At 62.4% G+C, this 54,979-nt stretch carries 58 protein-coding genes (1 of these 58 cut by a window edge); 29 read left to right on the top strand and 29 right to left on the bottom strand.

The genetic code is table 11. The annotated features are described in order from the left end of the window. The 5 genes from EN853_RS19705 to EN853_RS19685 form a co-directional block, all read left to right on the top strand. Positions 1–387 carry the end of a homoserine kinase gene (locus EN853_RS19705; RefSeq protein WP_127861146.1) on the top strand. 576 nt of this gene lie to the left of the window's left edge, so only the last 387 of its 963 coding nucleotides appear in the window; the start codon falls outside the window, past its left edge; its stop codon occupies positions 385–387. Then, positions 384–917: a ribonuclease HI gene (gene rnhA, locus EN853_RS19700; RefSeq protein WP_127861147.1), complete on the top strand. Its 534-nt coding sequence runs from the start codon at positions 384–386 to the stop codon at positions 915–917. The genes EN853_RS19705 and rnhA overlap by 4 nt, the downstream gene beginning before the upstream one ends. Before the next feature lie 31 nt (positions 918–948). After that, positions 949–1,548 carry a histidine phosphatase family protein gene (locus EN853_RS19695; protein ID WP_189343900.1) on the top strand — a complete coding sequence of 200 codons (600 nt, stop codon included), beginning with the start codon at positions 949–951 and terminating at the stop codon, positions 1,546–1,548. 73 nt (positions 1,549–1,621) lie between these two features. Next, positions 1,622–1,903, top strand: a complete 282-nt coding sequence (locus EN853_RS19690) for a type II toxin-antitoxin system ParD family antitoxin (protein ID WP_127861149.1) — start codon at positions 1,622–1,624, stop codon at positions 1,901–1,903. Beyond that, the gene (locus EN853_RS19685) at positions 1,893–2,204 is read left to right on the top strand and encodes a type II toxin-antitoxin system RelE/ParE family toxin (protein ID WP_127861150.1); all 312 of its coding nucleotides are present in this window, start codon (positions 1,893–1,895) and stop codon (positions 2,202–2,204) included. Before EN853_RS19690 ends, EN853_RS19685 begins: the two co-directional genes overlap by 11 nt. 4 nt (positions 2,205–2,208) lie before the next feature. On the opposite strand, the gene EN853_RS19680 is transcribed toward EN853_RS19685, so the two are convergent. From EN853_RS19680 to EN853_RS19670, 3 genes are all read right to left on the bottom strand, one after another. Beyond that, positions 2,209–2,685 carry a DUF2938 domain-containing protein gene (locus tag EN853_RS19680; protein WP_127861151.1) on the bottom strand — a complete coding sequence of 159 codons (477 nt, stop codon included), beginning with the start codon at positions 2,683–2,685 and terminating at the stop codon, positions 2,209–2,211. Continuing rightward, a complete protein-coding gene (locus EN853_RS19675) occupies positions 2,685–3,167 on the bottom strand; it encodes a peroxiredoxin (RefSeq protein WP_127861152.1) in 483 nt (160 codons plus the stop codon). Before EN853_RS19675 ends, EN853_RS19680 begins: the two co-directional genes overlap by 1 nt. Positions 3,168–3,305: 138 nt before the next feature. Further along, positions 3,306–4,112 (bottom strand): protein-disulfide reductase DsbD domain-containing protein, encoded by an 807-nt coding sequence (locus tag EN853_RS19670; RefSeq protein WP_127861209.1) that lies wholly within the window; start codon positions 4,110–4,112, stop codon positions 3,306–3,308. A 127-nt stretch (positions 4,113–4,239) separates the two neighbouring features. Between EN853_RS19670 and EN853_RS19665 the strand changes: the two genes are divergently transcribed. Next, entirely contained in the window at positions 4,240–4,848 is a 609-nt protein-coding gene (locus EN853_RS19665; RefSeq protein ID WP_127861153.1) for a YqgE/AlgH family protein, read from the top strand. A gap of 183 nt (positions 4,849–5,031) precedes the next feature. Here EN853_RS19665 and EN853_RS19660 read toward each other — a convergent pair whose 3' ends face one another. Genes EN853_RS19660 through thrC form a run of 4 tightly spaced genes read right to left on the bottom strand, consistent with a single transcriptional unit; the run spans position 5,032 to position 11,239 of the window. Then, entirely contained in the window at positions 5,032–7,920 is a 2,889-nt protein-coding gene (locus tag EN853_RS19660; protein WP_127861154.1) for an EAL domain-containing protein, read from the bottom strand. A 3-nt stretch (positions 7,921–7,923) separates the two neighbouring features. Then, positions 7,924–8,520, bottom strand: coding sequence for a GNAT family protein (locus tag EN853_RS19655; protein WP_127861155.1), 597 nt, complete (start codon positions 8,518–8,520; stop codon positions 7,924–7,926). 14 nt (positions 8,521–8,534) lie between these two features. Then, positions 8,535–9,827 (bottom strand): pitrilysin family protein, encoded by a 1,293-nt coding sequence (locus tag EN853_RS19650; protein WP_127861156.1) that lies wholly within the window; start codon positions 9,825–9,827, stop codon positions 8,535–8,537. Between the two features lie 14 nt (positions 9,828–9,841). Next, positions 9,842–11,239, bottom strand: coding sequence for a threonine synthase (gene thrC / locus EN853_RS19645; protein WP_127861157.1), 1,398 nt, complete (start codon positions 11,237–11,239; stop codon positions 9,842–9,844). Positions 11,240–11,368: 129 nt separating this feature from the next. On the opposite strand from thrC, the gene EN853_RS19640 reads away from it, so the two are divergent. Continuing rightward, the gene (locus EN853_RS19640) at positions 11,369–12,106 is read left to right on the top strand and encodes a hypothetical protein (RefSeq protein WP_127861158.1); all 738 of its coding nucleotides are present in this window, start codon (positions 11,369–11,371) and stop codon (positions 12,104–12,106) included. Positions 12,107–12,138: 32 nt separating this feature from the next. On the opposite strand, the gene EN853_RS19635 is transcribed toward EN853_RS19640, so the two are convergent. After that, entirely contained in the window at positions 12,139–12,828 is a 690-nt protein-coding gene (locus EN853_RS19635; protein ID WP_127861159.1) for an HAD family phosphatase, read from the bottom strand. Positions 12,829–13,000: 172 nt separating this feature from the next. Between EN853_RS19635 and EN853_RS19630 the strand changes: the two genes are divergently transcribed. Next, positions 13,001–14,134 (top strand): site-specific DNA-methyltransferase, encoded by a 1,134-nt coding sequence (locus EN853_RS19630; protein WP_127861160.1) that lies wholly within the window; start codon positions 13,001–13,003, stop codon positions 14,132–14,134. A gap of 145 nt (positions 14,135–14,279) precedes the next feature. Here the strand turns inward: EN853_RS19630 and EN853_RS19625 are convergent, their stop codons facing one another. Together EN853_RS19625 and mutY are read right to left on the bottom strand one after the other, a co-directional pair. Continuing rightward, positions 14,280–14,891: an HAD family phosphatase gene (locus EN853_RS19625; protein WP_127861161.1), complete on the bottom strand. Its 612-nt coding sequence runs from the start codon at positions 14,889–14,891 to the stop codon at positions 14,280–14,282. A 10-nt stretch (positions 14,892–14,901) separates the two neighbouring features. Further along, complete coding sequence (gene mutY / locus EN853_RS19620) at positions 14,902–16,029, bottom strand: A/G-specific adenine glycosylase (protein ID WP_127861162.1); 1,128 nt, start codon at positions 16,027–16,029, stop codon at positions 14,902–14,904. 32 nt (positions 16,030–16,061) lie between these two features. Here mutY and EN853_RS19615 point away from each other — a divergent pair, with 32 nt between their 5' ends. From EN853_RS19615 to smc, 3 genes are all read left to right on the top strand, one after another. After that, positions 16,062–16,562 carry a DUF721 domain-containing protein gene (locus tag EN853_RS19615; protein ID WP_127861163.1) on the top strand — a complete coding sequence of 167 codons (501 nt, stop codon included), beginning with the start codon at positions 16,062–16,064 and terminating at the stop codon, positions 16,560–16,562. 198 nt (positions 16,563–16,760) lie between these two features. Continuing rightward, on the top strand, positions 16,761–17,489 hold the full coding sequence (locus tag EN853_RS19610; protein WP_127861164.1) for a DsbA family protein: 729 nt from the start codon (positions 16,761–16,763) through the stop codon (positions 17,487–17,489). A 60-nt stretch (positions 17,490–17,549) separates the two neighbouring features. Continuing rightward, a complete protein-coding gene (smc, locus tag EN853_RS19605; protein ID WP_127861165.1) occupies positions 17,550–21,008 on the top strand; it encodes a chromosome segregation protein SMC in 3,459 nt (1,152 codons plus the stop codon). Between the two features lie 35 nt (positions 21,009–21,043). On the opposite strand, the gene EN853_RS19600 is transcribed toward smc, so the two are convergent. Beyond that, positions 21,044–22,756, bottom strand: coding sequence for an HAD family hydrolase (locus EN853_RS19600; RefSeq protein WP_127861166.1), 1,713 nt, complete (start codon positions 22,754–22,756; stop codon positions 21,044–21,046). Between the two features lie 313 nt (positions 22,757–23,069). On the opposite strand from EN853_RS19600, the gene EN853_RS19590 reads away from it, so the two are divergent. Further along, the gene (locus tag EN853_RS19590; RefSeq protein ID WP_245517123.1) at positions 23,070–23,531 is read left to right on the top strand and encodes an anthrone oxygenase family protein; all 462 of its coding nucleotides are present in this window, start codon (positions 23,070–23,072) and stop codon (positions 23,529–23,531) included. Positions 23,532–23,822: 291 nt separating this feature from the next. Here EN853_RS19590 and EN853_RS19585 read toward each other — a convergent pair whose 3' ends face one another. Continuing rightward, on the bottom strand, positions 23,823–24,656 hold the full coding sequence (locus EN853_RS19585; RefSeq protein ID WP_127861167.1) for an AraC family transcriptional regulator: 834 nt from the start codon (positions 24,654–24,656) through the stop codon (positions 23,823–23,825). A gap of 113 nt (positions 24,657–24,769) precedes the next feature. On the opposite strand from EN853_RS19585, the gene EN853_RS19580 reads away from it, so the two are divergent. Beyond that, positions 24,770–25,669 carry an NAD-dependent epimerase/dehydratase family protein gene (locus EN853_RS19580; protein ID WP_127861168.1) on the top strand — a complete coding sequence of 300 codons (900 nt, stop codon included), beginning with the start codon at positions 24,770–24,772 and terminating at the stop codon, positions 25,667–25,669. Positions 25,670–25,676: 7 nt separating this feature from the next. Continuing rightward, the gene (locus tag EN853_RS19575; RefSeq protein WP_348631590.1) at positions 25,677–26,228 is read left to right on the top strand and encodes a VOC family protein; all 552 of its coding nucleotides are present in this window, start codon (positions 25,677–25,679) and stop codon (positions 26,226–26,228) included. A gap of 81 nt (positions 26,229–26,309) precedes the next feature. On the opposite strand, the gene EN853_RS19570 is transcribed toward EN853_RS19575, so the two are convergent. Continuing rightward, entirely contained in the window at positions 26,310–26,984 is a 675-nt protein-coding gene (locus EN853_RS19570) for a protein-L-isoaspartate(D-aspartate) O-methyltransferase (RefSeq protein WP_127861170.1), read from the bottom strand. Positions 26,985–27,174: 190 nt separating this feature from the next. On the opposite strand from EN853_RS19570, the gene EN853_RS19565 reads away from it, so the two are divergent. Further along, the gene (locus tag EN853_RS19565; protein ID WP_127861171.1) at positions 27,175–27,507 is read left to right on the top strand and encodes a DUF4286 family protein; all 333 of its coding nucleotides are present in this window, start codon (positions 27,175–27,177) and stop codon (positions 27,505–27,507) included. A 388-nt stretch (positions 27,508–27,895) separates the two neighbouring features. Here EN853_RS19565 and EN853_RS19560 read toward each other — a convergent pair whose 3' ends face one another. From EN853_RS19560 to EN853_RS19550, 3 genes are all read right to left on the bottom strand, one after another. After that, a complete protein-coding gene (locus EN853_RS19560; RefSeq protein ID WP_127861172.1) occupies positions 27,896–28,507 on the bottom strand; it encodes a methyltransferase domain-containing protein in 612 nt (203 codons plus the stop codon). Between the two features lie 131 nt (positions 28,508–28,638). Then, positions 28,639–28,956 (bottom strand): YMGG-like glycine zipper-containing protein, encoded by a 318-nt coding sequence (locus EN853_RS19555; protein ID WP_127861173.1) that lies wholly within the window; start codon positions 28,954–28,956, stop codon positions 28,639–28,641. Between the two features lie 165 nt (positions 28,957–29,121). After that, complete coding sequence (locus tag EN853_RS19550) at positions 29,122–29,382, bottom strand: type II toxin-antitoxin system HicB family antitoxin (protein WP_127861174.1); 261 nt, start codon at positions 29,380–29,382, stop codon at positions 29,122–29,124. Positions 29,383–29,510: 128 nt separating this feature from the next. On the opposite strand from EN853_RS19550, the gene EN853_RS19545 reads away from it, so the two are divergent. The 8 genes from EN853_RS19545 to EN853_RS34030 all read left to right on the top strand — a co-directional run bounded on the left by EN853_RS19545 (position 29,511) and on the right by EN853_RS34030 (position 39,689). After that, positions 29,511–31,085: a recombinase family protein gene (locus tag EN853_RS19545; RefSeq protein WP_127861175.1), complete on the top strand. Its 1,575-nt coding sequence runs from the start codon at positions 29,511–29,513 to the stop codon at positions 31,083–31,085. A gap of 190 nt (positions 31,086–31,275) precedes the next feature. After that, positions 31,276–31,911 carry a plasmid partitioning protein RepB C-terminal domain-containing protein gene (locus EN853_RS19540; RefSeq protein WP_245517122.1) on the top strand — a complete coding sequence of 212 codons (636 nt, stop codon included), beginning with the start codon at positions 31,276–31,278 and terminating at the stop codon, positions 31,909–31,911. 864 nt (positions 31,912–32,775) lie between these two features. Beyond that, entirely contained in the window at positions 32,776–33,483 is a 708-nt protein-coding gene (gene queC / locus EN853_RS19535) for a 7-cyano-7-deazaguanine synthase QueC (RefSeq protein WP_127861176.1), read from the top strand. 14 nt (positions 33,484–33,497) lie between these two features. After that, positions 33,498–33,854: a 6-carboxytetrahydropterin synthase QueD gene (queD, locus tag EN853_RS19530; protein ID WP_127861177.1), complete on the top strand. Its 357-nt coding sequence runs from the start codon at positions 33,498–33,500 to the stop codon at positions 33,852–33,854. Beyond that, complete coding sequence (gene queE, locus EN853_RS19525; RefSeq protein WP_127861178.1) at positions 33,851–34,582, top strand: 7-carboxy-7-deazaguanine synthase QueE; 732 nt, start codon at positions 33,851–33,853, stop codon at positions 34,580–34,582. The genes queD and queE overlap by 4 nt, the downstream gene beginning before the upstream one ends. A 295-nt stretch (positions 34,583–34,877) precedes the next feature. Next, positions 34,878–35,315: a CBS domain-containing protein gene (locus EN853_RS19520; RefSeq protein WP_127861179.1), complete on the top strand. Its 438-nt coding sequence runs from the start codon at positions 34,878–34,880 to the stop codon at positions 35,313–35,315. Between the two features lie 281 nt (positions 35,316–35,596). Beyond that, entirely contained in the window at positions 35,597–39,394 is a 3,798-nt protein-coding gene (gene metH / locus EN853_RS19515) for a methionine synthase (protein WP_127861180.1), read from the top strand. A 148-nt stretch (positions 39,395–39,542) separates the two neighbouring features. Continuing rightward, positions 39,543–39,689, top strand: a complete 147-nt coding sequence (locus tag EN853_RS34030) for a hypothetical protein (protein WP_167524528.1) — start codon at positions 39,543–39,545, stop codon at positions 39,687–39,689. A gap of 567 nt (positions 39,690–40,256) precedes the next feature. On the opposite strand, the gene EN853_RS19510 is transcribed toward EN853_RS34030, so the two are convergent. Then, on the bottom strand, positions 40,257–40,511 hold the full coding sequence (locus EN853_RS19510) for a hypothetical protein (RefSeq protein WP_127861181.1): 255 nt from the start codon (positions 40,509–40,511) through the stop codon (positions 40,257–40,259). Positions 40,512–41,343: 832 nt separating this feature from the next. Between EN853_RS19510 and EN853_RS19505 the strand changes: the two genes are divergently transcribed. The 3 genes from EN853_RS19505 to EN853_RS34025 all read left to right on the top strand — a co-directional run bounded on the left by EN853_RS19505 (position 41,344) and on the right by EN853_RS34025 (position 42,885). Further along, positions 41,344–41,796: a DUF4440 domain-containing protein gene (locus EN853_RS19505; protein WP_127861182.1), complete on the top strand. Its 453-nt coding sequence runs from the start codon at positions 41,344–41,346 to the stop codon at positions 41,794–41,796. A 111-nt stretch (positions 41,797–41,907) separates the two neighbouring features. Further along, entirely contained in the window at positions 41,908–42,267 is a 360-nt protein-coding gene (locus EN853_RS19500) for a hypothetical protein (RefSeq protein WP_127861183.1), read from the top strand. A gap of 78 nt (positions 42,268–42,345) precedes the next feature. After that, positions 42,346–42,885, top strand: coding sequence for a hypothetical protein (locus EN853_RS34025; protein WP_348631589.1), 540 nt, complete (start codon positions 42,346–42,348; stop codon positions 42,883–42,885). Between the two features lie 278 nt (positions 42,886–43,163). On the opposite strand, the gene EN853_RS19490 is transcribed toward EN853_RS34025, so the two are convergent. Further along, on the bottom strand, positions 43,164–43,538 hold the full coding sequence (locus EN853_RS19490; RefSeq protein WP_128357049.1) for a hypothetical protein: 375 nt from the start codon (positions 43,536–43,538) through the stop codon (positions 43,164–43,166). A 501-nt stretch (positions 43,539–44,039) separates the two neighbouring features. Between EN853_RS19490 and EN853_RS19485 the strand changes: the two genes are divergently transcribed. From EN853_RS19485 to EN853_RS19475, 3 genes are read left to right on the top strand one after another with little or no spacing between them, the layout of a single operon-like run. Beyond that, complete coding sequence (locus EN853_RS19485) at positions 44,040–45,635, top strand: peptidase domain-containing ABC transporter (protein WP_127861186.1); 1,596 nt, start codon at positions 44,040–44,042, stop codon at positions 45,633–45,635. After that, positions 45,632–46,954 (top strand): HlyD family type I secretion periplasmic adaptor subunit, encoded by a 1,323-nt coding sequence (locus tag EN853_RS19480; RefSeq protein ID WP_127861187.1) that lies wholly within the window; start codon positions 45,632–45,634, stop codon positions 46,952–46,954. Before EN853_RS19485 ends, EN853_RS19480 begins: the two co-directional genes overlap by 4 nt. Positions 46,955–46,995: 41 nt before the next feature. Continuing rightward, a complete protein-coding gene (locus EN853_RS19475) occupies positions 46,996–47,394 on the top strand; it encodes a toxin-activating lysine-acyltransferase (RefSeq protein ID WP_245517121.1) in 399 nt (132 codons plus the stop codon). Between the two features lie 985 nt (positions 47,395–48,379). Here the strand turns inward: EN853_RS19475 and EN853_RS19470 are convergent. The 11 genes from EN853_RS19470 to EN853_RS19420 all read right to left on the bottom strand — a co-directional run bounded on the left by EN853_RS19470 (position 48,380) and on the right by EN853_RS19420 (position 54,431). Further along, entirely contained in the window at positions 48,380–49,030 is a 651-nt protein-coding gene (locus EN853_RS19470; RefSeq protein ID WP_127861189.1) for an FAD-binding oxidoreductase, read from the bottom strand. Then, complete coding sequence (locus EN853_RS19465) at positions 49,005–49,556, bottom strand: FAD-dependent oxidoreductase (protein ID WP_127861190.1); 552 nt, start codon at positions 49,554–49,556, stop codon at positions 49,005–49,007. Before EN853_RS19465 ends, EN853_RS19470 begins: the two co-directional genes overlap by 26 nt. Before the next feature lie 214 nt (positions 49,557–49,770). Beyond that, positions 49,771–49,998 (bottom strand): GDCCVxC domain-containing (seleno)protein, encoded by a 228-nt coding sequence (locus EN853_RS34645; protein ID WP_127861191.1) that lies wholly within the window; start codon positions 49,996–49,998, stop codon positions 49,771–49,773. Further along, on the bottom strand, positions 49,995–50,276 hold the full coding sequence (locus EN853_RS19455) for a heavy-metal-associated domain-containing protein (RefSeq protein WP_127861192.1): 282 nt from the start codon (positions 50,274–50,276) through the stop codon (positions 49,995–49,997). The genes EN853_RS34645 and EN853_RS19455 overlap by 4 nt, the downstream gene beginning before the upstream one ends. A gap of 9 nt (positions 50,277–50,285) precedes the next feature. Then, entirely contained in the window at positions 50,286–50,657 is a 372-nt protein-coding gene (locus EN853_RS19450) for a mercuric transporter MerT family protein (RefSeq protein WP_127861193.1), read from the bottom strand. Next, positions 50,654–51,310: an NrsF family protein gene (locus tag EN853_RS19445; RefSeq protein WP_127861194.1), complete on the bottom strand. Its 657-nt coding sequence runs from the start codon at positions 51,308–51,310 to the stop codon at positions 50,654–50,656. Before EN853_RS19445 ends, EN853_RS19450 begins: the two co-directional genes overlap by 4 nt. Further along, the gene (locus EN853_RS19440; protein ID WP_127861195.1) at positions 51,307–51,912 is read right to left on the bottom strand and encodes a sigma-70 family RNA polymerase sigma factor; all 606 of its coding nucleotides are present in this window, start codon (positions 51,910–51,912) and stop codon (positions 51,307–51,309) included. Before EN853_RS19440 ends, EN853_RS19445 begins: the two co-directional genes overlap by 4 nt. Then, positions 51,909–52,388, bottom strand: a complete 480-nt coding sequence (locus EN853_RS19435) for a DoxX family protein (protein ID WP_245517128.1) — start codon at positions 52,386–52,388, stop codon at positions 51,909–51,911. Before EN853_RS19435 ends, EN853_RS19440 begins: the two co-directional genes overlap by 4 nt. Next, positions 52,388–53,182, bottom strand: a complete 795-nt coding sequence (locus tag EN853_RS19430) for a DNA-binding domain-containing protein (RefSeq protein ID WP_127861197.1) — start codon at positions 53,180–53,182, stop codon at positions 52,388–52,390. The genes EN853_RS19435 and EN853_RS19430 overlap by 1 nt, the downstream gene beginning before the upstream one ends. After that, entirely contained in the window at positions 53,166–54,029 is an 864-nt protein-coding gene (locus tag EN853_RS19425; protein WP_127861198.1) for a DUF692 domain-containing protein, read from the bottom strand. The genes EN853_RS19430 and EN853_RS19425 overlap by 17 nt, the downstream gene beginning before the upstream one ends. Before the next feature lie 69 nt (positions 54,030–54,098). Continuing rightward, complete coding sequence (locus EN853_RS19420; protein ID WP_127861199.1) at positions 54,099–54,431, bottom strand: DUF2282 domain-containing protein; 333 nt, start codon at positions 54,429–54,431, stop codon at positions 54,099–54,101. Between the last annotated feature and the right edge of the window lie 548 nt (positions 54,432–54,979).

The raw sequence follows: 54,979 nt of genomic DNA, 5'->3' as shown, positions 1-54,979 counted from the left end.
GATCTCTTCCCGGACAACGTCTTCTTCCTCGGCGAGAAGCTGTCCGGGCTGATCGACTTCTATTTCGCCTGCGACGACCTCTACGCCTATGATGTCGCCACATGCCTCAACGCCTGGTGTTTCGAGAAGGATTTTTCCTTCAACCTCACCAAAGGCACGGCGCTGCTTGCCGGCTACCAGTCGGTGCGGCCGCTTGGAGGCGACGAGAAGGCGGCGCTGCCGATGCTGGCGCGTGGTTCGGCGCTGCGCTTCATGCTGACCAGGCTCTATGACTGGCTGACCATCCCCAATGGCGGCCTGGTGATGAAGCGCGATCCGACCGAATATATCCGCCGCATGCGCTTCCACCGGGCGATCAGATCGCCATCCGAATACGGGCTGATATGAACAAAGAGATCGAGATCTTCACCGATGGCGCCTGCTCGGGCAATCCTGGGCCAGGCGGCTGGGGCGCCGTGCTGCGCTACAACGGCGTCACCAAGGAGCTGTCGGGCGGCGAGGCCGAGACCACCAACAACCGCATGGAACTGCTTGCAGCCATCACCGCGCTCAACGCGCTGAAGGAGCCCTGCACGGTCGATCTTTATACCGACAGCAAATACGTCATGGATGGTATCTCCAAATGGATCCACGGCTGGAAGAAGAACGGCTGGAGGACCGGCGACAAGAAGCCGGTCAAGAACGGCGAACTGTGGCAGGCGCTCGACGAGGCCAACCGGCGCCACAAGGTCACCTGGCACTGGGTCAAAGGCCATGCCGGCCATCCGGAAAATGAGCGCGCCGACGAACTGGCAAGGCAAGGCATGGCGCCGTTCAAGAAGACATCGTCCAAGCCGATGGTGGCCGCGCCTAAGCCGGATGTTCAGCCAAAGCGGCCACTGGCCAAGGCTCCGCGCCGTTCGACCCAGAGCTATTGAGCTTCGGCTCCACTGGTGGGAAACCGCGGTCTTGTCGATTGCATACTATATCACTCATCCCCAGGTTCAGATCGACGCCGATATTCCCGTATCGGAGTGGGGTTTGTCCGAGCTCGGCCGCGCGAGAGCGAACGCGATGCTCGACCAGCCATGGGTCGGATCGATCCGGTGCATCGTCCCATCGGGCGAACGCAAGGCCATCGAAACTGCCGAGGTGCTCGCCGGGCGCCTTAACCTGACCGTAGAGGTGAGGGAGCGCATGCATGAGAATGACCGCTCGGCAACCGACTTCCTGCCGCCTCCGGAATTCGAGGCGGTCGCCGACCAGTTCTTCGCCAATCCGCATGTCAGCGTTCGCGGATGGGAGCGAGCCATCGATGCTCGACGTCGTATTGTGAGCGAAGTCGAGGCCGTGCTCGGATCCGGTGAAACCGGGGACATTGCGTTCGTAGGCCACGGCGGGGTGGGGACGCTTCTGTTGCTCCATCTCAGCGGCCAGGAAATCAGCCGCAAAGCGGATCAGCCGGCCGGTGGCGGCAACTATTTTGCCTACGATATCGGCGCGCGACACCTGATCCATGGATGGCTACCGATCGACAGTCCGGCGCCGCGTCTCGAGTTCGGCGAGTAGGACGCAGCGACCAGTTGATTGCAATCCAGCAAAGCGAGTAATATTTACTACCATAGAGCATGGATCGGACCCGATGGCGAACGTCGAAAAGTTAAGCGTGGCCGTTACGACGCAACAGGCAACAGTCATGCGCGAAGCTGTGGAAGCTGGCGAATACGCCACTACGAGCGAGATTGTGCGCGAAGCGATGCGGGACTGGTTGGCAAAGCGCGAATTGCGTCAGGAAGATGTGCGCCGGCTGCAGCGGCTCTGGGATGAAGGCAAGGCGAGCGGCAAGGCGGAACCTGTCGACTTCGATGCCTTGCGAAAAGAAGCTCGGCGCAAGCTTGCGGAAGCCGCGCCGAATGGCCGTTAAGGTCGTTTGGTCACCGGCGGCCAGAGCCGACCTCATCGATATTTACGTGACTATAGGCGGGGAGAACGCAACGGCCGCCGAACGCTATTATGCTTGGATAGAAGCGCGCGCGATGCAGTTGGCTGAACAGCCACGCATGGGGGTGAGACGGGCCGACATCAGGCCGTCCGCGCGAATGCTTGTGGCAGCACCGTTTATACTGCTTTACGAAACGATTCCGGACACGAACGATGGTCTTGTTGAACGGGTCGAGATCGTTCGTGTGGTGGACGGCCGCAGGGATTTGAAGCGTCTGTTCTGATCAACTAACGGATCAGCAGCGCCGTGGTGAACAGGCCGAGCGCGAACACGGTGTGCGAGACGAGGTTGAGCGCGCGCACCAACATCGGATTGGGCAGTTTGGACGCCGCCCAGCCGGCGCCCATGCCGGGCGCCAGCAGGAACCAGCCGGCGCCGACGGTGACGATGCCGAGGATGAAGGCCGGCAGGAGGGTCGGCGCGGCAAGCCAGCCCGCGCCCGCGAGCACGACCAGGATCACGCCATAGAGGATGCCGACGAGATAGTGGAATGCCCAGCCTAGCGCCTTTTCATGCGCATAGGGCGCGGCCTCGCCGATATCGTCGTGGAAGACCTTCTCGGGCAGGTGCCGGACCCAGCGGCCGACCAGTCCCCAATTCGGCCGCGGCAGGCCGAACGCCTTGTTGAGGACAATCGCCCAGACGTCCATGAAGACCGTGGCACCGATGCCGATCGCGATGGCGCGCCAGGCGATGTCGAGCATCAGAGCTGCTCGAGGATCTTGGCCGCGCCGCTCTCGTCGACACCCGGCTTGGTTTCGACATTGATCGCCACGACCTTGCCGTCGTTGACGATCATCGAAAAGCGCTTCGAGCGCAGCCCCATGCCGTTCGCGGAAAGGTCGTTGTCGAGCCCGACCGACTTGGCGAAGTCGCCGCTGCCGTCGGCCAGATAAAGGATCTTGCCTTCGCCACCGGTAAAGCGCGCCCAGGCGCCCATGACATGGACGTCGTTGACCGAGACGACAGCGATAGTGTCGACGCCGCGCGCTAGGATGGCGTCGTGGTTCTCGAGGTAGCCGGGCAGGTGGTTGTTGCTGCAGGTCGGCGTGAAGGCGCCGGGAACTCCGAACAGGACCACCTTCTTTCCAGCGAAGATTTCGGCGCCCGTGACCGGCTTCGCGCCGTCGTCGGTCATTACCTTGAAGGTCGCTTCGGGCAGTTTTTCGCCAACCGAAATGGTCATGGGTTCCTCGCTTGGGAGATGGGGAAGGATCTGTGCCTGCGTATCGGACTGAGCGGCTTCCCGCAACTGTTCACAGCAATTGCAGGAAAAGTGCGCAGGGGTTTCCCGTCCGGAATTGCGGCTCCATGAGGGCCTGGATCAAGGGAAAGGCAGCAACCCGTCCACCGCGCCCTCGGCACCGGTCAGCGTATAGTACAGCCCGCCGCCCGTGGGTGTCGCCGACGGTCGGTCGAGGATCGGCACGGTGAAGACGATCTTGCCGTCCTTCTCGCTGCGCACCGGCGCTCCGAACATGTAGTCGCGCTCGCCGGCGATGAAGAAGTCGACCGAATCCCGATCGCCCGGTGATTGGGCCTCGACGACAAGCGTCTCGTGGTCGCCGGGCAGCACGCTGATGCCGAAATCGGGCCGTGCCGGCGAGGGCAGCGTCGCGAGCGCCGTCTTCACCAGCGCCGCGTCGGTGGCGTTGTCCGGATCGGAAGCGGGGTCGACGCTGAGCCGCGTCTGCACCGGAATGCAGATCGTCTCGCAGATGCCGAGGAAGACGTTGGCGTCGATGGTCGCCGGCTGGTCGGGCGAAGACAGCGTGAAGGTCACCGGCAGCGACACCGGGCGGTCGTAGCCGGCCCATTTGCCGTAGCCGTCGTCGTGGCGCTGCGGCGGCGGAAACGAAAGCCTTGCATCGGCGACGTTGGTGCTGGCCGAGACGTCGATCTGCGGTGGCACGCCGGCGTCGCCGGGGTCGCGCCAATAGGTTTTCCAGCCGGGCTTCAGCGCAATGTCGAGCACGCCGTGGATCTGGCCCGCCTCATCCGGCTTGCCGCTGGTCACCAACCGCACCTTGCCGCCTTCGCTGTTGTACCAGGCGGAGGACGACGCCTCGGCCGGCAGAGCCGCTCCCAAGCCGACGACGGCGCCCAGCGCCACAATATTCAGGTATCGCATGGCGTTGATTTGATCGCCCATTCTTGGCCGCGCAATGGTCTCATGTTCCTGCCGGTATCATATTTGCGTGACATCCGGCAGCCTCAGCATCTTTTCGGCGCCGCGGAAACGGGTTACGCTCAACCTCATGGACTTGTTGCGCCACAAAAAGATGGCCGCCGGGCGCGGCTTTCTCGACGATCAGTTCCTCATTGCCATGCCCGGCATGAAGGACGGCCGTTTTACGCGCTCGGTCATCTATATCTGCGCCCACAGCGACGAGGGCGCGATGGGCCTGATCATCAACCAGACGCAGCAGATGCTGTTTCCCGACCTTTTGGTGCAGCTCGGCATCATGAACGAGCAGGAGGCGATCCGCCTGCCGGCCCATGCCCGCGACTTCGTCGTGCGCAACGGCGGCCCGGTCGACCGCAGCCGCGGCTTCGTGCTGCATTCCGGCGACTATCGGGTGGAATCCTCGCTCAACGTCTCGGACGACATCTGCCTGACCGCGACCGTGGACATCCTGCGCGCCATCTCGACCGGCCGCGGGCCGCGTCATGCGCTGATGGCGCTCGGCTATTCCGGCTGGGGCGCCGGCCAGCTCGAAAGCGAGATCGCCGAGAACGGCTGGCTGACCTGCCCGGCGACGACGGAACTTCTGTTCGATGCCGACATCGAGCGCAAATACGACCGCATCCTCGCCTCGATCGGCATCGATCTCGCCCATCTCAGCGCCGCCGCCGGCCACGCCTAGGCCTCGCCTTCGCCTGCGGGGACCTTGTTGCATCGGATCATCATAAACGTCGGAGATTGGCCGAGCCACCTCAGCTTCGTCATCCTAGGGCGAAGCAAGGAACGAACCGACGCGCGTAGACCCTAGGATGACGAGGTTGGAAGGCCTCCGCTCAGCCTGCGAGCACCGACGCGCTACGCCAAGCTAAGCCTGCGTCAGCGGATACTGCTCCCTCAAGGTCTTAAGCACTTGGTCGCCGGGCATCGGTGCGCCGAACATGAAGCTCTGGACGTATTCGCAGCCCATCTGGCGCAGCTCCAGCGCGTCGCTCTCGTCGGAGATACCTTCGGCGACGACCGACAGGCCGAGCTCATGCGCCATGTTGACCATGGACTTGAGCAGCACGGCCCGCTTCGGCGTCGCGTCGTCGACGAAGCTCTTGTCGATCTTGATCGTGTCGAAGGGGAAGCGCGTCAGGTAGGACAGCGAGGAATAGCCGGTGCCGAAATCGTCGAGCGACAGCCCGATGCCGAGCTGCTTCAGCTTGGTCAGCACATGCGCGGTCTGCTCGGGATTGTCCATCACCAGGGATTCGGTGAGCTCGAGCCGGAAGCAGCGCGGCTTCAGGTTGGCGCGCGCGATGACCGATCGGACGTCGCTGACGAGGTCGCGGCGGATGAGTTGCCGGCTGGACAAGTTGACCGAGACCGAGAGCGGCGCGTCGCCGATCTGCTTCTGCCAGGTCGCCAGGTCCTCGGCCGCCTGCTGCATGGCGAACAGCCCGAGCTGCACGATCAGACCACAATTCTCGGCCACCGGGATGAAGTCCCCCGGCGGGATCATGCCGCGCCTGGGATGATCCCAGCGCAGCAAGGCCTCGAAGCCGGCGACGCTGCCGTCCTCCAGCCGCACGATCGGCTGGTAGGCGAGCGTGAATTCGCGCCGCTCGATGGCGCGGCGAAGGTCGGATTCGAACTGCAGCCGGTCGGTGCCAACGGTGCGGAAGGCCGGCCGGAACGGCTCGATCCTGTCGCCGCCGAAGCGTTTGGCCTGGTGCATGGCAAGCTCGGCGTCCTTGACCATGTCCTCCGACGAGGTCTGCGCCGTCGTCCAGGTGATCAGGCCGATCGAGGCGGTGAGCACGATCTCGCGCTTGGCGAAGGTGATCGGGTTGTTGATCGCATGCTTGATGGCGTCGGCCATCGCCGCGATGCGGGCTGGGTCCTGGTCGGAAAGCAGCATCAGCGCGAACTGGTCGCCGGCAAAGCGCGACAGTGAATCCTTGGGTTTCAAGAGCCGGTGCAGCCGGCGCGCGATGGTGAGCAGGATGGTGTCGCCGGCCGAGATGCCGAGACCGTCATTGACCTGCTTGAAGCGGTCGATGTCAATGACGAACACGGTGGGGCGAACCTTGTCCTCGGTGCGGGCGATCGAGATGATCGCCTCCAGCCTATTCATGAACAATTCGCGGTTCGGCAGACCGGTGAGGTTATCGTGCACAGCGTCGTGCAGCAGCCTTTCCTCGGACTTCTTCTGCTCGGTGACGTCGACCATCGTGCCGACGCAGCGGATCACCTCGCCGTCCGACCCGATCACCGGCCGCGCCCTCAGCGAGAACCAGTGATAGTGGCCGTCGGCGCCGCGCAGGCGGAAATTCTGCGCCACGCGGCCGCGGCGGTGCTCAAGCACCACGTCGAGCGTGGTGCGGAAGGTGTCGCGGTCGTCGGCATGCAGCACCGGCAGCCAGTTGCGCGCCGCGCCCGACAGGCTGTTGGGGGCAAGGCCGAGCTGCATGCTGATGTCGGGCTTGGTCACCACGCGGTCGCGCAGCACGTCCCAGTCCCACACGATGTCGCCCGATCCGGCAACCGCGAGCGCCTGGCGCTCGAGGTCGGAGAACAGGCCCTGGTGCAGCGCGCCGCCGGCAAAGGCGTGCTGCATGACGGTGAAGCCGATCAGAAGGATGATGAGGATCAGGCCGCCGCCTAGCGCCGGCTGGGCAATATCGTTGTCCAGCATGCCGGTGATGGCCATCCACGAGCCGCATAGCCACAAGAGAACCATGACCCAGCTAGGCACCAGCATGATCGCGCGGTCATAACCGCGGATGCCGAGGAAGATGATGAGGCCGAGCCCGGTGAGCGCGGTTGCCGCGAAGGAGATGCGGGCGATGCCGGCGGCGACCGCCGGATCGACGATGGCCACGCCCGCGATGAGCAGCAGACCCAGAATCCACACCAGCGCGCCATAGCTGAAATGGCCGTGCCATCGGTTGAGATTGAGATAGGCGAACAGGAACACCACGAAGGTCGCGGCCAAGGCCACCTCGGTGCCCGCCCGCCACATCTGCTCGTTGCCGGGCGAGATCTCGATGACCTTGTTGAGGAAGCCGAAATCGACGCAGATATAGGCGAGCACCGCCCAGGCGAGCGCGGCGGTGGCCGGGAACATCGAGGTTCCCTTGACCACGAACAGGATCGTCAGGAACAGCGCCAGAAGCCCGGCTATGCCGATGACGATGCCGCGAAACAGCGTGTAGGAATTGACCGAGTCCTTGTAGGATTCAGGTTCCCAAAGATAGACCTGGGGCAGCTTCGGCGAGGCAAGCTCGGCCACGAATGTGACCACCGTGCCGGGGTTCAGCGTCACCCGGAAGACGTCGGCATCCGGGCTGGTCTGGCGGTCGAGCGCGAAGCCTTCGCTAGGCGTGATCGCCGCGATGCGAGTCGAGCCGAGGTCCGGCCAGAAGATGCCGGAATTCACCAGGCGGAAATGCGGCGCGACGATCAGTCGGTCGAGCTGCTGGTCGGTGGTATTGGCGAGCGCGAACACCGCCCAGTCGCCGGTCGAGCGCGCGTCCTTGGCCTCGACCTCGATGCGCCGCACGATGCCGTCAGGGCCGGGCGCGGTGGAAACCTGGAAATTCTCGCCCTGGTTCGGGTAGATCTCGAGGGCGCCCGAGAGGTCGAGCGCCTTGTCGTCGCGGGCGATCTTGATCGGCTCGACGGCAAGCGCCGGCGCGGCTGCCGAAAGCGTGACGACGACGGCCAGGATGAGGGCGAACAGCGACGCGATTCGCGAAAAATTCGTCACATATCAGCCCTTCGTTCCATCACCCGGCGGATCGTCCGCGATCCGGGCGTAGAGGTAGTGATCCTGCCAGATACCGTTGATCCTGAGGTAGGATCGCAGAAGTCCTTCGCGCCGGAATCCGGCTTTTTCAAGCACGCGGATCGATCGGGCGTTGTCGGGAATACAGGCAGCCTCGATCCGGTGCAACCTCAGCGTATCGAAGGCGAAGCGCGACACCAGCTTGACCGCCTCGGTCATCAGGCCGCGGCCGCCGAAGCGCTCGCCGATCCAGTAGCCGATATGGCCGCTTTGCGAGACGCCGTGGCGGATGTTGCCGAGCGTGATGCCGCCGGCGAGCTTGCCGCTCGACTTCTCGAAGATGAAGAAGGCGATGGCCGTGCCTTGCGCATAATCCTCGCGGTAGCGGCCGATGCGCAGCCGCCAAGCGGCGCGGTCGAGCTCGTCCGGCTGCCAGCGCGGCTCCCAGGGCTCGAGGAAGGCGCGGCTTTCGCCGCGCAGCGTCGACCATTCGCGGTAGTCGTTGGTCAGCGGCACGCGCAGCGTGACCTTGTCGCCCTTCAGTGCCGGCAGGTCGCGGCGAAAGAAAGGAAGCGCGAACACGGCTTTTGGTCGGGCTAGACGGCGAGCTTGCGGGCCGTTGTCTGCGGGCCCGCAAGCGATTCGAGGATCGTCTCGTAGGGCGCCAGCGTGCCCACGGGGCCAACCGCCGTCAATGTAGGCTTGGTCGAGAACAGCCGCGACGAGAGGTCGGTCAGCCGCTCGACGGTGAGTGCCGCCAGCCGCTCCATCAGCTCTTCCTTGGCGATCGGACGGCCGAACAGAAGCAGTTGCCTGGCGATCTGCGAGGCGCGGCTGGCCGGGCTTTCGGCCGACATGATGAGGCCGGCGCGATATTGCGCGCGCGCCCGATCGAGCTCTTCCTGGAGGATGCTTTCGCCGGCTTTCTGCAATTCGTCGATGATGACCGGCACCAGCTTGGCGATATCGCTCTGCCCGGTGGCGGCGTGCACGCCGAAGATGCCGGTGTCGGAAAAGCCCCAGTGGAAGGCATAGACCGAATAGCATAGGCCGCGCTTCTCGCGCACTTCCTGGAACAGCCTCGACGACATGCCGCCGCCGAGGATCATCGACAGCACCTGAGAGGCGTAGAAGTCGCGCACGTGATAGGCGCGGCCCTCGAAGCCGAGCACGATCTGCGCGTCCATCAGGTCGCGGTCCTCGCGGAAGTCGCCGCCGACATATTGCGCATATTGCGGAATGCTGCTGTCGACCTTGGCGCGGAAGCCGCCGAGCTGCTTCTCGACTTCGCGCACGAAATTGTCGTGCTTGATGTCGCCGGCCGCCACGATCACCATCCGCTCGGCGCCATATTGCCGTTCGATGAAATCGTGCAGCTGCTTGGAGGTGAAGGACTTGACCGTCTCCGGCGTGCCGAGGATCGAGCGGCCGATGGTCTGGTGGCGGAAGGCGGTTTCGGTGAAGCGGTCGAAGACGATGTCGTCGGGTGTGTCGTGCGCGGCGCCGATCTCCTGCAAGATCACATGCTGCTCGCGCTCCAGTTCCTCGGGATCGAATTCCGATTCCTGCAGGATGTCGGCCAGGATGTCGACGGCGAGCGGCACGTCGTCGGAGAGCACCCTGGCGTAGTAGGACGTCGTCTCGACGCTGGTGGCGGCGTTGATCTCGCCGCCGACATTCTCGATTTCCGAGGCGATCTCGAAGGCGCTGCGCCGTTTCGTTCCCTTGAACGCCATGTGCTCGAGCAGGTGCGCCATGCCGTGCTCTTCGTCGCGTTCATTGCGTGCGCCTGACTTGACCCAGGCACCAAGGGCAACGGATTCGAGGCTTGGAAGGGTTTCGGTGGCGACTGTCAGGCCGTTCGACAGACGGCTTACCTCAACACCCATATGGCAACTACTCCCTAACGTGCCGCCCGCGTGTGGCGGCCCACGTAATCTTCCACCATTTTCAGGTCGGATGGAAGTATCGTGTATTTTTCGTCGGCTGTCATCAAGCCGCCCAGCCATGCCGGCAGGGCCGGCGTGATGCCGCTGGCGGCTTCGACCGCCGCCGGGAACTTCGCCGGATGCGCTGTGCCGAGCACCACCATGGGCACGGCGCCCGAAGCGTGGCCGGCCGCGACATGCACGGCGGCCGCCGTGTGCGGGTCGAGCAGATAGCTGCTCGCTTCGAGCGTCGAACGGATCGTGGCGGCGACCTCGTCGACGCTGGCGCGGCCGGCATCGAACTCGGCCCTTATCCGCGCCATTTCGCCCGCTTCGATGGTGAAGGCGCCGGACTGCTTGAGCCCGTTCATGTAGCGCCTGACGGTTGCGGCGTCGCGGCCCGCGGCCTCGAACAGCAGGCGCTCGAAGTTCGACGACACCTGGATGTCCATGGAAGGCGAGGTGGTGGCGAACACGCCCCTGGTCCGGTATTCGCCGCTCGACAGCGTGCGTGCCAATATGTCGTTGTCGTTGGTGGCGATGATCAGCCGCTCGACCGGCAGCCCCATGCGCTTGGCGGCATAGCCTGCGAAAATGTCGCCGAAATTGCCCGTCGGCACGGTGAAGGAGACCGGCCGGTCGGGCGCGCCGAGCGACAGCGCCGAGGAGAAATAATAGACGATCTGGGCCATGATGCGGGCCCAGTTGATCGAATTGACGCCCGACAGCGACACCCTGTCGCGGAAGGCGTGATCGTTGAACATCTCCTTCACCAGGCCCTGGCAATCGTCGAAATTGCCTTCGATCGACAGCGCATGGACATTCGCAGCGCTCGACGTCGTCATCTGCCGCTGCTGCACTGGCGAGACCTTGCCGTTGGGGAAAAGGATGAAGATGTCGGTGCGGTCGCGTCCGGCGAAGGCGTCTATGGCAGCGCCCCCGGTGTCGCCCGACGTGGCGCCGACGATGGTCGCGCGCTGGCCGCGTTCGGCAAGCACATGGTCCATCAGCCGCGCCAGCAACTGCATCGCCACGTCCTTGAAGGCGAGCGTCGGGCCGTGGAAGAGCTCGAGGATGAAGGTGTTGGTGCCGGCCTGTACCAGCGGGCAGACCGCGTCGTGCCGGAAAGTGGCGTAGGCTTCGCGCACCAGCCGCTCGAAGACGGGTGCGGCGATCTCGTCGCCGAGGAAAGGCGTCAGGACGCGGATGGCAAGGTCGGGATAGGCAAGCCCGCGCATGGAGCGGATGTCGGCGGCCGAGAACTGCGGCCATTCGCGCGGCACGTAAAGCCCGCCGTCGCGCGCCAGCCCGGCCAGCACCGCGTCGGAAAATCCAAGCACGGGCGCATCCCCGCGGGTACTCACATATTGCATCGCTAACAGTCCATTTGCTGCCGGCCGCGTCATCCACGACAAATTGGTTAATTTTCCGAACCGGCTCAGTCGCATTTTTGCCGCGGCGTTGATATACGTCACCGGCTTTGTGAGAGGGAAGAGCAGTTTATGGCGTTTAATTCGGTCAACCGTCGTTTTGTCGCGGGTCTGGCGCTTGCCGGCTTTATGCTTGCCGCCGCCGGCTGCCAATCCAGCGACAACGGCATCCTGGACTTCGGCTTCGGCAAGAAGGATCCGACCGCTCCGCCGCCGCCGCAGGACCCCAAGGTGGTTGCCAGCCAGCTGCGCGCCTACTGCCCGAAGGTGACGCTGCGCGACGGCACTGCTTTCTTCAACACTTATGCCAAGGGCGCAACCGCCAAGCCGAAGAAAAAGAAGAGCGATGCGCCCGAGGGCGCCGACGCGGCGGCCGCCGCGGCCGCGCAGACCGGACCCGACGGCGCGCCGGTCGATCCCAATCGCGATCCGGCCAAGATCATCTACCAGGCCTCGATTGCGGACGTGACACGCGACTGCACGCACGAAAACGGCCAGCTGACGATGAAGATCGCGGTCGCCGGCAAGGTCGTCCCTGGCCCGATGTTCGCGCCGGGCACCGTCACCATGCCGATCCGCGTCGCGGTCCAGCACGGGCCTGACGTGCTCTATTCGCAGCTCCACCAGTACCAGGTTCAGGTCACCGATCCGTCGGCCGCCACGCAGTTCGTCTTCACCGACGCCAATGTCGTGGTGCCGGAGCCGACCGCACGCGACTACCAGGCCTATGCCGGCTATGACGAGAACACGCCGGCACCCGGGGACAAGTCCAAGGGCAAGAGGAAGAAGCGCGTCGCCGCGACGAACTGATCAGTTCCGTCGCGCCAGACGCTAGGCAGGCTCTAGGCGTCTTCCGACCACTCCGACAGTGCCGCGATCGTGCTGTTCAGCTCAGCCCAGCGGCGGATGACGGTCTCGGCGCCCGCCTCGGTCAGCGCGTCGGCGTGCCCGGGATAGCTGTGCCCGGCGCCGGTGAAGCCGATGACGCGCATGCCGGCTGCCCTGGCGCCGGTGATGCCGTGCACCGAATCCTCGATGACGAAGGTGTTTTTCGGGTTCGCGCCGAGCTGTTCGGCGGCGTAGAGGAACACGTCCGGCGCCGGCTTCGTCTTCTTGCTGGGGATGTCGAGCCCGGAGAAGATGTGGCCGGCGAAGAACGGCAACAGACGCACCTTCTCCAGCATGAACTCGACCCGATCCTTGCGGGAATTGGAGCAGACGGCACGCGGAGCCGTGACGGCCGCCACCGCCTCGCGGGCGCCGTCGATGATGCGCACGTCGCTGCGCAGCTTGCGGTCGACCAGCTCTTCGGCGCGGTCGATCAGCGAGGCCTGGAGCGGTATCTGCGACTTCTCCTCGACCCGCATCAGGATGTCCTTGAAGGTCAGCCCGGCATAGGTCTCGGCTAGCTCCTCGGCCGAGATCTCGTATCCGGCCAAAGTGATGAGCTCGGCCTCGATGCGCGCGGCGATGATTTCGGAATCGACGAGCACGCCGTCGCAATCGAAGATGACAAGGTCTGGCTGGGGCATGGCTATCCGGAACTTGGGGAGGAAACATGGCCTGGCTGGCTCAAGCGGCGCGGCATACACCAATGGGCCGGTCTTCGCAAATCGCGCAACGCTGATCAGCCTTCACCGAATGTTTACGCTGATCGGTAACCATAACAGGCAGTAAACCGTAACGCGTGCTTTGGGTGATTTGATGTCTGCCGTGCGTCTTCTCGACGAGCTCTCCCACGCTCCCCTTAAGTCCGAATGGCTGGACACGATCCTGAAAGGCGACTGCGTCGCGGCTCTCGACAGGCTGCCGGAAAAGTCGATCGACGTCGTCTTCGCCGACCCGCCCTACAACCTTCAACTCGACGGCGACCTGCACCGGCCTGACCAGTCCAAGGTCGACGCCGTCGACGACGACTGGGACCAGTTCGAGAGTTTTGAAGCCTATGACGCCTTCACCCGCGCCTGGCTGCTCGCGGCGCGGCGCGTGCTGAAGCCCAACGGCACCATCTGGGTCATCGGCTCCTACCACAACATCTTCCGCGTCGGCGCCCGGATGCAGGATCTCGGCTTCTGGATCCTCAACGACGTCGTCTGGCGCAAGACGAACCCGATGCCGAACTTTCGCGGCCGCCGCTTCCAGAACGCGCATGAGACGATGATCTGGGCCTCGCGCGACCAGAAGGCCAAGGGCTACACCTTCAACTACGAAGCGCTGAAGGCGTCGAACGACGACCTGCAGATGCGCTCCGACTGGCTGTTCCCGATCTGCACGGGCGGCGAACGGCTGAAGGACGAGAACGGCAACAAGCTGCATCCGACGCAGAAGCCGGAGGCGCTGCTTGCCCGCATCATGATGGCCTCGACCAGGCCGGGCGATGTCGTGCTCGATCCCTTCTTCGGCTCGGGCACGACCGGCGCCGTCGCCAGGCGCCTCGGCCGCCACTTCGTCGGCATCGAGCGCGAGCAGGCCTATATCGATGCCGCCAATGAGCGCATCGCCGCGGTGCGCCCGCTGGAAAACGCCGATCTCACCGTGCTTTCGGGCAAGCGCGCCGAACCGCGCGTCGCCTTCATCAGCCTGATCGACACCGGCCTGGTGGCGCCGGGTGCCATCCTCTACGACGCCAAGAAACGCTGGGCCGCGAAGGTGCGCGCCGACGGCACACTGGCCATCGGCGACAGCGCCGGCTCGATCCACAAGATCGGCGCCGAAGTGCAGGGGCTGGACGCCTGCAACGGCTGGACCTTCTGGCACTATGAGCGCAGCGGCGGCCTGACCCCTATCGACGAGCTGCGCCGCATCGCCCGCCTCGGCATGGAGCGGGCAGGGGCCTGATCCGCCAAAGCAATTCCAGGAAAAGTGCTCAGCGGGTTTCCGTTCGGAATTGCGGAAAACAATTTGGAGCGGTTGGGCGTTTCCATGAAAATCGCCGAACCGCTCTTGAATCAAGACTTTAGCGGATCGCCGCAAATGATTCAGATCAGACCGCAATCCCGAGCCGCTCAAGGTCTGCTTTAAGCGCCCTGGCGTCGGTGAACAGCACCGCCTGCCAGCCGGCCGCCTTGGCGCCATCGACATTCCTCTGGCTGTCGTCGATGAACAGCGTGGCGGCCGGCTCCAGGCCGAATGACGCGACGTGATGGTCGTAGATGGCCTGATCCGGCTTGATCAGGCCGATCTCGCCCGAGACGGTGACGCCGCGCGGGCGGTCGAGAAAACCGAAGCGCTGGCGGGCCTCCGTGAAAGTGTCGGCGGCGAAATTGGTCAGCATCGTCACGTCGCGGCCACTCTCGATCAGGCCGACCATGATGGCGACGCTGTCGTCATAGGCATGCGGCACCATGTCGTGCCAGTAGCGGCGGAAGTTGCGGATGTTCTCGGCATGACCAGGGTGCTCGGCGATCAGCAGCGCCTCGGCCTCTTCCCATGTCCGCCCGCGGTCCTGCTCGATGTTCCAGGCGCTGGTGCAGACGTTGTCGAAGAACCATTTCCGCTCGCCGGCATCGGGGATCAGGCGGCTGAACGGGATGTCCGGGTCGTAGTGGATCAGCACCCTGCCGATGTCGAACACGATGTGGCGGATTTCAGTCATTGCAGGCCTTTCAGTGAGGGTGCTGTTTCTTGGTCCTGCCCGGTATCGCTGCCTCGATTACCTTTTTCATGACAGTGGGCAGCGCTTCCCCGGAAATGTCATGGGCCAGCGACCAGAAATGCCCATCCGGCGCATCGCCCCCGCTCGGAACATTACCTTTGATGTGGGCATGAAAGACGTCGAGTTCGAGCGCGAAATGCGTGAAGACATGGCCGATCCGCCCGGCACGCCGCCATTCGGCCGGAAAGGGCGCGGCGTCTTTGGTGGTCGCCCCGTCTACTCGCGCCGTCCAGGCCGTGGTCGGAACTTCCGTCATGCCGCCGAGCAGCCCCTTGTCCGGCCGCTTGCGCAAAAGAACGGCGCCGTCGTCGCGCTCGACAACGAAGGCGGCGCCGCGCCTGAGCGGCTTGTCGTCCTTGGGAAGGCGTACGGGAAAACGCTCCGGATCGCCCGCGAGAATGGCGCTGCAATCCTCGCGCACCGGGCACAGCATGCAGCGCGGCCGGCGCGGCGTGCAGATCGTCGCGCCAAGGTCCATCATTGCCTGGGCGAAGTCGCCGGGCCGTGTCTGCGGCACCAGTTTCTCGACCAGCGCGCGGATTTCGGGCTTGGCCTCGCTGAGCGGCGTCTCGATCGAATAAAGCCGCGAGACGACGCGCTCGACATTGCCGTCGACGACGGCGGCCGGCCGGTCGAAGGCGATCGCCGCGATCGCCGCCGCCGTATAGGCGCCGATGCCCGGCAATTCCTTCAGTCCGGCCTCGGTGTCGGGAAAACGGCCGCCCTGCCGCGCCAAGAGATCGGCGCAGGCCTTGAGGTTACGCGCCCGGGAATAGTAGCCGAGCCCGGCCCAAGCCTTCATGACGTCCTCGGCGGGAGCTGCGGCCAGCGCCACGACGGTCGGCCATTTCTCGGTGAAGGTTCGGAAATAGGCTTTCACCGCCTCGACCGTGGTCTGCTGCAGCATCACCTCGGAGAGCCAGACGCGGTACGGGTCCGGCCTTGCCCCCCGCGAGAATGCGCCCGGCGTCACGCGCCAGGGCAGGTCGCGATGATGGGCGTCGTACCAGGCGAGCAGGCGGGCGGCGATGCTGTTGTCGGCCTTCTCGGCCTTGCGGGTCTGGTCTTGCGGTGCCATTGATCGGATGAACTGGGGATCGGAGAACGCACATGGCAGGGAAAAGGCCCTTCGGCAATCCCGTTCCGGTGAGCGATCTCGCGACCGAGATCCTCGATCCGGTGCTGAAGAAGCGCGCCGGTATCTCGATCGGGCTGGTGCAATCCTGGGAAGAGATCGCCGGACCGCGTCTGGCCAGCCACTCGCGTCCGGAAAAGATCCAGTGGCCGCGCCGCCTGCATGAGGACGACCCGTTCGAGCCGGCGGTGCTGGTCATCGCCTGCGAAGGTATGGCGGCGCTGCACCTGCAGCATGAGGCCGGCGAGGTCATCAACCGCGTCAACGCCTTTCTGGGCTTCAACGCCATCGGCCGCATCAAGATCCTGCAGAAGCCGGTGCTTTCGGCGAAAGCCCGGCCGAAACCGGCGCCAAGGCCGCTCAGCGAGGCCGAGAAGTCGAAGCTGGCGCGCACGGTCGGCAAGATCGAGGACGATGGTCTGCGCGCTTCGCTGGAGCGGCTCGGAGCGACCATCCTGGGACAAAAAAGGCCATGAGCATGTCTCCCGAAAGTGTGCAGCGGTTCCGGGAAAAGACATGCGGCATGCTGCAAAATTGTCGTCAATATCGCGTATTCGTGATTGCGCCCGAAAAATTTGGCGATTGGATTGGGGACGAGGATGCCTTAATTCGCGCCAACTCTCGCCTTTTCTAGCCCTTGCATTGCAAAATCCAACCGATACCAGGTGATTCGCATGAACCGCTCTTTGTCCCGCAGGAACCTTTTGACCACGCTGGCAGCCGTTCCGGCAGTGGCGCTGCTCGCCGCATGCAGCGACTCGGGCGAGGATGCCAAGGCGGCCGATGTGAAGCCCGCCAATCCGTCGACGCCAGCCAAGCCGGCCACGCCGGCGGCGGCTCAGGTGCCGGAAGCACAGGGCACGGTCGATATGGCGGAACTGCTCAAGCCCGGCGCCTTGCCCGAAAAGCAGCTCGGCAAGGACGACGCCAAGGTCACCATCGTCGAATATGCGTCGATGACATGCCCGCATTGCGCGCATTTCGCCGCGACCACCTTCCCTGAGTTGAAGACCAAGTATATCGACACGGGCAAGGCCCGTTACATCCTGCGCGAATTCCCCTTCGATCCGAGCGCCGAGGCCGGCTTCATGCTGGCGCGCTGCGCCAAGGACAACTATTTCGCCATGGTCGACGTGCTGTTCAAGCAGCAGCCGAGCTGGGTTGGCGTCAGCAACACCAAGGAAGCACTGCTGCAGATTTCCAAGCTTGCCGGTTTTACACAGGAGTCCTTTGAGGCCTGCTTGACGGACCAGAAGCTTCTGGACGATGTGAGAGCAGTCCAGAAACGCGGAGCGGACGAGTTCAAGGTCGACTCGACGCCGACCTTCTTCATCAACGGAAAGACCTACAAAGGGGCGATGTCGATTGAGGAAATGTCGGCCATCATCGACCCTCTGCTCTGATGTCCGGGCCGCGCCGAAGCGATCGCGCCTCGGCGTTCTAGGCTCTGTGGGGCGGCGCGAATGAAGTTTTCGCGCCTGCGCCTCCTCGGTTTCAAGTCCTTCGTCGAGCCCGGCGAGTTCGTCATCGAACGCGGGCTGACCGGCATCGTCGGGCCGAACGGCTGCGGCAAGTCGAACCTTGTCGAGGCGCTGCGCTGGGTGATGGGCGAAAGCTCCTACAAGAACATGCGCGCGTCCGGCATGGATGACGTGATCTTTTCCGGCTCCGGCGCGCGGCCGGCGCGCAACACCGCCGAAGTCACGCTTTTCCTCGACAATACCGACCGCACCGCGCCAGCCGCCTTCAACGATGCCGACGAACTGCAGGTGTCGCGCCGCATCGAGCGCGAGGCGGGCTCGCTTTACCGCATCAACGGCAAGGAAGCCCGTGCCAAGGACGTGCAACTGCTCTTCGCCGACCAGTCCACCGGCGCCCGCTCACCCTCCATGGTTGGCCAGGGCCGCATTGGCGAGCTGATCCAGGCCAAGCCGCAGGCCCGCCGCGCGCTTCTCGAAGAAGCCGCCGGCATTTCCGGCCTGCACACGCGCCGCCACGAGGCGGAGCTGAGGCTGAAGGCGGCCGAGCAGAACCTCGAACGGCTGGACGATGTCGTCGGCGAGCTGGAAAGCCAGATCGAGAGCCTGAAGCGCCAGGCGCGCCAGGCCTCGCGCTTCAAGAACCTGTCGGCCGATATCCGCAAGGCCGAAGCGACGCTGCTGCACCTGCGCTGGGCACTGGCCAAGACACAGGAAGGCGAGGCCCGTTCCGCGCTTGCCGTCGCCACCACGCTGGTCGGCGACCGCGCCGCCGCCCAGATGGCGGCCGCCAGGGAGCAGGGCATCGCAGCGCATCGGCTGCCGGATCTGCGCGACGCGGAAGCCGCCGCGGCGGCTGCCTTCCAGCGCCTCTCGATCGCCAAGACGCAGATCGAGGAGGAAGCCGGCCGCATCCGCTCCCGCCAGGCGGAGCTGGAACGCCGGCTGCAGCAGCTCGACGCCGACATCGCCCGCGAGGAGCGGATGGTGCGTGACAACGCTGACATCCTGGAACGTCTTCGCACCGAGGAAGCCGAGCTCAACTCGGAAAACGCAGGTGCCGCCGAGCGCGAGGCCACCACGCGCGCCGCCTTCGAGCAAGCCGGCGCGACGCTGTCGCAAAGCGAGGCAAGACTTGCCGCGCTGACCGCCGAACGCGCCGAGGCGGCCGCCTCGCGCCACCAGATCGAACGCACGCTGCGCGAAACCGCCGAGCGCCGCGAACGCTTCGCCCGCCAGCTCGCCGAGGTCGATCGCGAGCTCTCCGATATCGTCGCGCGCATTTCCGGCCTGCCGGATCCCGCCGAAAAGCGGCTTCTGGTCGAGGACGCGCTCGCCCGCCTGGAAGAGAGCGAGGCCGGCGCCATCGCCGCCGAGCAGGCGGTCGCCGAGGCGCGCGCCGCCGAAAGCGCCGCCCGCCCGCCTTTGCAGGACGCCAAGGCGGAATTGCAGCGCATCGAAACCGAAGCGCGCACGCTGGCCAAGATCCTCAACGCCGCGAGTGGCGACCTCTTCCCTTCGGTGCTGGAACAGATCAGCGTCGAGCGCGGCTATGAGACTGCATTGGGTGCAGCACTTGGCGAGGACCTCGACGTGCCGCTCGACCGCAGCGCCCCGGTGCATTGGGGCGAAAGCGCGGTCCTGCCCGGCGATGCGGCATTGCCCGAAGGCGTGAAGAGCCTTGCCAGCGTGGTACGCGCGCCGGCGCAGCTTGCCCGCCGCCTGGCGCAGATCGGCATTGTCGATGCGGCCGACGGGCGCCGCCTTCAGGCGCAGCTCGCCCCCGGCCAGCGGCTGGTCAGCCGCGACGGCGCGCTCTGGCGCTGGGATGGCTTGACGGCCAGCGCCGACGCGCCGACCGCCGCCGCGCAGCGTCTGGCGCAGAAGAACCGTCTGGCCGAGCTCGACGCCGAGGCCGTGCAGGCGACCCGCGTCGTGCGCGAGGCGGAAGAAGCATTGGCGCGCGCCGAGCAGGCGATGCGCCAGGCGAGCGAGGCCGAGCGCAATGCCCGTCAGGCCGGTCGCGATGCCCAGCATGGGCTGGACGCCGCCCGCAACGCGCTGGCCGAGGCCGAGAAGGCCGGTGGCGAACTGGCGAGCCGGCGCGCGGCGCTAGAGGAGGCGCGCGCCCGGGTCGTCGATAGTCACGAAGAGACTCAAGCCGCCTTCCTCGAAGCCGAGGAGATGCTGAAGGACGCGCCCGATCTCGGCGACCTGCAACTCCAGCTCGAACAGGCCTCCGCCAATGTCTCGCGCGACCGCGCCACGCTCGCTGACGCACGCGCCGTGCATGAGGGCCTGCGGCGCGAGGCAGAGGCGCGCACGCGCCGGCTCGAAGCCATCGGCGCCGAGCGCAAGAGCTGGCTGGAGCGCGCCGAGAATGCCTCGACGCAGATCGCCGCGCTCGGTGAGCGCAAGGCAGAGGCGGAAGTCGAGCGCGAGAGGCTGGCCGACGCGCCCGACGAGATCGACGCCAAGCGCCGCGCGCTGCTGTCGCAGCTTTCCGAGGCCGAGGCGCTGCGCCAGGCGGCCGGCGACCGCCTGCAGGAAGCGGAGAACAAGCAGGCCGAGCTCGACAAGGCCGCGACCGCCGCCATCCAGTCGCTCGCCGAGGCGCGCGAGACCCGCGTCCGCGCCGAGGAGCGGCTGACGGCGGCCGACGAACGGCGCGCCGAGGTCGAGGCGCGCATCCAGGAAGCGCTGAACACGCCGCCGCATCTGGTCATCAAGCACACAGGCCTCGAAGCCGACGACCCGATGCCGGACATGGCCGAAATCGAGCGCCAGCTCGACCGGCTGAAGATCGAGCGCGAGCGGCTCGGCGCCGTCAATCTGCGCGCCGAGGAAGAACAGAGGGAGCTTTCCGAGCGGCTGGAGACCATCGTTTCCGAGCGCGAGGACATCATCGAGGCGATCCGCAAGCTGCGCCAGGCCATCCAGAGCCTCAACCGCGAGGGCCGCGAGCGGCTGCTGTCGGCCTTCGAGTTGGTCAACGGCCATTTCCAGCGGTTGTTCTCGCATCTGTTCGGCGGCGGCACGGCCGAGCTGCAGCTGATCGAGTCGGAAGACCCGCTGGAAGCAGGGCTCGAAATCCTAGCCCGTCCGCCCGGCAAGAAACCGCAGACCATGACGCTGCTTTCCGGCGGCGAGCAGGCGCTGACCGCCATGTCGCTGATCTTTGCCGTGTTCCTGACCAATCCGGCGCCGATCTGCGTGCTCGACGAGGTCGACGCGCCGCTCGACGACCACAATGTCGAGCGTTTCTGCAATCTGATGGAAGAGATGGCGAAGACCACCGAGACCCGCTTCGTCATCATCACCCACAACCCGATCACCATGGCGCGCATGGACCGGCTGTTCGGCGTCACCATGGCCGAGCAGGGCGTCAGCCAGCTGGTCTCCGTCGACCTGCAGGCGGCCGAAGCGATGCGCGAGGCGAGCTGAGGTCACCTGGCGCCCGGACCGGATCGGCTAAGTTCCTATTTCTCCGGTGCCGTGGCCGGCGCCGTATAACGGCGGCGTACGGCCTCCAGCACGAGCTTGCGGCTCTCCTCGGGCGATAGACGCTTGTCCTTCTCGGCCTCGGCCGTTTCGCGCGCCAGCTCCTTGTCCCTGATCTGCTGGCGGAACCATTTCGAATAGTCGCCGGCACGCAGGTGATATTCCCAGGTCTTGTCGTCGATGCCTTCCGCCATCCGGGCGAAGATCATCAGGTTGTGGGCCCTGAGATTCATCGCCTTCTTCGGTCCGGTGAAATAGAAGCTGCCCGCCTCGTCGAGCTCGCCTTCGGCATATTTGCGGCTGTGCCGCTTCAGCGATTGGCCGGGCTCGATCGCCTTGACCGTGAATGGCTTCTTGTCGTCATGCGGCCGCCATACCAGCACGCGGTCGCCCTTTGGGGTGGGAATGTTCTTGGGCGCCTCCAGTTCGGTCTCCTTACAGAAGGTCTTGATGACGTCCTTCGCCTTGGGGCCGAGCGCGATCACCGCCGTGACCAGGTGCAAGACACCCGTCGAGATTGCTTCCGGATGCACCGTGATCAGCACGGTGCCCGGCAGCTCGAGCGAAAGCACGGCGCGCGTGTCCTCGCGGCGCTTCGGCAGGAGATGATGCGCTTCGTCGATGATCAGCCAGTGCGGCCTTGCCGTGCGGTAGCGGACATTGCCGAGGCCCGGCAGCAGTTCAGCGAAGAAATCGGGCCGCTCGTCGACCTTCAGCGCCAAACCGTTGACCACGACATTGGTGTCCGGCTTTTCGATCAGTTCCAGCAATTGTTCCTTGTTCGGCGCGGTCGAGCCTTTGCCGAGCGGCACTGCGCCCTTCAGCCCGTCATAGTCCCCCTCCGGGTCGAAGATGCAGAATTGCAGCCTCTTCTCGACGAGCCGTTCGGTCAGCGCCGTGGCCAGCGTCGATTTGCCGATGCCCGAACTGCCGGCGATCAACACCGTCTCGACCGGCGACAGATAGATCTCCTTGCCACGTGAGGTTCCAAGCAGGACGCCGCGCGAGCGCTTTCTCGCAATGAGATGATCGCGCTTGATCAACTTGCGGATCAGTTCTTCGACGCCCTTGCCGCGTGCCTCCTTGGTGACGAGATCGGCGGTGTCCTTGACGGCAGGCAGCGCATTGGCCACGGCGACGCTGCAGCCGGAGGCCCTCAGGAAAGCGTGGTCGTTTTCGGCATCGCCAACTGCCACCACATTGCTCGGCGACAGCTTGAGATCGTCCAGCGCCGCCGCAAGACCCGTCGCCTTGTTGATACCTGAGGGCAGGATCATCACCGCACCCTTGTTGAAGATGATCTCCAGCTCCAGCCCGAGCTTCTTGATGACGTCGAGCACCGTGGCCTGGTGCGGTTCCCAGGTGGCGACGATCGAACGGCCGACCGAGAGCGGCTTGACGCCGCGGGTCTTCAGCCTGTCGACGAAGTCGGTGGAAGGAGAGGGCGAGATCGTGCGCTCCTCCTCGCTGGCCGGCGTGTAGATCAGCGCGCCGTTTTCCGCGACTACCTTGTCGAACAGACCGATCTCCGGAAAAACCTGCTTGAGATCGGGCAGCTCGCGGCCGGTGACCAGGACAAGCCTGCGGCCGGACTTCTTCAGTTTTTCCAGCGCCGAGAGCGTGCTGGCAGTGACCAGGCCGTTGTGCGCCAGCGTGCCGTCGTAGTCGGTGGCCAGTGCCATGAAATACATCGGGTGATCCTCTCCGCTGGCAGTCGCTCGGTCCGTCTTGAACGAACAACGCCTGTCGGCGGAAAAGGTTTAGGCCGACGCCTTGCCTCGCAACGACCTCGGCGTCGCGCCCAGCTCGCGGCGCATCCAGCGCGCCATGTGCGACTGATGCGAGAAGCCTGCGGCAAGCCCGCTGGCAAACCCTTGCTCGATGGAACCCGGTCAGGACGGTCACGTTCAATCCGAAGCGTCGCTCGGAAGTCGAGCCGAAACGAGAGGACTTGCGATGTATGTTTCACTGCAGGTCGTGACAGTCATCCTGGTGGCGAGCTCGATGGCCATGGCTCTCGCCCATGCGCTGGAATTGCCGGGCAAATTGCGGCTCGGCAGGCAAGAGTATTTTGTCGTCCAACGCATCTACTATCCGGGTTTCACGATCGGAGGCGGCGTCGCCGAGGTCGGCGGGATCGTTGCGACATTCGCGTTGATGTTGACGCCGAGCGGCCCAGTCCAATTCTGGCTGATCGCCGGCGCGTTGGCTGCGCTGCTCATCGTGCAGCTTGTCTTCTGGTTCATGACCCAGCCCATCAACAAACGCTGGTTGCAAGAGACGGAACTGACCTCTGCGGCAAAGCGCTTCTTCGCAACCGAGGGCAGCGGCGGAGCGCCGCTCCCGCCAACGGACGATTGGACTGCGCTTCGTGACCGGTGGGAGCTCTCGCACGTTGTCCGCGCGGTGTTGGCGATGCTGAGCCTGATCCTGCTCACCACCGCAATCGCCATCCAAAGCGCCTGATCTCCGGACCGGCTTTCCGATCAAACCGCTCGAAGCTTCAATTGAGGGCGCGGCCGATCATCCGGTCGAGGTCGCCGCGAGCCGCTCAGGCATTTGCAGAACGAGTTCGTCGATCGCCGCTCGAACCCTGGAAGCGGCATCGGGTGCCTGCGGACGGACCGCGTGAACAGCGAGGTCCCTTTGGCAAGGTCGTGATCCGCGTTTGAGCGACTTTGCCAAAGGCGTGCCCCAAAATATGTTTCCCGAAAGTGGGAACCGGCGTGAATTCCGGTCCAGGGCGTAGTCGGGGCGTCAAGGCGCTATGGACCGGGGCCCGACCGGGTCGGCTCGCAACGACCGCGGCGTCTGGCCCAGCTCCCGGCGCATCCAGCGCGCCATGTGCGACTGATGCGAGAACCCTGCGGCGAGCGCCACTTCGGCGGCGCTCAGCCTTCCCTGCGCCAGCATCAGTCGTGCCCGCTCCACCCGCCGGCGCACGACAAATCGGTGAACGGTGCTGCCGGTCGCCTTTTTGAATGCGTTGCGCAGATGGGAACTGCTCGCGCCTGCGACGCGGGCGAGCACCCCGATGGTCAAGGGCCTGTCGATATGGGCCTCTACGAAATCATAGAGGCGCCTGAGCTGCGCAGCTGAAAGTCCGCTGGCGGCATTCGCGGCGGGCTTCGTCAGGCCCACAAGTTGCGTTGCCAGCGCGACGCCTATCGTGTCGGCGTAGAGCGGGCCGCTTGGGGCGCCCGCGCGGCGCTCGCTTTCCAGCGCAAGGGCCATGTAGACGATGCGCTCGTTTTTCATGATGTGGCGCATGTCGAGGCCCGATCGTCTGCCGGATCCCATCTCGAAGGCGGCCTGTTCAAGGACTTGCGGCGCAAGCCGAATCTCCAGCGCTTCGTAGGCGGTCTCTGCCGCGTGGCCGCCTTCCTCGCCGGCGGGAACGAGGTCGATGTCACCCTCCCGGCGGAGGTGACGGGTTCCCGTGATCGTGCAGAACGACCATGTCTCGGGGCTGGCATGCACGACGATGCGATGGTCGCTGACCGGCGGCAGCACGATCGTGCCGGCCTCATGGCGTTCGCGCGAGACGCTGACGCTTGCCGGTGCCCAGGGCGTTTCAGGCGAGCCTTCCATGAGCCGCTCCCAATCTAAGGCAGAACATGCTCAAAGATCGGCGCTTCCTGCGCGAATTTCAACGCAGGCGGACAGAGATTGCCTCTCCATGTTCAACATCGATGAGGCTTGAAATGTCTGTGTTTGTTGTGGTTGGCGCCGGTCCGGTCGGACGCGAGACCGCGCGTCTTCTTGCTGCTGACGGCCACGAGGTCCGGCTGGTCAGCCGAAGCGGGACGGCGCCGGGTGGATCAGTCGTCGGCATCGCGCTTGATGCCCGCGACGGGCAGGGCCTTGTCCGGATCGGGGCCGGCGCGGAAGCGATCTTCATGTGCGCCATGCCGCTTTACACCCGATGGCCGACGGATTTCCCGCCGATCATGGAAGGAGTGGCCGCGGCGGCGGATGACCTGCAGGCCCGCCTCATCGTCCTTGGCAACGTCTATGGCTATGGCAGCGGAGCAAAGTCTCCCTTGACGTCCACCGCTCCGCTGGCTCCGACAAGCGTGAAGGGCAATGTCAGGGCCGCCATGTGGGAGCGTGCGCTCTCCGCGAACATTCCGGCGCTGGAGATCCGAGCCAGCGATTACCTGGGCAATGGCGCCGGCTCGCTCTTCACGCTGATGACGCTTCCGCCGCTGCTCGCTGGCAGGCCTGCCATGGTGTCAGGCGATCTCGATGCCCTGCACGCATGGACCTTCACCAAGGACGTGGCCCGGACCCTGGTCGCTGCCTCGCGCTATCGGGGCGAATGGGGCCGGGCCTTCCTCGTGCCGTCGCAGCACGCTTCGATCCGCAATCTGGCGGTGCGTTTCGCCGAACTCGCGGGCCTACCCGATCCTGAATTGCAAGCGCTCAGCGAGGAAGACCTGGACGCGCTGGGACGCGACGACGAGCTCATGCGTGAGTTGCCGGAAATGGCCTATCTCTTCCGGCGGCCGTTAATCCTCGATGCGTCGGACACCGAGCGGGTGCTTGGGGTCTCTGCCAGCAGCCTCGACACCATGATCGACGACACCCTGCGGAAGGATTAAAACCACCTTGGAAGAGAATGGCTGGGGTTCCTGGAAGCCTTCCGAGCTTTCTGCCTCGCGGCACCAGTCGAACTGCGGGCGCTTGCGACCGGGCGGGCAGTCGTTCTCTTTGTTTCAAGCCTGCTATTATCTGCGGCGTCAGGCTTGTCCATGCTCATGTGGGGTTAGTCCGTTGCTTCTGGGAATCCATCATATTGCAATCATCTGTAGTGACTACGAGCTGTCGAAGCAGTTCTACAGGGATAAGCTCGATTTCGTCGTCGTCGACGAAAACTGGCGCGCCGAAAAGCAATCTTGGAAGTGCGACTTGCGGCATGGTCCTGTCCAGATCGAATTGTTCAGTTTTCCCATGCCACCCAGCCGGCCAACCAGGCCTGAGGCATGCGGACTACGACATGTAGCATTCTCGGTGGACTCAGTAGAGGCGACAGCCCGGTTGCTTCAGGCACGAGGCGTCGAAGTTGAGCCTATCCGCATAGACCCTCACACAGGACGCTCGTTTACTTTCGTGGCAGACCCCGACGGTCTCCCCATTGAGTTCTATGAGGATCGCGTTTGACAGTCTGAGGATTGCTGCGAGAAGAGCGCGGAGCTGCCGGCGTCCGGCTGGGGCGAAGTCGCGCCAGTTGCGCGCACCTCGCTAGTTCGTTTCAAGCCGGCTGAACCGAACCGGGATGAGTTTCCGGGTCTCGAGTTGTCCGGCAGCATCCTTGTCGATGATAGTCAGAAACTGTGCTTCTTCAGACGCCAAAGGCAGAACAAGGCGCCCCCCAGGCTTGAGCTGGTTCAACAAAGCCGGCGGCGTCCGCTCTGCCGCCACGCTGACCAGGATCTTGTCGAATGGGGCGTGCTCGGCCCAGCCGCGAGACCCGTCTCCGACGCGAATGGCGACATTCGAGAAGCCAAGGCCCTGCAGCAGAGCCTCGGCATGGTTTGCAAATTCCTCGATGATTTCGACGCTCCAAACTTGTGCTGCGAGTTCCGCGAGGATCGCGGATTGATAGCCCAGGCCGGTCCCGATCTCGAGCACCGTTTCGTGCGGTTGGGGAGCAAGGAGATCGGTCATCAGAGCGACAATGAAGGGCTGCGACACGGTCTTATCGAAGCCAATCGGCAGCGGCATGTCCTGGTAGGCATAAGGCGCGACCGCAGCTGGCACGAAGAGATGTCGCGGGATCCGCCGCATCGATGCCATCACCCGCTCGTCGAGCGTTGCCTTGCCGAGTTCTTCGCTTGCGAGGTCAGCATGGATTGCAATCATCTCGACCATGTGCCTGCGTAGAACCGCAAGATGCTTTTCGCTCATCGGTTTCATGACGGTGAGGCTTTCATCGACCAGCTGCTGCCAAATAGCTTATACCCCGTTCGTCTCGTCACGGTAACCTACAACGCCGATGCGCAGGGCATTGCCCGAGAGGAAACGCGCGCTGGCGGCACGTCCTTGGCTGGCCGTTTTTCCAGATATCGCTAAAATAAGGCCGCTGCCGAACGGAAGGGATATCCCTATGAGCAGACATATCTTTGCCGTGCTGACCAATCCAGTGGAGGGACGCGAGGCAGAGTTCAATGCTTGGTATAGCGATCGCCACCTCCATGACATACTAAAGCTGCCAGGACTGGTTTCGGCTCAGCGGTTTCGGCTGAGCCCCGAGCAAATTGCTGCAACGCCCTATCGATATCTGGTGATCTACGAAATCGAAACGAAGGATCTGGCGGAGACCATTCGCGAACTGAAGGCGAAGGAAGGCACCGACGAGATTCCAGCCACTACGGCACTGGCCGGTGGTGTTCTGGCAAGCTTCTTCGAACCTATCGGCCCCCTGGAGACGCGCCGCTGAAGGCCAGGAAAGGCAAAACGATCAGCCTCGACCGTCCGCGCCGCAGCCCTTTCTCAACTTCACGCCAGCGCCGCCGCGGGGTCTCTGCCAGCAGTCTCGACACCATGATCGAAGACACCTTGCGGAGGGACTAAAACCACCTTGGAGCGAATGGCTGGGGTTCCTGGAAGCTTTTCGAACTTTTTGCGTCGCGCCTCAGCCCGAATTGCGGGTGCTTATGGACAAAGTGGGACACTAGATTCGGTTTTTGGAGTTTGGTAGCGTCGACCTCTGGCAGGTTTGCCTGGGCATGCACCACACTCCTCATGTTCTGCTTTCTGACGGCAGCAATGCGCCTTCCGAAAAAGGGACAGTCCACTAGCGACCCAACGTACGAAAAGCGGCAGGCCTAGGCCTTCTTTGCGAACGCCCAGACCATCAACGGGTATTCCTCGTCGTTGCTGAGGTCCCGCCACAGCCCGTAGGCTCGCACCGGGCCGCCGATATGGGCCCTCGCGCAGGCTTTGTTGCCCCAGCCGAAGGCCTGGACGTCGTCATCGCTGAAGCCGCCCTCGACCATCAATTGCTTCAGCCCCGCGGGCGTCCAGCGGTTGTAATCGTGCGGTCGGGCGTGCACGCGGAACAGGAAGGGTGTCGCCACCATCGCCCAGCCGCCGGGCCTGGTCATGGCGTGGATGTTGGCGGCCGCCGCCTGCGGGCGCCGCACATGCTCCAGCACCTGGTCGGCGATGACGATCGAGTGCTGCTCGTCGGTGCAGTCCTTGCAGATGTCGAAGTCGGGAAAGTCGACCGAGCGATAGTCCGGGCAAAGCGCCCGCCAATAGCGGTTCCAGCCCGGCGAGATCTCGATCACGTCACGCGACTTGCGGTTGGCCGCTTCAAGGAACGTGGTGAAGGCTTCGATCTGGCGGATGCGCAGCCAGTTGCGGTTGTCATAACGAAGCAGCCGCTTCACTGCGTGTTTGCTGCGATTTTTCAGCGCGCCGGCAAGGCTTGTCATTCTCGACCTCCTCCTGCCCGCCGCTAGCAAAGATATAGCGGCGCGAAGTGCGGAAAAGATGACGTGCGCAATCTTCCGTAACTGGCAGAGCCGGACAGAGGCTATCCCTTCCGGCTCTGCCGCGTTCGTGGTCAATAATCGCCGTTGTAATACCGGTCGTCGCAGGGCGCGGTGTAGATGCGGCCGTAGCGGTCCTGGTAGCGGCAGAGCTGCTCGCCGCGGCGCTGCGGGGTGGTGGCCGAGCCGACGACGGCGCCGAGCAGGGCGCCGCTCGCGGCGCCGATGACCGTGCTCTTGGTGTTGCCGCCGATCGCCTGACCAACGAGCGCGCCGCCGGCGCCACCGACCAGCGCGCCGGTAGTTGCCCGCTGCTGGCCTTCGGTCTGCGTCTCGCAGCCGGCGAGCGCGGCGGTCATAAGCACCGCCAGGATGACTTTCTTGATGATCATCACTAGAACTCCTCTGAAGCCCAGGGATTGGAAAACGGGGGCAGAAGCGCCAAGTGCGGTCGCATTGCGGCGGAACGGCGGCGCACCGGCTCACGAAGTGAGACACGGTTTCCCGGCAGTTGAACACCATGGTTTCCAAAGCGGAAACCGAGCCTGTGTGCTTTATCAGCCAGTCTTCAACGGGACCGTGACTGCGATAAGGGCACTGTGATCGCTGATGGTCAGCACCTGATCGAGTGACGATGGATCCGGAATCGTCTCGCCGTCCTCGACGATGCCGGCGACATGCAGCGCAAGCGCCTGCTCAGCGAGCTCGAGCGCCTCGCCTACGCTTGCACCTGCGCTGACAACACCCGGAAAGTCAGGAAAGGACACGCCGTAGTCGCTTCCGGTTTCTTTGTGAATCAGCCCGACGTATCGACGCATTTTTTCTCTCGCCTGCGGCGGTACCAATCAACGACGCACGGGATTCGACACAAACTGGACCGGAATTGCTAACCTACTCGCAGGTCGACAATGGCTATCTTAAGGCATCGATACGATGGCGCAACGCGATGGACAAGGTTGCAACCGTCCGCAACGCTGCTTCAGGTGGGCGCATAGTTCGCGCGGCTCAATATCTGCGCATGTCGAAAGAGCATCAGACCTACTCGATCGACAACCAGAAAGATGCCATCCGCAACTATGCCGACATCATGGGCTACGACATCGTCGCTACTTACGAAGATGCCGGTCGCAGCGGTCTCAACCTGGGCGGTCGCCCCGGTCTTCAGCAGATGCTGGCCGATGTGGAGAGCGGGCGAGCCGAGTTCGAAACTGTCGTGGTTTATGATGTCAGTCGCTGGGGGCGCTTCCAGAACATCGATGAAAGTGCCGCCTACGAATACCGTTGCCAGATGGCCGGCGTGCGGATCGAATATTGCGCCGAGCAATTCGCAAACGACGGCAGCGTCGGCTCCGATGTGCTTAAGGCCATCAAACGCAGCATGGCGGCCGAGCACAGCCGCATGCTCTCGCAAAAGACGTTCATAGGTCAGGCAAGGCTGATCCGACTGGGATTCCGCCAGGGTGGTGAGCCCGGGCTCGGCTTAAGACGTCAACTGATCGACCATTCGGGGCGTCCCAAACTTGTTCTCTCCGAGCGCGAACAAAAGAGCGTGCACACCGACAGAATGATCTTGGTGCCCGGGCCGCCAGAAGAGATCGCAACGGTGCGGTGGATCTTCAGGCACTTCGTCAAGACGCACAAGACAGAGACCGAGATGGCAAAGCTGCTGAACAAGCGCGGCGTGATGACGGACCTTGGGCGACCATGGAAGCGGGAAACTGTACGCGGAGTTCTGACCAATGAAAAATACATCGGCAACAATGTCTGGAACAGGCGCTCTCGCAAGCTAAAAGCAAAGGCAGCGGACAATCCCCCTGAACAGTGGGTGCGAGCGGAAGGCGCATTCGAGCCTATCGTTGACCGCAAGCTGTTCGAACGGGCGCAACGCATCCACAAAACGCTCTATTCCCGTATGAGCATGAGCAACGGAGAGATGTTGGCTGCGTTGAAGAAGGTCCTGGCGCGCCAAGGCGTCTTGTCCACCTCCATCATTGACGCTGCGCCCGATTGCCCCGCAGCCAGCCTGTATTACCAACGCTTTGGAGGCATCCTGAAGGCCTATGAATTGATTGGGTATCAGCCGGCTAGGAACTGGCAGTTCATCGCCTCGAAAGAGCCACTGGCGATGATGCGTATACAGGCGATAGAGAACCTAGCGGCCACGATCGGAAGAGCTGGCGGAAAGGTAATTTATGACAGGGAGAACGACCTCCTGCGGATCAACGACGAGTTCACGGTTGCGATCGAAATCGCGCGTTGCAGCACTTCCGACTACGGATATCCCTTCTGGTCTCTGAACACCCAACGCCAGTCGCTGGCCGACATTTTCACCTTGATCCGGATGCGCCCTGGTGACCTTGTCATTCGAGACTATCTGATTGCCCCTATGTCTAAGATCGTCGGCAAATCGGAATTGCGGGCTAACAACGGAGCTCAGCTGGACACCTACCTTTTCCCCACTCTCACCCCACTAACCAGGCTGGCAGATCGAGCAAGTGCGGAGAACATATTGTGGGCGTGAAGCGTCATATGACCGCGAAGCGGCCTACAAATTTTTGCACGACGGCGACCAGAGGCACGCCCGGAATATTGCTGCTGATCAGCCAGGGTCAAAGGAGAAGCTCTTCGCGCCTAAGCTCCTGGCAGCCTATCAAGCGCCATGCAGGCGCAAGCGCGATTTCATAAGAGAAGCAGTCGAAGCAGAACAGCGCTTGGGCCGTCTGGTCGAAGCGCTTCGCCTGATAATGAGTGACAAAATGTTTCAGTCGTTGCTGGTGTCCGAGGGGCTTGCCACCATGCCAAAATCCTTGGCCCAGAGGTTGCAAGGCACGACGTTCGAACCGGAAGCAGCAACGCATGCCAGCGAGCCCCCTCCTGGTAGGAACGCAGGCCGTCAACCTGTCAGCGGGATTTGCCCGAACGTCCTCGATTTCCTCCAAGACTGCCCTGTGAGGGTGAAAATCTTCGGCTTGCTGCGGCATGTGCTCCCGGCCAGGCAATTGGAAATTGCCCGGTTGATGGTTGCCATGGAGCGGGTCACATTCACGTACGCAAAGATCCTTGTCGCCTTTACGCCGCGTCCGCTGCTGGTCGAGGGATTCTATCCGGCGATGATTGCCAACGTGTCTGAAGACCAACTGCGCGCGATGACGCCTGAGCTTGGCGGGCTAAGCAGTGAGTTTTTGAGCGCTGCGGAGCGACGTGGCTCCGTGAGCCTGGAACTGTTGGCGGCCGGCCGCTATTTGGACCGGCTGATGGATAATTCCAGGGTGGTGCGGTATCTGGCTCATAATTTTCCCGGCCATTTTGAAGAGTTTCACAACTTGTCGGTGCCGGCCCTCCGATAAGTGCTGTGCATGCCGTCGGTCGACCCTCGTGGTGGGATAAGGTGACGGTCTGCTCCGACCGTGCGAGTCCATTGGATGGCGGACCAGGTACGTCGCGCCAAGGGCGCGACGTAACGCGACCTTAAGGGTAAGTGCTTGTTTTTGTTGTAGGCCGTTACCGGTCGCTTGCATTCATGGGTCAGGTCCAAGACAGGCGTGCGGGTCCTTCGCATTGCCATTCCATGGCGGTGCAGGAAGATTTCCACAGCCAGACTCGCCCGAACCCGAACCTATAGAAAAGGGCGTCCCGTTCGCCCGTAATTGGGTGTTCGGAGAGTGATACCGTCAATATAGCGCTACGCTGCGTTCGTCTGGGAAACACTGCGAGGTCTGCAGCTTCAAAGCCGGTCCCCGCAACCACTTTCATCATAACTCACTCACCGTTCCGGTCTAACCGCCGGGACGGCATTGGCCCATCTGAGGAACAGCACAACGGCCGAGCGACGGAGCAGGTCCGGCGGTCCGGCTGCGGGCAGGTGTGATTGGATCCATCGAGAATGACAGGTGGACATTAGCAGCTCTCGATAAAGTAACCAGAGACGCCCCTCGCGCGCGCTCATTCAGCTAAAGAGCGAGGACGGCAGATCAACATCGAAGAGAAAATCGCCACTTAACGGCGTCTTTCGGCTGGCCACGGCCATGTTGACATCGGCACAAGACAGGCTATCTGTGCGCCGGAAGGCAGATGGAGCGATAGTTCGGCTGGGCCGTTCGCTCGTTCGATTCATCTGCCGGATAGCGCCCTTGCCGGCGTGACCCGCAGAACGCCTATCGGCGCGTTAGCCGATCCGGTCGCAGCCTACCCGGTTAAAACAAGGAACCCTCGTGAGAACCATCGTTATCTGTTCCGGCGGATTGGACTCCGTCACACTCGCCCACAAAGTCGCCGCCGAAAGAACCCTCATCCGCCTCTTGTCGTTCGACTACGGCCAACGCCACAAAAAGGAGCTGGATTACGCGCGGAGGTGCGCCATGCGCCTCGGCGTGCCCCACGACGACGTCGATATCACCGCGGTCGGACGCCTCCTGTCCGGATCGGCGCTGACCGGCGGCGGACCGGTCCCTGAGGGGCATTATGCGGAAGACACCATGCGGGTCACCGTAGTGCCTAACCGCAACGCCATCATGCTCGCGATCGCCTTCGGCGTGGCCGCGGCGGAACAGGCCGATGCTGTAGCGGCCGCGGTCCACGGCGGCGACCATTTTATATACCCGGACTGCCGCCCGGCTTTCGTGGAAGCGTTCGAGACAATGCAGCGCCACGCGCTGGAGGGGCTGGCGAAGATCGCCTTCTACACACCGTTCTTGCAGCTCAGCAAAGCCGACATCGTGCGCGAAGGCGTGCGTCTTGACGTCCCCTTTGCCGAAACCTGGTCGTGTTACCAGGGCGGATCTCTTCATTGCGGTCGCTGCGGCACCTGCGTCGAGCGGCGCGAGGCCTTTCACCTTGCCGGCCAAGACGATCCAACGCCTTACGAGGACCCGGACTACTGGATCGAGGCGTGCCGGCAGCACCAGGCAAGACAACGGTGAGAGGGCGCGCTGCCATGTACATCATCGCCAAGCGGTTTGCGTTCTCGGCCTCGCACGTGATCGGCGGCCTGCCCGAGGAGCATCCTTGCGCCCGGCTCCACGGCCACAACTACGAAGTTGAGGTTGTGCTGCAAGCGGCCGAACTCGATCCAGTCGGCTTTGTCCGCGATTATCGTGAACTTTCGCCACTCAAAGAGTTTATCGACGAAAACCTCGACCATCGTCACCTCAACGAGGTCCTCGGGCACGACCGGACAACCAGCGAGGTCATCGCCAAGTGGATCTACGACTGGTGCAACGCGCGCTGGCCGGAAGTTGCGGCCGTCCGCGTCAGTGAGACCCCAAAAACCTGGGCCGAATACCGTCCATGAAGGGGCGCATTCGCATCAGTGAAATCTTCGGTCCGACGATCCAGGGCGAGGGTCCGTTGATCGGACGCCCGACCGTGTTCGTGCGCACCGGTGGTTGCGACTATCGCTGCCGTTGGTGCGATACGCTCTATGCGGTGCTGCCCGAATTCCGAGATGAATGGACATTGATGACGCCTGCCGAGATCCTGGCGCAGGTCGAGGATCTGGCTGGCTCCGTGCCGATGCTCGTATCGCTGTCGGGCGGCAATCCGGCTCTTCAGCCTCTGGCGCCGCTCATCGCGCTCGGGCACCGGAAGGGGTACACCTTCGCCTTGGAAACCCAAGGCAGCGTGCCGCAGCCTTGGTTTGCCGCGCTCGAATGGCTGATGCTCAGCCCGAAGCCGCCGTCTTCGGGGATGGCAACGGATTGGCAGGCCCTTGACGAATGCGTCGCGGCGGGGGCCAGCGGACCGCGATGCGTCGTCAAGGTGGCAGTGTTTGACGACGACGACTATGCCTATGCCCGGCTCGTGGCGAACCGCTATCCGGCCCTGCCGGTTTACCTTCAAGTCGGAAATCCTGCCTCGTTGATGACTCTTGCAGGCCCGGGCAGGGAGGAGGCCGACATCGACGATTTGATGCGGCGCTTCAGCTGGCTTGTCGACAAGGTCGCGGCGGATCGCTGGTTCACGGCGACGGTCCTGCCGCAATTGCACGTGCTGGCCTGGGGTAACAGACGCGGCGTCTGACGGATTCACCGCAAATGCTGCCGGCGCGAACTACGGCCGGCTTCATCGCCCTCGCCGATCCGCATCATGCTCAGTGTCCGTCCGGAAAGGGGGGTGCGTGACCTGGGCTGGCGTTATTCCGAGAGGGTTTCGAAGCCTTTCTGAATGTGCTGGCCAGACCGGATCGTTCGGGCGCATAGTTATGTCCGGGAACTCGCGGGCGGTACTGTCCGCAGCAATGCCATTGTGCCCGGTCCCGTCTTTATGCTGCATCCGTCCGCAATCCCGATGGGACCAGGCCAACATGGAGGCTGCCATGCTGGTAAAGGAAGCGATGACGGGCGAAGTGCGTTGGTACTCCCCCGATACGCCCGTACAGGAAGTCGCGCGCGTTATGCGTGATGAAGGTATCGGTTGCGTGCCGATCGGCGAGAACGATCGGCTCGTTGGCATGGTCACGGATCGCGACATCACTTGCCGCGGCGTGGCCGCGGGCGAACGCCTCGATGCGTTGACGTGCCGCGCGGTGATGTCGCCCGGCATATTCTTCTGTTTCGAGGACCAGACCCTGGAGCAGGCGCTTGGGCAAATGCAGGAGCGCCAGGTGCATCACCTTCCAGTGCTCAACCGGCAGAAGCGGATGACCGGCCTCATCTCGCTGGGTGATATCGCCCTGAACGGCGAAAGTTCGATCTTCGCGCCGCTTGCCAAGATCGCCGCACGCGACGCTGAACGGCACGTGCAGGCCGCCTGAGGTTTTCAGGGACGCCTGCCTCAAATAGACGGGGCGGCATAGCTGGAGCCAGGCATGCCGCCCCAATGTCAATCGGCCTGGGGACTCCACGCCGATCCGCACAATAGGCCACTGCAATCACAGTAGCGGGTGGGTAATGCGCCTGTTCACTACGCGGTTGGTTTGACGCTTGCCAGGTCATGACCTGAGAGCCTTTCGGTCTAACAATCGCATGTTGACATAAAGATGTCTTTATGTGATTGATACCAATCATGTCGCATCGAGAACGAAGAGCGGCGCTAATGTCCTCAGTCGATGAACTCTTCGGACCGGTAGCAGCTAGGCCGGACGGTTCTGCGATCCTTGCCGCCCTCCAGGCTGCGGCACGCGAGCGTATCCTGATCCTCGACGGCGCGATGGGTACGCAGATCCAGGGTCTGGGCTTCCAGGAGGATCATTTCCGTGGGGACCGGTTCGTCGGCTGCGCTTGCCATCAGCAGGGCAACAACGATCTGCTCATACTGACTCAGCCAAGGGCCATCGAGGACATTCACTACGCCTACGCCAAGGCTGGTGCGGACATCATCGAGACAAACACCTTCTCCTCCACGCGTATCGCGCAGGCCGACTACGGCATGGAAGAGATGGTCTATGAGCTCAATCGCGACGGTGCGCGGCTGGCGCGCCGTGCGGCGATCCGCGCACAGCAGGAGGATGGCAAGCGCCGCTTCGTCGCTGGTGCACTCGGGCCGACCAACCGGACCGCCTCGATCTCGCCGGATGTCAACAATCCCGGCTTTCGCGCCATCACCTTCGATGACCTGCGCCTTGGCTATGGCGAGCAGTTGCGTGGGCTGGTCGACGGCGGCGTCGACATCATCCTGATCGAGACGATCTTCGACACGCTCAATGCCAAGGCGGCGATCTTTGCTGCGCAGGAGTTCTTCGCCGAAAAGGGCATCTGGCTCCCGGTGATGATCTCGGGCACAATCACCGACCTTTCCGGTCGCACGCTGTCCGGCCAGACGCCAACCGCCTTCTGGCATTCGGTGCGCCATGCCAAGCCATTCACGATCGGACTGAACTGCGCGCTCGGCGCCGCTGCGATGCGTCCGCATCTGGCCGAGCTTTCAGGCGTTGCCGACACCTTGATCTGCGCCTATCCGAACGCCGGCCTGCCGAACGCCTTCGGCCGGTATGACGAGAGCCCGGATGTCATGGCTGCGCAGGTCGAGCAATTTGCGCGCGAAGGCCTCGTCAATGTCGTCGGCGGCTGCTGCGGCTCAACGCCGGAGCACATCCGCGCCATCACCGATGCGGTGGGCAGGCATGGCCCGCGCGCAATAGCTGAGCGCAAGCCGCTGATGCAGCTTTCCGGCTTGGAGCCGTTCACGCTGACCAAGGATATTCCCTTCGTGAATGTCGGCGAGCGCACCAATGTCACGGGCTCGGCGAAGTTCAGGAAACTGATCACCGCCGGCGACTACGCCGCCGCGCTCGACGTTGCGCGCGACCAGGTGGCGAATGGCGCGCAGGTCATCGACGTCAACATGGACGAGGGCCTGATCGACTCGAAGAAGGCGATGGTCGAGTACCTGAACCTCATCGCCGCCGAGCCGGACATCGCCCGTGTGCCCGTCATGATCGACAGTTCCAAATGGGAGGTGATCGAGGCAGGCCTCAAATGTGTGCAGGGCAAGCCGATCGTCAATTCGATTTCCATGAAGGAAGGCGAGGAGGCTTTCCTGCACCACGCCAAACTCTGCCGCATGTATGGCGCGGCGGTGGTCGTGATGGCATTCGACGAGCAAGGCCAGGCGGACACCAAGGCACGCAAGGTCGAGATCTGCACGCGTGCCCACAGGCTGCTTACGGAACAGGCCGGCTTTGCGCCCGAGGACATCATCTTCGATCCTAACGTCTTTGCGGTGGCCACCGGCATCGAGGAGCATGACAATTACGGCGCCAACTTCATCGAGGCGACCGGCGAGATCACCTCGAAGCTGCCGCATGTGCATATTTCCGGCGGCGTATCCAACCTCTCCTTCTCGTTCCGCGGCAACGAGCCGGTGCGCGAGGCCATGCATGCGGTGTTTCTCTACCATGCCATCCAGCGCGGCATGGACATGGGCATCGTCAATGCCGGCCAGCTCGCCGTCTACGACACGATCGAGTCGGAGCTGCGCGAGGCCTGCGAGGACGTCGTCCTCAACCGCAAACCGAAGGCCGGCGGCACAGCGACAGAGCGCATGCTGGAGATCGCCGAGCGCTTCAAGGGAACGGCCGGCAAGGAAGCCAAGGAACGCGACCTCGCCTGGCGCGACCGCACCGTCGAGCAGCGCATCAGCCATGCGCTGGTCAACGGCATCACCGAGTTCATCGACGCCGACACCGACGAGGCTCGCTTGCAGGCGGAACGACCGCTGCATGTCATTGAAGGCCCATTGATGGCGGGCATGAATGTCGTGGGCGACCTCTTCGGGGCCGGAAAGATGTTCCTGCCGCAGGTGGTGAAATCCGCGCGCGTCATGAAACAGGCCGTGGCAGGCCTGCTGCCGCACATGGAGGCGGAGAAGCTGGCCAACGCCGCCAACGGCATCGACAATGGCGAGCGCAAGACCGCCGGCAAGATCCTGATGGCGACGGTCAAGGGCGACGTCCACGACATCGGCAAGAACATTGTCGGCGTCGTTCTCGCCTGCAACAACTACGAGATCATCGATCTCGGCGTCATGGTTCCGGCGACGAAGATCCTGCAGACGGCGAAAGACGAGAAGGTCGACGTCATCGGCCTGTCGGGCCTCATCACGCCCTCGCTCGACGAGATGGTGCATGTGGCATCGGAGATGGAACGCGAAGGTTTCGAAATCCCGCTGCTGATCGGCGGGGCGACCACCAGCCGCATTCATACGGCGGTCAAAATCCACCCGAGCTACGCCAGAGGCCAGACCGTCCATGTCAACGACGCCAGCCGTGCGGTCGGCGTGGTGTCGGCCTTGCTGTCGAAGGACGCGAAGGACGGTTATATCGAGACCGTGCGCTCCGAGTACAGGAAGGTGACGGAAGCGCATCACCGTTCGGAAGCCGACAAGCTGCGGCTGCCTCTGGCCAAGGCCCGCGCCAATGCCCACAAGATCGATTGGGTGGACTACGAGCCTCCGGCGCCGTCGTTCCTGGGCGCGAAGGTCTTCGAGACCTGGGACCTGGCGGAGCTTGCCCGATACATCGACTGGACGCCGTTCTTCCAGACCTGGGAGCTGAAAGGCCGCTATCCGAAGGTCCTCGAGGACGAGAAACAGGGGCCGGCGGCCAGGCAGCTCTTCGAAGACGCCCAAGCGATGCTGAAGAAGATCGTCGACGAGAAATGGTTCGCACCAAGAGCGGTGATCGGCTTCTGGCCGGCCAATGCGGTCGGCGACGACATCAGGCTCTTCACCGACAATGGTCGTGCGCGAGAACTCGCGACGTTTTTCACGCTGCGCCAGCAGCTCTCCAAGCGTGAAGGTAAGCCGAATGTCGCGCTCTCGGACTTTGTCGCACCGGTCGAGAGCGGCAAGGCGGACTATCTCGGCGGGTTCGTCGTGACAGCGGGCGTCGAGGAAGGGGCGATCGCCGAACGCTTCGAGCGGGCCAACGACGACTACAGTTCCATCCTGGTCAAGGCGCTGGCGGACCGCTTCGCCGAAGCCTTTGCGGAGTGCCTGCACGAGAAGGTGCGCAAGGAGTTCTGGGGTTATGCGCCTGGCGAGAACCTGTCCCCGGATGACCTGATTGGCGAACCATATCAGGGTATCCGCCCAGCGCCGGGGTATCCCGCGCAGCCCGATCACACCGAAAAGGTTACGCTGTTCCGGCTGCTCGGTGCCGGACGCAACGCCGGTGTCAGCCTGACGGAGAGCATGGCGATGTGGCCGGGCTCATCCGTCTCGGGACTCTATCTATCGCATCCGGAAAGCTATTATTTCGGCGTCGCCAAGGTCGAGCGCGACCAGGTCGAGGACTATGCCGCACGCAAGCGCATGGATGTGGCCGAAGTGGAGCGCTGGCTCGGGCCGATCCTCAACTACATCCCCACTGCCTTTTCGAAAGCAGCTGAATAGCCGAACCGCGGAGTCACATGCCCGGCGTCAATGGCTGGGCGCATGGCCCACCAAAGTTAACGCGCTATTTCGTTCTTCAGCAGAGGAGAGCGAAAATGAGTTCAGATCAAAACAGGACACACACGAATTCGTGGTCATGGATGTTCAGTTGTCCGACAACGATGCCGACGATGGCATAGCGCTCATGCTCACGGATGCCCGTGGCGGCCGGGTACGGCTGCATCTAAATGGTGACATGGCCGAGTTGCTGCGCGAGAGGGTCGCATTTGCGCTCGACAGGAACATGGGACCGTAGCGCAGGCTATGGCCGCGCCCTGCGATTGGCCGCCTTTGCCGGGGCTGGTTGCATCGTAGGCCTGGCACTAGGCGGCGAGGCCCCGCCCGGTCGACTTCGCTGGATCACAACCCGATCATGCAGATAGCGGGAGCCGCTTCGATGCTGCAGCTTCTCCGAGGTTATGCTCTCGGAGGGCGGTAGTATTCGAAGGCCTCCTGAATTGCCTCAACCGCGCGTCTTTCCTGATCGGATGAGGCTGGTTTCGCCGACTTGAAGCCTATTTGGCTCGGCAATCCACGCTCTCGCGATACGACGAGAAAGTTGATATCCGGTAGCCCCTTGGAAATCTCCTCGCGGCTGATCTCATCCAGGACCGGCTTCCAGTATCCCATGTTCGGGACGCCGACCCCGCGACCCAACTCCGCATATGTGATCGTTAGGCCTCTGGCCGCGCGCCTAGTTACCTCTGCGCGAATTGCATCCTTTCGGTCCGCGAATGGTACTTTGACTGACATAGTATGCTCGCCTGACAAAGCTAAGCTCCGACCCGGTTCCGCTAACCTTCAACGTTCGAGTGGCAGATAGTTATGTCATTCTCCGAACGACCCAGAGCGACCGCCCCGCATGAGCGATTCCGGACACGAGTCGAAGGCGAGGGTCATCCTTGAGCCGCTCAGCCTCAGCCACATCAAGAAGCAGGACCTGCTGATCGGTCTCGTTTGCATTCGGCGTAATCCACCAGCGCCGATCCTCGCAGCAAACCCCGGCTTCCGGATGCTCTTGCAGGTACTCGATCGCGTATTCGGCGTCCACTTTTCGCGGTCCGGCGTCGACGGACATTTGCTATTTTCCTCCTCCGTCTGCGATCGCTCAGGGACTATATTTGATTACGGCGCCTGTTGCAGTAAGAACCATTTCGCTGCTGCCGTTGGCACGGACGGCTCGATGCAGCAGTGCTTAGCGACGTAGGGGTTCACGAAAAGAATTCGTCGTCTTCCTCGCGGTGAACTCCCATGGCTTGGGAAACCGATCGGACGAAAAGTTTGCTCACCGTCAGGCACGCGCGGCGCCAGCCTAACCGCCTGCGCGGGATACACAGGGAAACTTGAAGGGGGAGCCGTTCGCTTCGCGGTAGAACACCATCTCGGATTCTCGCCTGTCCGATGCACTGAGGGATGCCATCGCAGCGGCGAGGCTCGGGACCCAGCCAACTCCGTCCTGTCGGCCGTAAAAAGCTCCTCGCATGCGAAGACATAGGTGACGGTGCCGGCAAAGATGCCGCCCCATCGGTCGCGCCGGTGCTCCTCGCGTTTGCATTGAATATTAGTAAATGCTAAACAAAAGGCTGCGGTCGCATCGCCCAGCGCAAAGTCCGAAGGGCCATTTGGCATGTCCGCGAAGGGTGCTGTAGGTGTGGCGACTGCGACTACCGTTTGGGGCACCTTCGGTGCAGGTGGTCAGCACGCTACGACGCGCAGGGCTGGCAAGCGTGATGGCCGCGGCTGCAGCCCGTCACGGCGAAGCGGACACCGGGAATGCGCCGGGATGCCTGCCAGCACTGTGACGCCGCGAGCAGATGGACGTCATGATCTCGCGGCCGGGCGACCACCAGAAAGTCTGTGTGATAACCTCAAACGAGGAATAACTAGAGACCGGAACACGGGAGGATGAAATGACTTTCAAGCATTGTCTGCTGGTCGTCGCTGTCACGTCGCTCTGCCTCGGATCCGCCCAGGCCCAGTCTGCGAAAGAAGCCATTGAAGCGGCCAATGCCGAGTTCGTGAAGGCGTACAACAGTAAGGATGCGGCCGGCGTCGCATCGAAGTACGCGGATGATGCGGCCGCATTCCCGCCAGATATGGCGCGAGTCGGCGGCCGCCAAAATATCCAAAAGCTATGGCAGGGCGCGATCGATATGGGCATATCGGAGCTCACGCTCACCACGCTTGAGGTCCAGGAAAGCGGAGATTTTGCATACGAGTCCGGGACTTTCTCCCTCAAGGCACCGGGCAAGGATTCGAAGCTGGTGGATGCCGCCGGGAAGTATGTGGTGGTCTGGAAGAAGGGGCAGGACGGCAGCTGGAAGCTCTACCGGGACATATGGAACTCCGATCCGGGGAAATGAAGGTTAGCATTGGATGTCGGGCGTCTTATGATCACAATCATAGACCCTTGCCAATTTCGTGGAGTTCATTTGCAACTCGGTACCTAAGCGGGTCACTTGCCGGAGGAGCACATGGCGAAACTCAGCGTCGATCAATATCTGGCGGCGGCGGCTGCGCGACTTGCCCATCTGACGCAGACATATGCGATCACTTTTTTCGCCAGTATCGCGACCATGTTCGCGATACTGGCGTACGCGCCATCAGCGGGACTAGCCGCCAGGTTCGCGCTCGCGACGATTGTGGTCGCAATCACAGTTTATGGGGTCTTGGCAGCCAAGGCCGCCATGGATGACTTAAAGGCGATGCTGGATGATGCAGTCGACGACTTCTCGGGCAGCCGCTTCGGCGCTCACCTGAAGCAGATACCTACGGCGCTGTTCATCGGAGTAAGCGTCATCCTCATGCTTGCGATAGGGGCGACGCAGCTGTGAGCGATCATTTCGGCCTGACTGGGGCTGATCTTCAGCTGTTTTCATCTTCGTCCTCTTTGGCGCGCCAATCGTCCATTGATGATTATGTGCATTTCGAAAATGCTGCCGGAAAGGTGGCGTGGCCATGCCCGCTCGCATCTAGGAGAACTGGACGCCGGTATCGATGACGTCCGAGAGAGCATGGTTGTTTGGCGTGGGCAGGGCGTCGTATTTCATACCCCTGAGAAAACATGCGCGCTTTGTGATCTACTCCTCCGGGCCGGTCGCATCGAAGAGGCATCGCAAATGCTTGATGATGTCGACACGCTCGTTTTCGATACGGACGAAGCGTCCTACCTGGCAGAATGCATCCGGCTTCGTGGCCAGATCGCCGCGGACAGAGGTGACCTGGCGGGTGCCACACACCTATTCGAAACGGCGATTGCTACTGCCCGTCGGCAGCAAGCGAGACTCTTCGAGCTTCGCGCCACAACGCACCTAGCACCAGTTCTGGCACGGCAAGGTCGTGTCAATGACGCCGAGACGCGCCTACGATCCGTGATCGACGCGATTGAAACCAGATATCCGGTCGTCGACCTCATCGCAGCGCAAAGGGCGCTAGACTTGCTGGGCCAATGAGTTTCGCAGCCCTGCGTTGGGGATCCGACGACCAGTGTCGATTGGAATTGTAACTGCTCATTGTCCGAGGGAGATTCCGACAGGCGATTGTGCGCGAGGCGTCTAGTTTGCTTGGGCCTCTGGAAGCTTTTCGAACTTTCTGTCTTGCGCCTCCAGCCGAATTGCGTGTGCTTATGAAAGAAATCGGGGTATCGGAACACGCAGCGGGATAGTATTGATCAATGCACTGGCTCAGGAAACTAAATGGTCCCTGGCAGTGTCATCGCAGTGATATCCACTTAGGCGTTGCGTTCGTTCGTCTTGCTAGGCAGCTTGATGATGTAGTTAACATCGTCGAAATGTTCGATCGTATAATGCGCGTCGGCATCGTATTTTTCGCCATCCGCGTTGAATTCAACAGCGAAGAATTTGCGACCGCTGTCAAATGAAGAGATTACCGAATCAGCTAGGAAGGATACAGGCGATCTAGATAGCTTGTAGCCTACGGTCTCTCCTTCCATAATTTTTCCATCAGCGTCCTTGTAAGCTATCACCCAGATAAACCTTGGCATGAACTGAAGCTCAGAATAACTGGCGACGTCCGGCTCGATATAGCGCTGCTTGATAAATTCTTCGGCCTCTGGGGTAAGCGTGATGTTCCTTACTAGCTTCATTTCACACCGAGCCTCGCAGTCTAAGGAGTGCCAAACCTTGGACTGGTTGGATGACTTTCTTTCAGCGGCGGTAGCTGCCGCCGATTCCTTTTGGCGCCGGCGCAGTCGGATCACAGTTCCCAGAGCCACCCGACTTCGAGATTGTGAAGCCTCCCACAGGCGTCGAATAGTGGCAATCGGTCCCTAGTTTCCCATTGTCAACGCCTACTGTCACACCGGCGAGCGTACCGGAATATCCGTAATCAGATGACCGCGGACTCTGTGATCCGCTGTTTCCACTCCTGCTTCCCATAAACCCACACCTCCTGATCATTGTTGGTTGCAACTAAAAGTAATGCTTGCACAAAGTGCATCCGTATCATTAGTCATTGCCTTCTGGTTGTCAATTTCACTTATACAGCTTTAGAGAGTACTAATTTGAAGCGACTTGCATCGCGACCCGCTCGGCTCTCGTGGTTCACTCAATCGACAATCAAATATACGCCTCTGACAATCGAGCTCATGGTCATCGCAATCGTTTTGCGCCTGCTAGGACTCGTGCAACCCTTCGCGTTTCAGACAATAATCGACCGCGTACTACCTTTCCAACGCGGATCAACGCTGAGCTTGATCGTCGTAGTTCTTATGGTCGCAACGCTTTTTTCTGCCTGTCTGGATGCTCTTTCGACCTTTCTCGGTAACAATGTTGGGAATCGACTGACGGCGGAGCTCGGTCGGCGCATCTATCATCACGTTTTGAATCTGCCGCTTGGCTACTTACAGAGATGGCAGGTCGGCGAAACCCTGACCCGCATTGGTGAGATCGACACGGTCAGAGCCTTTCTCACCAGCACCGTGTCGGGGGTCATTCTGGATGTGCTTTTCGCGCTTGTGTACGTCTTCGCACTGCTGTCGATCAGCCCGTTTCTCACTATCATCGTACTGATCATGCTGCCGCTGCAGATCATCGCGTTTGCGCTAACCGGCCCGTTTCTGCGGAATCGCATGCAGGAGTCGTTTCTTGCAAGCTCTCGCCATCAATCGAGGCTGGTCGAGGCCTTTGGCAACGCCGTCACAGTAAAGGCGCTCGCATGCGAAGACGTGCACGTCGCCCGCTTCCAGCAGACGTTGAATGCATCTCTGCTTTCGGGGTTTCTGGTCGTAAAGCTCGATATCCTGAACAGGTTCATCGGCGAGCTTCTTGGTAACGGCTCGGTCATCCTGATCATCTTGTTCGGCTCGCAGCTGGTATTTCAGAGCCAAATCACGCTCGGCGAGCTGATCGCCTTCCATTTACTCGCCGAGAAGGTCTCGGGGCCAATCCTGTCCCTCTCCACGGTATGGGAACGATGGCAAGGCCTCAGGATTGCTCGCCTGCGTCTCGGCGATTTCCTGAATATACCCGCCGAGTTGGATACAGCGCGGCCACGCTTGCGGATCAGAGGGCCGTTGCATCTGCGCGTGACCGCGCTGTCGTTCGGCTATGTCCCAGATCAGCTAATCATCAACGACATGACACTCGACTTCGGGCCCGACACGCCGACAATCATCGTTGGCGACTCCGGATGCGGCAAGTCCACGCTGGCCAAGCTTATGTCCGGGCTCTACGCGCCTGATGCCGGACGCATTGAAGCGAACGGACAGGACCTGGCGGTGTACGACCCGCAAAGCGTCAGGCAGACGATCGCCTATCTTCCCCAGGAGCCGGTACTCTTTTCAGGGTCCATCCTAGACAATTTGCTCATGGCGAAGCCGAATGCCACAGAAGACGAAATCCGAAAGTCTCTGGCGGACAGCGCAAGTGAACTTTTTATCGAGCAACTGGCCGACGGCATCCACACAGATGTGGGGGAGCGCGGGGGATATCTTTCGGGTGGCCAGCGCCAACGCATCGCACTGGCGCGCTTGCTGCTGTGCGATCCGAAGGTTCTCATCCTGGACGAACCGACCAGCGCTCTCGATGCGCAGTCGGCCGCTATCGTAATCGAATCCTTGAAGCGTCTGGCCACCGAAAAAACGTTGATCGTGGTCACCCATGATCCTGTCCTGCTTGGTAAAGACGTCCGAATCGTCGACCTAAGCGAACCTGCCCAGTACCGGCAACGGGCCGCCGAATGAGAGACCCGATCGAAAAGCCGATATCGCCGACGATCCATCTGACCGTTCTCGTTCTTTTCATCCTGTTCACTGCGATCGTCGTCGGCAGCTACCTGGCAAAAACAGAAATCGTTGCGCGCGGCCAGGGCAAGGTTATCCCTGCGAAGCGTGTTCAGGTCATTCAGCCTCAGGTCGACGGCAAGATCGCCGAAATTCTGGTGAGCGAAGGGCAGTCCGTCAAAGCCGGCGACACTCTGGCCGTTTTGAACAAGACTGCGGCCGAAACCGAAATCGATCGGATCTCGGCAACCATCGAACGCCAGAAGTTGCAGGCGTCGGTTGCGCGATCGATCATTGAGCCACTCGTTGCCGGCGATCCCGGTGATGTAGGGTTTGTCAAGGCGGGTCTGGCGGCCTTCGATCATGTCAGCGCCGGCATCAAAGAGAAGCCCGCCTCGGATGCGCTGGTGGCCTCGGTGCTCATAGCGCTTCGGGATCAGGTGGCACTGTCCGATGCGCAGCGTGCACGGATCGCGGGAAGCCAGAGCGTTCAACGGGCCAAGCTCGAACAGACGCTTGCAGCCCAGGATATTGTCTCTCAAAGGTTCATGTCAGCCGACAGGTTGCGAAGACAGGGAACGATCAGCGAATTCGACTATCTCGATCGCCTGCGTGAACGCCGATCGATCGACGGCGACGTCCTGATTGCCCAGCGCGAACTCGACGAACTCGCACGCGAGAGCGCGGCGGCGAGCAAGCAGCGGGCGAGCGTCATCTCCAGCGCGTTGTCCACCTATCAACAGCAGTTGAGCGACGCCGAGAACGCGCTCCACAGTCTTGAAGCGGACCTGCGCGCTGCCCAAAGCCGGCTTGGAGATCTTACCCTGACAGCGCCGGTGAGCGGTCGAGTGGACAATCTTTTGGTGTTCACCGTCGGTGGCTTTGTCGAGGCAGGATCGACGATGATGTCAATCGTTCCTGCTGACGACGCGATCGAGATTGAGGCCTTCTTCGATAACCGTGACGTCGGGTTCCTGCAAAGCGGCCAGCCTGCGTTCATCAAGTTTGACGCATTCCCGGCCGAACGTTTCGGCATTGTGCATGGTCGTGTGACGAGCGTGGGGGCGGATGCACGAGGCAATGTGGAGCCCGGGAAGTGGGTCTATGCCGCTCGGCTTCAGCTGCAGCAACGGGGAATTCACGACACTCCGCAGCACGAAATCCGCTTTGCCCCTGGCATGACCGCGACCGTCGACGTGATCATCGGGGAGCGCCGGCTGATCAGCTACTTTTTCGAGCCCATTCTCAAGTCAATTCAGGATAGCTTCGGCGAACGCTGACGATGAGCACAGATCGGATTGGATACTTTGAAGTGCTTGGCATGGTCACCGCCCTGGCGATGGCGTCCAACTACCGAAATTGGCACGTCGCAGACATAGTGCACAACATCGTTCCGGCCCTGCGGGTTGGGCAAGGTAAAATTTTTCTGGATGATCAGCGGCGGCCGACTGCCTTCGTGACGTGGGCGCTTGTCGATGATGAATGCCACAACAATTTACGGTGTCACGGACAGAACCCGCCCGATGATCGGTGGTGCTCGGGTTCGCACCTTTGGTTCATCGACATCCTGGCGCCATTCAACAATGTGCGGAGCATCATTCGCGACATTCAGTACCAGCAATTCCCTGATGTCAGATGTGCCTACTCGATCCGGCGCGATGCCGCGGGCGGGATTAGAAGGGTGAATGTGTGGAAGAGCATTTCCGCCGCCACCAAATAAGGCTGCGCGGCGGCCGGGGAAAACGCAAACGTCGCAAAATCAAAACGCGCGGTCCCCCCAGGGGCAGGGGTCACAAGTTCGAAACTGACGGGGTGGGTCACTTAAGGGGACAGCAAGAAGAATTTCTGGAGGACGACCAGGAGGTGGCTCTTGCCAAGGACTTCCTGACGGCCGCCCACTATACGGGTGATCCCACTCGACTCGTTCCCGTACGGCGGCGCCGTCAATGCCGTTCTGCTGCGGCCAGCAGTGCGTCACGTTCCAAGCCCGGCTTGCGCGAACGCGACGCGTGCGACAATGCGCAGGTCTATGCGCGCTTCTAATTTCGGCCATAGCAACAAGATGAGCCCGGCTTGCTTTTGGGGTGTGATTGAGGCTTGCAAGCCGGGCTATGCACCGACTGATGGGCGGGGGGCTTGGGGTTTATCAGCCGCGCGAGCGCAAACTGTCCGATTTGCTCGCAAGTCCGCAATCGACGGAGGTCCACCCTACCGACGGCATTGGTCTGAATAATGAAAAGATATAACCCCCTATTCCGTTGGGGTAGCGGCCCGAGCGGGATGATGTGATCCACGGCGGTTCCTTAGTCCAGGGAACACTGCGCCGGCGGCTCGGTAACCCCATCGTCCGGCGCGGCCGCGTACCTTCTTCGCCTCCGACCGCGGCCGCTGATCGCTTCGCCGAGGCTCGGCTTAAGCGCCTTGAACAGAGCGTTCACGCACGGTAACAGACTAAGAATTTCGTAAGGAATTTCAGAGGGCTGGCCCAGCGTCGATTTAACCCGCCTTTAAGGCTAAGTGCCTGTTTTTACTGGTCACCGTTACTGAACGCTTCCACCGGTGGCGGGGCGCTGGGTAGCTTTTTGCCGGCAGCACGAACTTTTGCTCCGACACAGGGAAGGGGCAAAATGGCGTTCCCTTTTGGAACTACGCCGCCGGCCGCACGACCGTCGCCTGGGCGGCTCAATCACCGGTTGGAAGCCTGATCAACGGCTGGAAAACGACCCGTGAAAGCGTTTCCCGGAGAAAACGTCTAGCGCTGGCGGCCTTTCACCGCTGACGATCCATTCAGCGAGATATTTAGCGAAGCCAAGGGCGATCGCGAAGCCATGGCCCGTCCAGGCAAATCCATAGATGGTGTTGTGCAAGGCTGCGGGGGTATCGACAATGGGGATGCCGTCGACCGAACAAGTTTCGACGCGGGAGGCATCGACCTTCAGGAACGACGACTCGTCGATGAAGGGCAGGGTCGCGATGGCATCGGTCAAGCCGAGCGCTATCGAGCTCAACGATCCTTTCCAGCGCCCCTCAGGCGTATGGGCGACACTGTGGCCGCCCGAAAGCATCAAGGTCCCATCTGGAATCTGCTTCGCGGATAGCTTGCGATGGGCATGACCTAGAAGATGATTGATCCTTTTGCCGTTCGGGTTGGTGACGAACATCATTTGCGGCATCTGCGTGGTGACGGGCATGATTTCCTGTGGCCGGAGAACGGGCTTCAGCAAGGCCAGCACACCCTTGTTGGCGAGAAGAACGAGCTTTTCGCCGACAGGCAAGACTTCGCCGCTCGCCAGCCTCACCCCCGTTGCTCTCTCATTGGTGTGGAGGATTTCAACGACGCGCGCGCCGGTGCGCAAGGTTGCCCCGGCCTTTGCGTGCCTGCCCGGCGAATGCCTGCGTGGCGAAGGTCTGGTCGCATACCCCGTCATCCGGGCAATAGACCGAACCGATCAGATCGCCAGCCAACTCAGGCTCGCGCTCCAGCGTTTCATCGCGGTTCAGAAGCTGTGAAGGAATGCCGAGCACGTTCTGCACCATTGCCATCGCTTCTATGCTACCGCGCACTTCATGCTCGTGCGCGCCGTGCGGGATATTGAAGAGGTGAAGACCGCCGGTCCGGCGGTAGCCGACACCGCCCTCGAATTGTCGCTGATACTGCGCCCAGAGCGGAAAGCCGACGGTCGCCATCGGCAATTCGCGCAAGTCGCGGCCGTTGGCGCGCACGCCTCGTTCACCGGAACCGCCCGATGCGCCCGCAGCGATGTCGTCGGTCTCCAGCAACGTAACGGTCCTGCCGGCCTGCGCCAGTTCGTAGGCGAGGCTCACACCGTGGATACCGCCTCCGACGATCACGGTTTCGGAGGCGGTGGTCTGTATGGCCATGGTGTTGGTTACCTTCTCGGATACGTGGTGGTTGCGAATAGCGCGGGAAATGCAGCCGGCTCACTTCAGGCCGTTGCCGCCGGACAGGAATTGCCGAAAGCGATCCGACGGGGCGGCTTGTGAAAGAGATCGGGATATCAGGATACGCTGTGGAGCAAGCCTGATCTCCTACTCTTGGCGCCCGTCCGGCATCGCATGTATGGCGTTATAGATATCAGCAGCAATGATGCTGGCCCACGGCGCCGGACTGCCGCTCTCTCTGTTTCGGCGGGCAGGGATGATCCCCGTAAGAGCAGAATACGCAGCAATCTCCCGCCAGGGGCTTGAGCAGAGCCCTGCAGCTTTCGCATTCGTAGAAATGCTGGCAGGCATCGGTGGGCATTGTCTCGGTCCTGCGGTGGCCGCAGGCCGGACAGGTGATTGTGCTGGTGAGCTCGATCATTGCTCTTTCACCAATGCGGCCGCGTAGCCGGCGTTGGCGGAAGCTTCGGCGATCGCGGTGGCGCTCGTCTTGCCGTTGTCGAAGACCACCGTCGCGGTCCTAGCGTCGACATCGGTTGAAACGGAGACGATGCCGTCGAGGTGTCTGATTGCGGTCGCGACGGTGGCCGGGCAAAGCGGACATGTCATGTCGGGCACCGAAAATGTGGCGGTGTGCTGTCCTGCAGCGGCGGGCGCGGTGGCCAGGAGCGGGACAAGGACTGCAATGGCGATGCGCATGGGGATCTCCTACAGGTTGAGCTGTCCGAAGACATCGACAGCGGCGGCCGACGCTGTAATCAGGCTCGCGGCCAACAGGGCCCATCGTGTGGAACGGCGATAGATGGGGCTGGCGCAAAGGGAGCCTGGAAGGCAGGCGGCTTCGCTGCGGCGGTAGCGCCAGAATCCGAGACCAATGGAGACGGCTGCGAGCGTAAGGAAGTATGGCTGATAGGGTGCCAGCGCGGTGAGGTGCCCGATCCAGGCGCCGCTGATTCCCGCAATAGCGAAGGCGAGGGGAAGGATACAGCAGGCGGAGGCGAGGAAACCTGCCGAAAGTCCGCCAAGGGCGAGCGACAGGGCAACTCGCGATGTCATTGGGTTGGGCGAAGGTCCGATCATTCCGGCATCTCCGCGCGGTGCGACACGAACAGGTTAATGGCGCCGCCCGACAGCATTATCAACGATCCGGTGCCAAGATTGAACATCAGGATCTCGACGCTGGCGTCTAGCGGATGGAACAGGGTCAGCGCCGTCGCTGTAATTCCAGCCACGGAAAGGCTTGCAGCGAATATCACCGGCGCCGGGTTGAAACTGGCGGCGTGGCGAAGCATGAGGCCCAGGGCGAGTGACAAGGGCAGGCTGGTCAGCACCAAAGTGGCAATGCACGAAACCGTTTCGCCGGGAGACGCGCCGCCCGGAACCATCGGTGTCCAGAAGCTCAGGCACTGATAGCCGATCGAGAAAAGCCACAGGGCAAGCGCCGGAAAGGGCAGCCACAGCCAATGGCGTGAACGGCCGGGAAGGCTGACGAGGAATGCCGCGACTGCGGCAAGAACGCCAGTGAAAAGAGCCCCCGCAAGGCTCAAGACGAAGCGGATTTCCGCCAGGCGAACGAGCAGCCCCGGTCGCCAGCCATGCGCAGCAGCAATCATGGTGAGGATCAATGCAGCCAGGAGCAGGAAACCGGCGGCGCGCAACAACGGCGGACGAAGCCGCCTGACCGGCCTCAGGTTGGCGGTAAGCGCGGAGATGAGATCATCCGTGGGGGTCATGGCTCACTCCCGCCAGAGAAGAATCGCCGCAGGCGCTGGACGGCGCGGTGAGTTGCGACTTTGAGCGCCGCCACGCTCATCCCGCTCGCCGCCGAGGCTTCCTTCAGCGACAGTCCTTCGATCTTGGTAAGCAGCACGGCTTCACGCTGTCCGGGAGGGAGGCGGTCGAGGGCCGTGGCAATCTCATGGATATTCGTCATGTCCTCGAGGTTCGTGGGCTGGCCGGCAAAGGCTTCGTGCGCAAGTTCAAATTCCGTTTCGAAGGCCCGGCGGCGCCCTTGGCGGCGCAGGCGGTCGATCAGCCTGCGTCTGGCGATGGCCGTGAGCCAGGGAGCGAAGGGCCGCGCCGGATCGTAAGTTGCACGCGCCGCATGTAGGGTGAGCAGTATATCCTGTATCGCGTCCTCGACATCGCTGGGATTGCGGTGACAGCGCGCCGCGTGGGCGCGGAGGTAAGGCGTGATGCCCTCGAGGAGCCGCCGGTATGCATTGGCGTCACCGTCCTGAGCCCGAGCCATGAGGATCGACCAGTCCAGCTCTCGCACCTGCGGCAAGGGAGCAGCCGCACCCCGCACAAGTTTCAGCACCGGTTTGGTGGTCATTGCCGGTACGCCTCCGATGCAAATCGTAAGGCTATCAGCCGGTCGAGGGAAATGGGCCCGGCGCCCAGGGCCATGATGGAGATCGCCATGGCGGCCCAGGGTAGATGGAAGTTGGCCCAGCCCTCGGGCACCACAAGCTGGATGACGCCGGTCATGACGAGCATCGCCAAGGCGGCAAAGCGGGTGGCGAGGCCCAGGACCAGCAGCACCGGCAAAATGAGTTCGGCTGTTGCCACCAGATAGGCCACGGCATCGGGCATAGGGAAACCATACTCGGCACCGAAGATGTGCAACTTGAACTCCTCCTCGAACAGATAGGTGGTGCTGTCCGAGAGTTGCAGGAAGCCATCCCAGCGGGTGAGGCCGGAGCGGAAAAATGGTACCGCAAGTGCGGCTCTCAGAAACAGGGGCGCCACGGCCTTGGCGACCGAGGAAAGCCACCTCGTCAGTGTTTGGACCAGTTCCGGAGCTGGCATCATGACGGTTCGTTTCTGGCCTCGGGTGCGAGGCTCCAACCGATGAAAGCGCCGGCTTCAATCAGTCCGGCCAGCATCGTGCTGAGATCGAAGTGGACTGTGACCTCAAGTGCGGCGATAGCCGCGGCCACCACTGGCCTACCGGCCCCCAGGCTCCTGACAAGGGCCGCTGCGCCCATCGGGATTTGGTGCACACGAACTTCTGCGCTTGGGCGGATGATGAGGGCATCCTCGCAATCAGCTCCGATATCGACAGATGCGGGCTCGCCATCTGCAATGTTCATGCGCCAGATGGTGAGGGCGGGAAAGCGCGATTGCGTAACACGGAGCGAAGGATGGAGCGCCAGCCTGACCTGGGCGAGGCGGTCCTGATCGATGGCGAGGAGATCGGCGGCGGAAAGCGGCCCCGCGTCGGCCGCGTGATAGGCCTCGATCCAGGCACGCTCGATCCTCGCCACGTCGGCGAGATAAGGGAGAGTCGCCACAGGCTCGAACCCAGCAATGAAATCGGGGAAGCCCGCGCCGTAGCCCAGCATGATGGGGGACCGCGGCGGATGAGCTGTTACGAATAGCCCCGCCATGGCGCGGAAGAGTTCGTCGCCGACGATGCGATGAATCGCCGGGTAGTTTTCCTTCAGTGTCTCGATCAGACCCGCCACGACATTGTTGCGATAGACCGCAAAGCGGCGCGGACTTGGTAAGCCATCGGGTCCCACAAGGCCCGGCGGCGTGGCCCGAGCAGCATCAAGCAGGGCCATCGCGAAGTCCTGCTGCCGGTCAGCCAGTCCTTGCAAGGCGCACCTCCTGCGGTGTCGCGTGAGACTTCATATGCGCTTCGGCCCGCATGGCCTCGGCGTGTAGCTCGCCCCATGATGGCAAATCGGCATCCCATTCGATCAGCGTCGACGTGGGACCGAGTTTGCCGATCACGTAAGCATAGAGCTGCCAAACCAACGGGTCGACCGTCCGGTTGTGGGTATCGATAAGAAGCGGCCTCTGTTTCTCGTCGGTTTCCGGCGTGAAGCCGGCAAGATGTATCTCCTGCACGGCGCCGAGCGGGTAGGCATCGATATAGGCGAAAGGATCCCACTGCTGATTGGTCGAAGCGACGTGGACGTTGCTCACATCGAGCAGCAGACCGCAGCCGGTGCGCCGTTGCACCTCGGCGATGAACTCAGGCTCGGCATAGGTGCTTTCGGCGAAGGCCACATAGGTGGAAGGATTTTCCAGCAGCATCTGGCGGCCCAGTGTCTCCTGCACGTGGTCGATATGTGAGGCGATGCGCTGGAGCGTTTCCTTCGTGTAGGGCACTGGCAACAGATCGTTCAGAAACGCCTCGCCATGGCTCGACCATGCAAGGTGCTCGGAGAAAAGCCCCGGCTGGTAGCGGGCGATCAGGTCTTTCAGGCGCCTCAAATGGTCTTGGTCGAGGGGCCCGGCCGCACCGATCGACAGGCCGACGCCGTGCAACGACAGGGGATAAAGCTCGCGGATCGCTGCGAGGTAACGGTGCGGTGGCCCACCAGCCCCCATGTAGTTTTCGGCGTGGACCTCGAAAAAGCCGATATCCGGCGCGGTTTCCAGGATCTCGCGGTAGTGCTGCGGCTTAAGTCCGACGCCGGCGCGCGGAGGAATGTTCATGGTCGGGCTCCCGGAAAGGCAACGGGCGGGAGGCGGATGGCGCCGCCACCCGCCGGAGTTCCCTGAAAATCAGGTGATCGGCTTCAGCGAGCCGTGGCCACTGGGCGTGGTCATGGCGGTGCAGGTTCCCTTCTTCACCAGCTTGAAGGCATTGCCCTGGTAGTCCTTGGTGGCGGTGCCCGCGCAGGTGGTTCCCGCGCCCGCGTAGCAGTCGTTGTGGCCCTTCAGCGCCACGCCGAAGCATTTCTCCATCTTGCCGGAAGCGACCTCCTTCTTGGTCATCTCCCGCATCTTCATCATTTCTGCTTCGCTCATCGCGGCGGATGCGGAACCGATGGCTGCGGCGCCTATGGCTGCGGCAAAGGCACTGGCGACGGCAGCGGAAATCAGGCGGTTTGACATGGTTGTCCTCCAATGGGCGTTGTTGGTTGTCTTACAAACCCTTCTCCCGGCGACGCCGAAAGCCGCAGGGTTCCTCTAAAGGTTCGCGGCGGCGGCGGGGAGGTTACGGCGGGTCCGAACGCCAGGGTTCACGAATCTGTGTAGCACGGCGGCTGTGTTCGGAATGGTGCCTTCCTGGATGCTGCTGAGCCCCTCCGGCGCCGTCACCGACGTGCCACCGCAGTTCGAGGTCGAGCCGCATGTCCGGTGATGTCGAACTGCGAATGGAATCGCGGCGAAGTCCCCGCAAACTTCAGGCAACCATTTGATTTTCTTGCAGAAACGGCGGCAGCCGTAGCAACTGGGAAAGCTCAAGGGGCCAAGCTATCGACAGGGCATTGCCCTTCCCGAGAGATGGGTGACAGTTCATTCCGGATAGATGTGGACTGCACCCCTTCCGTGAGACAGTAATCAGTAACAGTTCTCCCTGCTGTGGATAGCGTTTGATGTCGTTTGGCGTAGTTGCATGAGATCGGTTTCGTATTCGTCCGGCGAGAGATAGTCGAGGG

The organism is Mesorhizobium sp. M1C.F.Ca.ET.210.01.1.1 (assembly GCF_004791585.1).
Classification (GTDB): Bacteria; Pseudomonadota; Alphaproteobacteria; order Rhizobiales; family Rhizobiaceae; genus Mesorhizobium.
The sequence above is the reverse complement of the archived record's forward strand: the minus strand, read 5'-3'. Positions and strand labels throughout refer to the sequence as shown.

What these genes read in the sequence shown, in the direction of transcription:
- EN853_RS19435 (WP_245517128.1), bottom strand. Translation starts at nt 52,388, where the DNA reads ATGCCAGCTCCGGAACTGGTCCAAACACTGACGAGGTGGCTTTCCTCG.
- EN853_RS34025 (WP_348631589.1), top strand. Translation starts at nt 42,346, where the DNA reads ATGATTATGTGCATTTCGAAAATGCTGCCGGAAAGGTGGCGTGGCCAT.
- EN853_RS19680 (WP_127861151.1), bottom strand. Translation starts at nt 2,685, where the DNA reads ATGCTCGACATCGCCTGGCGCGCCATCGCGATCGGCATCGGTGCCACG.
- EN853_RS19465 (WP_127861190.1), bottom strand. Translation starts at nt 49,556, where the DNA reads ATGGCCATACAGACCACCGCCTCCGAAACCGTGATCGTCGGAGGCGGT.
- EN853_RS19675 (WP_127861152.1), bottom strand. Translation starts at nt 3,167, where the DNA reads ATGACCATTTCGGTTGGCGAAAAACTGCCCGAAGCGACCTTCAAGGTA.
- EN853_RS19485 (WP_127861186.1), top strand. Translation starts at nt 44,040, where the DNA reads ATGGTCATCGCAATCGTTTTGCGCCTGCTAGGACTCGTGCAACCCTTC.
- EN853_RS19615 (WP_127861163.1), top strand. Translation starts at nt 16,062, where the DNA reads ATGGCAGGGAAAAGGCCCTTCGGCAATCCCGTTCCGGTGAGCGATCTC.
- EN853_RS19560 (WP_127861172.1), bottom strand. Translation starts at nt 28,507, where the DNA reads ATGACAAGCCTTGCCGGCGCGCTGAAAAATCGCAGCAAACACGCAGTG.
- rnhA (WP_127861147.1), top strand. Translation starts at nt 384, where the DNA reads ATGAACAAAGAGATCGAGATCTTCACCGATGGCGCCTGCTCGGGCAAT.
- EN853_RS19685 (WP_127861150.1), top strand. Translation starts at nt 1,893, where the DNA reads ATGGCCGTTAAGGTCGTTTGGTCACCGGCGGCCAGAGCCGACCTCATC.
- EN853_RS19475 (WP_245517121.1), top strand. Translation starts at nt 46,996, where the DNA reads ATGGTCACCGCCCTGGCGATGGCGTCCAACTACCGAAATTGGCACGTC.
- EN853_RS19445 (WP_127861194.1), bottom strand. Translation starts at nt 51,310, where the DNA reads ATGACCCCCACGGATGATCTCATCTCCGCGCTTACCGCCAACCTGAGG.
- EN853_RS19670 (WP_127861209.1), bottom strand. Translation starts at nt 4,112, where the DNA reads ATGCGATACCTGAATATTGTGGCGCTGGGCGCCGTCGTCGGCTTGGGA.
- smc (WP_127861165.1), top strand. Translation starts at nt 17,550, where the DNA reads ATGAAGTTTTCGCGCCTGCGCCTCCTCGGTTTCAAGTCCTTCGTCGAG.
- EN853_RS19565 (WP_127861171.1), top strand. Translation starts at nt 27,175, where the DNA reads ATGAGCAGACATATCTTTGCCGTGCTGACCAATCCAGTGGAGGGACGC.
- EN853_RS19490 (WP_128357049.1), bottom strand. Translation starts at nt 43,538, where the DNA reads ATGAAGCTAGTAAGGAACATCACGCTTACCCCAGAGGCCGAAGAATTT.
- queE (WP_127861178.1), top strand. Translation starts at nt 33,851, where the DNA reads ATGAAGGGGCGCATTCGCATCAGTGAAATCTTCGGTCCGACGATCCAG.
- EN853_RS19610 (WP_127861164.1), top strand. Translation starts at nt 16,761, where the DNA reads ATGAACCGCTCTTTGTCCCGCAGGAACCTTTTGACCACGCTGGCAGCC.
- EN853_RS19520 (WP_127861179.1), top strand. Translation starts at nt 34,878, where the DNA reads ATGCTGGTAAAGGAAGCGATGACGGGCGAAGTGCGTTGGTACTCCCCC.
- EN853_RS19585 (WP_127861167.1), bottom strand. Translation starts at nt 24,656, where the DNA reads ATGGAAGGCTCGCCTGAAACGCCCTGGGCACCGGCAAGCGTCAGCGTC.
- EN853_RS19455 (WP_127861192.1), bottom strand. Translation starts at nt 50,276, where the DNA reads ATGCGCATCGCCATTGCAGTCCTTGTCCCGCTCCTGGCCACCGCGCCC.
- EN853_RS19550 (WP_127861174.1), bottom strand. Translation starts at nt 29,382, where the DNA reads ATGCGTCGATACGTCGGGCTGATTCACAAAGAAACCGGAAGCGACTAC.
- EN853_RS19570 (WP_127861170.1), bottom strand. Translation starts at nt 26,984, where the DNA reads ATGAAACCGATGAGCGAAAAGCATCTTGCGGTTCTACGCAGGCACATG.
- EN853_RS19500 (WP_127861183.1), top strand. Translation starts at nt 41,908, where the DNA reads ATGGCGAAACTCAGCGTCGATCAATATCTGGCGGCGGCGGCTGCGCGA.
- EN853_RS19650 (WP_127861156.1), bottom strand. Translation starts at nt 9,827, where the DNA reads ATGGGTGTTGAGGTAAGCCGTCTGTCGAACGGCCTGACAGTCGCCACC.
- EN853_RS19600 (WP_127861166.1), bottom strand. Translation starts at nt 22,756, where the DNA reads ATGTATTTCATGGCACTGGCCACCGACTACGACGGCACGCTGGCGCAC.
- EN853_RS19635 (WP_127861159.1), bottom strand. Translation starts at nt 12,828, where the DNA reads ATGCCCCAGCCAGACCTTGTCATCTTCGATTGCGACGGCGTGCTCGTC.
- EN853_RS19425 (WP_127861198.1), bottom strand. Translation starts at nt 54,029, where the DNA reads ATGAACATTCCTCCGCGCGCCGGCGTCGGACTTAAGCCGCAGCACTAC.
- EN853_RS19630 (WP_127861160.1), top strand. Translation starts at nt 13,001, where the DNA reads ATGTCTGCCGTGCGTCTTCTCGACGAGCTCTCCCACGCTCCCCTTAAG.
- EN853_RS19545 (WP_127861175.1), top strand. Translation starts at nt 29,511, where the DNA reads ATGGACAAGGTTGCAACCGTCCGCAACGCTGCTTCAGGTGGGCGCATA.
- EN853_RS19420 (WP_127861199.1), bottom strand. Translation starts at nt 54,431, where the DNA reads ATGTCAAACCGCCTGATTTCCGCTGCCGTCGCCAGTGCCTTTGCCGCA.
- EN853_RS19510 (WP_127861181.1), bottom strand. Translation starts at nt 40,511, where the DNA reads ATGTCCGTCGACGCCGGACCGCGAAAAGTGGACGCCGAATACGCGATC.
- EN853_RS19440 (WP_127861195.1), bottom strand. Translation starts at nt 51,912, where the DNA reads ATGACCACCAAACCGGTGCTGAAACTTGTGCGGGGTGCGGCTGCTCCC.
- EN853_RS19505 (WP_127861182.1), top strand. Translation starts at nt 41,344, where the DNA reads ATGACTTTCAAGCATTGTCTGCTGGTCGTCGCTGTCACGTCGCTCTGC.
- mutY (WP_127861162.1), bottom strand. Translation starts at nt 16,029, where the DNA reads ATGGCACCGCAAGACCAGACCCGCAAGGCCGAGAAGGCCGACAACAGC.
- metH (WP_127861180.1), top strand. Translation starts at nt 35,597, where the DNA reads ATGTCCTCAGTCGATGAACTCTTCGGACCGGTAGCAGCTAGGCCGGAC.
- EN853_RS19590 (WP_245517123.1), top strand. Translation starts at nt 23,070, where the DNA reads ATGGCCATGGCTCTCGCCCATGCGCTGGAATTGCCGGGCAAATTGCGG.
- EN853_RS19555 (WP_127861173.1), bottom strand. Translation starts at nt 28,956, where the DNA reads ATGATCATCAAGAAAGTCATCCTGGCGGTGCTTATGACCGCCGCGCTC.
- EN853_RS19665 (WP_127861153.1), top strand. Translation starts at nt 4,240, where the DNA reads ATGGACTTGTTGCGCCACAAAAAGATGGCCGCCGGGCGCGGCTTTCTC.
- EN853_RS19690 (WP_127861149.1), top strand. Translation starts at nt 1,622, where the DNA reads ATGGCGAACGTCGAAAAGTTAAGCGTGGCCGTTACGACGCAACAGGCA.
- EN853_RS19640 (WP_127861158.1), top strand. Translation starts at nt 11,369, where the DNA reads ATGGCGTTTAATTCGGTCAACCGTCGTTTTGTCGCGGGTCTGGCGCTT.
- EN853_RS19625 (WP_127861161.1), bottom strand. Translation starts at nt 14,891, where the DNA reads ATGACTGAAATCCGCCACATCGTGTTCGACATCGGCAGGGTGCTGATC.
- EN853_RS19450 (WP_127861193.1), bottom strand. Translation starts at nt 50,657, where the DNA reads ATGATCGGACCTTCGCCCAACCCAATGACATCGCGAGTTGCCCTGTCG.
- EN853_RS19480 (WP_127861187.1), top strand. Translation starts at nt 45,632, where the DNA reads ATGAGAGACCCGATCGAAAAGCCGATATCGCCGACGATCCATCTGACC.
- EN853_RS19580 (WP_127861168.1), top strand. Translation starts at nt 24,770, where the DNA reads ATGTCTGTGTTTGTTGTGGTTGGCGCCGGTCCGGTCGGACGCGAGACC.
- thrC (WP_127861157.1), bottom strand. Translation starts at nt 11,239, where the DNA reads ATGCAATATGTGAGTACCCGCGGGGATGCGCCCGTGCTTGGATTTTCC.
- EN853_RS34645 (WP_127861191.1), bottom strand. Translation starts at nt 49,998, where the DNA reads ATGATCGAGCTCACCAGCACAATCACCTGTCCGGCCTGCGGCCACCGC.
- queD (WP_127861177.1), top strand. Translation starts at nt 33,498, where the DNA reads ATGTACATCATCGCCAAGCGGTTTGCGTTCTCGGCCTCGCACGTGATC.